Genomic DNA, 57,671 nt, shown 5'->3' on the forward strand with positions numbered 1-57,671 from the left:
TCCCTCACTTTTATGTAATATCTTCATTTTACAAGAAAACAGCGTATCTTTCTTCGATTTCTCGAAGAAAGATACGCTGTTTAGTAAATGAGGTACTTTTTCAGTGGCCTCCTTAGACGCCCACTCTTTTTGTATTCGTTATTTTTCTAATTTTCGCTCCACGGAAGAAAGCTTTCCTTCCATGGTCGTTTGCTTATCCCTGCGGTCATCGATTCTGATATTGGTTGCCACACGCTGGATCCCTTGCTGGAATGGGGATTCATGAATGTCTTGTATCACTTGGAAAAGAACGGGAAGTTCCCCTTCTATAATCGTATTCATGGGAGTAAGCTGAAAACGGATCTTCCCTTCCTCTTCATACCCCTTAAGGATACTTTGCAGATCCGCTACATATGAACTCACACTGGGTGATTCCGTTCCGATTGGAATAACTGTTACATCGACTATCGCCATTATATATCTGCTCCTTCTTCTTTTTTTAGTAGTTGAACGATACTTGAGTTCTTCAAATTGATTACTTTTTCGAGTTGATTACCATATAAGCACGATTCTCCATCAGGAGAACACTTTATGGGTTCTAAAGGAAGATCATCAAACAGGACCTTTTCCTCTCCGGAATTTGTGTCCCACTCTTTTAAAGAAAACGTCCCCGAGTACGTATCAAAGGAACCTGGTTCATTGGCAACGAACGTAATCAACCGCCCCGTCCCTTCTATCATATCATAATAGGGGATTAACCAATCAGAGTAACGGCTTAAGAGGTCAACTGTAAATTCCGACTGCACCTCTCCGTTAGAATGAATGAACTGAAATGTAAACGGTCCTTTTTCTTCCTGTGAAAAGACCGATAACAAAGAATCGTTGAATTGATTGAAATGGATACTATCCTCCATGATCATTTCTTTCTCACCATCGAGGATATTTTGAGCTACCAGGGGAGCCGATACGCTCACTTCATCCTTGCTCCAATCCTGATAAAGGACGGAGGATGCTGATTGCCACTGAACAAACGGCTCCTCTACATCAATGGGGTCCATCGTCCCGTCCCCGATATTTATTTCAAAGACCTGAAAGCTCCAATCTTCATTGAACGTGGTCATTAACAAAGTATCATCATTGAATGGATTCCAGGAATGAGTCAAGTCGTAGGAAGGAACGTCTTTTTGAAATTGTACTTCTCCTGATCTATCGATGATCGTCAGCTGGGCTGTATAGGATGCCGGAGAGGAATGAATGAGTATTTTTTTCTTATCCGGTGAGATGCTTGCGCTCACATAGGAGGGTTGTACATCATAAATCTTTTGATTGCTTCCGTCGTACACATTGTAGATATAGAAGGACGTCACACCATCCTCTTCCCGTACAGAAAGGATTTCTGAACTGGACATCCACCCGACATTTTCAATAAATCCTTCTGCAGGAAGGATCTTCACCATCATGTCTTTCTTAGGAGCCTTCTCTTTCTCTGAGGGGGAAGATTGTGTTTCTTCCGGCTGACATGCCGTTAACCACAGAATGCACATCATGAAAAATATCAACACGCTACCTTTTTTCTTTTTCATCCACTTCCCCCTTCTCCTGTAATTCCATATTAATTAGTACGTTCGTGATGCAAAAATGTTTCAATAAGATTAAAAAAACATTACAAAAATTCAAAAAAAGTGATGACCAGATGTTCATACATACATCTTTAGGGTCACCACGAGAGGTTACTATTCATTAGGATGATGATTAATTTTACTCCTGATTTTCATTTTCCACAATAGATATTTATGGAACTTATATAAAGATTTTTCGAGTATTTTCTTCATTCATACCACCTATAGATAGAAGCAAGTAAAATACCGGATACGTCGTGGTAGATTTCATCGAATTGTGATAGGGGCAAGGGGTTGATGCCTTTTCCTAATTCAAGGGTGAATCCTGATTTCTGAAATTCTTTCACAAACCAATCTTTGTATCCTGCGTAACTATCAATGTAACGGACCGATTTATATCCGCTCACTCTGGTGAAATCCTTTGCAAGTTTGGCTGCTTCTGGAGGCTCAAATCCATCATACCCCCAGTAAAACTCTTTTCCCTGGGTGTGCAGGGCAAGAAGTCGATCGAACTTTCCTTGCCTGGCAAGCTTAGCCATTGCGATGGCTTCGGGCTCTGAGAGTGGCTTATATCCTGGGAAATCTCTTGGAGCAGGTTCTTTCTCCTCCTTCCTTTCCTGCTCGATTTCCCATTTGGCAGGAAACTGGTTGTTCAGATCCACACCTCTAATATTGGCTTTCCAGCCTGTAAAGTCGGTACTTCCCCGATTAAGAGTGATCACTTCATTTCTTTTATCACCGGGAGGACCGTTCAGAACAAGGTCCACTCCGTCGGGATTTACCATGGGAACGAGTGACAACGCCACATCTCCATATATGGGCAGGGTTTGTACCCCCCTCATAAGCTGACTGTTGGTCAAGGATAGTAAATAATCATTGATAAACGTCATGAGGACAGATGTGGTGATCCACTCATTCGCATGGAAAGAAGCATTCATATGAACTTTCCTCTTTCCTGTTCCTATCCTTATTTCGATGAGATCTTTTCCACCGACACTTTCACCTGCAGATCTTAATTTTATAAAGGGATAGATCTCTTTTAAACGTTGTACATCTCCCTCAAATCTTTGTGAATCGTAGCCCTGTTTACCGTTGACGATGGGTGAAACCACCCTTGATGGAAGACTGATAGTCGACCCGATTTGTAATCCATTGGGATTGACACCTTCGTTCAATAGAAATAACGCGTCGACACCAATGTTCCGGTTTTGGGCCAGGGACCAGAGAGAATCCCCCTGTTTAATAGAATGATTTTCTTTCCTGAATCCTGGAATTTGTATCTCTGTACCGATTTTCAATCTATTGTGATCAACGGAAGGATTTGAATCGATGATTAACTGGACCGGGATATAAAACAGTTGGCTGTAGTACCAGAGGGTATCGCCACTGCGCACTTTCACTTTCATGATGGAACCTCCCCATTCATATGTCCTTACTTACATGTATGAATGGTTCAAAGATTCATGACAAAAAAAAGCCTGCGAAACTCTTCGCAAGCTTGTACGTTATGATTCATCGTTATCACGATATTCGGTTTCCCCATAAAAGCGGAGCAGATCTCCATAAATGATCTTATCGGAGTATTCCAGCTCATTATTGACACGCTCTTTAAATGGTTCACAGAACTTCATATCGGTTTTTTCTTCCGTTTCCTTATTCCAGCATTTTTCACCTGCAAACACATAGTCTTTCGAGATGAACCGGCCGTCACGGAGTATGGCCAGATCTTCATGTTCATCTGAGAAGAGATCCGAACCAAATTGAATGTCCTTTTTGGTATCAATCCCGAGAAGATGCATGATGGTCGGCTTTAAGTCGATTTGTCCGGACACCTTGGAAATGGTCTTCCCTTCCTCACCGGGAACGTGGATGATCAGCGGCACCTGTTGAAGCTGTGTGCTTACAAACGGCGTGATGTCTTTACCAAGATATTGACTCATCGCTTTGTTATGATTCTCTGAAATCCCATAATGGTCCCCATACATCACGATGACGGAATTGTCATACAAACCGGACTCCTTTAAGTCCGCAATGAAGTTCTTCACCGCTTCATCCATGTAACGGACGGTTTGGAAATAACGATTCACCGTACCGTCATGGGAATTGTAAGGGTCGATTAACTTATCTTCTTCATCAAGCGTGAAAGGGTAATGGTTCGTTAATGTAATCATCTTCGTACTGAACGGTTGAGGCATTTGTTTCATATGCTCCACGGTCTGCTCAAAGAACGGGATATCCTTCATGCCCCAGTTCACAGAGTTTTCTTCTGTCACATTATAATCCGGTAACGAATAATACCGGTCATACCCCAGTGAATCATACATGATGTCGCGATTCCAGAAGCTTTTATTGTTTGCGTGCATGGCCGAGGTATAATACCCGTTTTCCCCAAGTTTTTCCGTCATGGACTCAAACTCATTTCCTGAATGGGTAAAGAAAACCGCTCCACGGTTCAACGGATAAAGGGAGTTGTCCATGATAAACTCGGAATCGGACGTCTTCCCTTGCTGAGTTTGATGGTAGAACTGATCAAAATAGTAGCTTTCCCCTATGAAATCATTAAGGAATGGCGTGATTTCCTGGCCATTCACTTCACTGTTGATGACAAAATTCTGTAGTGATTCAAGGGAGACAATGATTAAGTTCTTGTCTTTCGCTACCCCGAACATTTCCTTATCGGGCCGGGTGTAACCCGCTCTGACATAGTTATCAATATCTGCCAGTTCACTTCCATCCGCAAGGGCTCTCTGGGCGGAGGATTTGGATTGCAGGAAAAGATCGTATACATGATAATTATATGTTCCGATATTCTTTACCAGCATTTCACGGTCAAATGTCCTGGTAAGAAGCTGTGGCCTTTCCGATTCTGCCAATCCCAGGTTAAAGAAAACCAACGCTGTTGCACCGAGGAAATAAGCGCGTCGATTGGCTTTAGAGTAGTTTTGTAAAGAAAACCAGGTTGGTTTCAACTTTATGATGAGAATTAATGCGATCACATCGGTGAAATAGAAAATGTCCTTCCAGCTCATGATTGCACTGGCACTCGTGCCCAAGTCAGAGAAATTACTTGTTTGGAAGAGGACGGGCAGTGTCAAAAAGTCATCAAAGAATCGATAAAATACTACATTTCCATACAGGATAAATGAGAGGACGAAGCTTGAAGTGATGATGTACCGGGTACGTGACCTATCCTTTTTAAGAAGTAACCCCACTCCGAAGATGAAAAGTAAAAAGCTTAGCGGGTTAATGAATAGAATCAGTTCCTGTAGTGCGTTTTCGATCTTTATGTCAAAACTCGTTTTATAGACAATATACGTTTTGATCCAAAGGAACAATGCAGCGATGATGATAAGTGGTACCTTTGGTATTTTCTTTACATTCATTTATTCAACCTCCTTGCTACAAACGGTTCAATCGTATGTAACACTTTCATGATTTTAATAGGGAAATAATTACGGACGAAACCTTGACTCATCTTCATTATTTATTTACAAAACGTCAAACGTGGATACACAATGGGGGTGTATAATGGTTGATGCCCTATTCTCCTACCCATACTATTAGACGGATGAAACCATTAAAAGTTTCAATAATACCGCATTAATTAAAAACAGTTCATTTGTCATTAGGTGTTTAAGACTACTAATCACAATAAAAAAAGAACCCTCCATAAAGGAAAGCTCTTCTTTCGAATTTCACTTTAAGGTCAATCAGATTTTGTTCTTGACCAGCCAGGCTGCCCCGATTACACCGGCATCATTTCCTAGCGTGGCAATACTTAAGTGTGTTGAGGTACGGACAGTCGGGAATGAAAACTGTTTAAAGAATTTAACGACCGGCTGTAATAAGATGTCCCCTGCTTTAGAGACTCCCCCACCAATCACGATTTTTTCAGGGTTCAGACCATTTCCGAGATTTGCAAGAGATAACCCGAGAAAGAAGGCTAATTGATCAATGACTGCCAGTGCAAGTCCATCTTGGTTCCTTGCCGCATCAAAGATATCCTTGGCGCTGATTGAGCCGTGAGAATCCCTTAGGGCACGAAGCGTTGATTCTTGCTCAGTGGCATCCAGTTTTTCGTTTGCGAGTCGGACGACACCTGTCGCTGAAGCAACGGTTTCAAGACATCCTGTCTTCCCGCAATTACACTGGTATCCGCCTTCCGGTACGACGGTGATATGGCCGATTTCACCACCTGCTCCTTTTACACCGTGAACGATATCGCCATTTGTAATCACACCGCCCCCGACGCCGGTTCCTAATGTCACACATACAATATCCTTCGCCCCGTCTCCTGCACCCTTCCACATTTCACCGAGTGCCGCACAGTTTGCATCGTTGTCAATGACTGCGTGCAACCCTGTTTCGACTTCGAGCAGATCTTTTAATGGCGTATTATTCTCCCATCCTAAATTGACCGCTTCGTAAATGATTCCTTTTGCCGTATCGACGGGTCCAGGTGCACCCATTCCGATACCAACCAGTTTATCTCTGCTTTGATCCAATTCTTCGAGCTTTTGATCGATCGCTTTCGCAATATTCACAATGATATTTTTCCCGTTTTCCGATTTGTCAGTGGGGATTTCCCATTTATGTAAAAGCTCACCGTATTTACTTAAGAACGCGATCTTCGTCGTCGTTCCCCCTAAGTCAACTCCAACTAACCATTTTTCCGTCATCATTATCACCTGTCCTGTTTTTCTTTTTCAATTGCTATTTCATGACGCAACAAAAATAAAGCAGTCTGAAAATCCCGGGTATCAATCAGTTGGGATTGGTAGAGTTCCTTTAATTCGCCTTCCATCAGTTGCAGGTCGGAAAGACGATGCCCAACATATATGATCGTTCCATAACTTTTGAGGAGCTGTTGGATATCATAAATCGTTTTCATGCATACACCTGCTTTCTCTTCTTCCTTATAAAGTATAAGTGAAAACCGCTTTCTTCTCAATCCTAAACAAACCAGTACGGACACAAAACAAAAAGAGCTTTCCTTAAAGGAATATCCAGTAAGAAAATCTCTTCTCTATGATTTCTAACGATCAGGATCTTTCGGATGTAAAAATCGCGGCCGCCTGTTCTTAAGGGGAATCGGGGAACGAAGGAATACATCCCTGAATGCCCTGAGATTGAATGGAATAAATGGCCACATATATGGAATGCCAAACGAACTCATTCTTGAGAGCATGATGATCCATAAGAATACACCCACTACAAATCCATAAACACCAAATAATGCCGTGCATATCAAAAGGAAGATCCGCACCAGTCGATTAGCCAGGCTCATCTCATAACTCGGCGTAGAGAATGTTCCGATGGCAGCGATGGCCAGGTAAAGAATGACTTCATTAATGAACAGACCGACTTCAACGGCAACCTGCCCGATCATCAATGCTGCAACGAGCCCAAGGGCGGTTGCCAGGGAAGACGGGGTGTGTATGGCGGCCATCCTTAAAATATCGATTCCCACTTCAATGATGAGAAATTGAAGGAATAGTGGGACTTCCCCGACATCATTCGGACCAATATAGGCCATGGATTCCGGAAGGAGCTCCGGGTGGATCGCAAATAAATAATATAGGGGCAGTAAAAAGATCGATGTCCATACCGCAATAAACCTTACAAAACGCAGATATGCCCCTACAGAAGGTTTATTCCTGTATTCCTCCGCATGCTGAAGATGATGCCAGAAAGTGGTCGGGGTGATGAGCACACTCGGTGATCCATCCACCATGATGAGGACATGTCCCTCATATAGGTGGGATGCTGCAGTATCAGGTCTTTCCGTGTACCGGACCAGCGGATAGGGATTCCAGTGCCGTCCCGCAATGTACTCTTCTAACGTTTTCTCCCCCATGGGAAGACCGTCTGTATCGATCTTCGAGAGAGCATCCTTGATTTTATGCACCAAATTGGGATCGGCAATGTCTTCTATATAACTGACAACGATATCCGTTTTGGATCTTCTGCCTATTTGCATGTATTCCATACGAAGTGAGGGATCGCGCACCCTCCGTCTTGTCAATGCTGTATTAAATACAATCGTCTCGACATATCCATCCCTCGAACCGCGTACTACCCGTTCTAAATCAGGCTCCTGTGGCCCTCTTACAGGATATGTCCTTGCATCAATCATGATAACCTTGTCAATGCCGTCCACGACAAGGGCTGTAGGACCTGCCAATACTAAATCGATCACCTGATTCAAGTCATCTACTTGCTCAATCTCTATATAAGGAATGTACGTCTTCAAAAGCTTTTCCAGAGTATCCTCTTCCAATTGTTCAGGACTGAGTCCAGATAAGAGCTTCATCAGATAATGCATAATATCATCTTTAACGAAGCCATCCACTAAAAACATGGCCATTTTTCTTTCTGCATACTCCAGATCCAATTGAATGACATCAAAGCTCTTGTCCACTGCTAAGGTATCCCTTAAATAATTGGTGTTTTCTTCAATCTGAGTAGAGACAGGCTTTTTCTTTTCATTCGACATTAGCCTTCACTCCCAATACCTTTACATGATTTTCCAACCTTACCATCCTAGACAAAGAAGCCTGAAATCATACCTCCTATCATATTCAATTCCATCGATTCATACTATGTAGAAAATGGACAAACCACTGGAGTGAACAAAATGAAGGATAGGCTGAAAGAAGCAACGCCATTTCTGGTGATCATGTGTATAGTGGCCCTCTGCATTCAATTTATTTACAAGCCGCAAACCCGGGAGAGCATCATTTTCTTTCCCATTAATGAAAATGTTTCTTATGAATCGGCCACTACGCTGCTCATGCTCCAACCTGAAAAGAAAAATGATCATTATGAAGTGAATTGGAAGGTATCTTCAAAGCTTGATACTCCCGCCTATTTACGTCAGGATGTCGGTTTTATATATATGAACGGGAGATTGAAGGGTCTGATGAATGAATGGGAACAAGATACAGATCAGATTGTAGAGAAATCGACTATAAAGGGGAAAGATAGCAGCATCCTCCAGGCTGTATCATTTCACTATTCTGAAATACATGAATCGGACACAGAGTTCACCAGTGCCCAGAAAATGTCCGAAGATGCGCTTTACGTGATCGATTCCAATTTCAGCCCTTTGAATGCCTTCAGGAAACCGGGGAACAGCGTAGAAAAAGAATGGAAGAATATCCTGGACAAGGTGACGTCCCAACAACTCGAATATTTATGGGAAAAGGCCATCACCTCTATGGGTATCCCTGCCGATGAATACACTCCCATCCCCCTGACCAGTCTCCCGATGTTTGACGGCCGTCCCTTGGAAGGCTACACCAGACAGGAATGGGATCGCCTGATCGGTAATCTATGGGAAGGACTCTATAAAAACTATTATTTAGGAATAAAAAAAGAGGACGGCTCTGTCGTGGAATCCATCGACAGTGCCATTCCTCTCCTATTAGTAAAAAAAGATAAAAAGGAAGTCCTTGTGCTGCTCGTTGATCAAAACGGGGACGCATCTTTACTCAGACAGCTCATATCTTAATTGCTCCCTTGTAATTCTTTATAAAGTTTCTCATAATTTTTATCCTGCCTATTTAATTCATAGGCTTTTTTTGCGTGGAGGAGAGCTTCTTCCCTTTCACCGGAATCGATCAGGATCAACGCAAGATTGTAATGGGCTTCATGGAATCGATCATCTTCTTTAAGCGCAGCTTTCAAATGCTTCTTCGCCGGTGCCAATTTATTCTGCTTGATTTCAGCATAAGAAAGATAGAAATAGGTTTGGGCATCCGGGGACCCTTCCTCCACCACAGGGGAAAGAATGTCCTCGGCCTCCTTCCACTCCTGATTCGATATTTTTTCCTGGGCGACCCCATTTGCCGTATCGACGTCCCAGGAGCTTGAATCCCCTCCGATTCCATTCCATACCAATATACCTGTTAGTAGAATGCTTCCGAGCAGAAACAGGAGCTGACGCACCGGCCGGATGGCGTTTGGCAGACTTACGATGCCTGCAGCAAGGAATCCTCCGATAAGACCCCCGATATGGCCCGCATTATCAATGCCTGGAAGGCTGAATCCCAGGACCAGGTTCAATAAGATGACCGCAATGATATTGGTGCCCATGGTGCGGAAGAAAACGTTTGGATGTAATACCCCAAAGTACAGGAGGGCACCGAAACAGCCGAAGATCGCCCCACTGGCCCCTGCTGAAAGATTGGATGTAAACAGGAAGCTTGCAAGCGTGCCTGCGACTCCCGACAGCATATAAATGAGAACGAACCGAAGCCGGCCGAACATTTTCTCCACTGCCATTCCAAGATAATAAAGGGCCAGTGTGTTCATCAAGAGATGCAGTAATCCTATATGCAGGAAGATCGGCGTGACGAGGCGCCACCATTCCCCTTCAATCATGAGGGGATTATATTTTGCACCGAATTGAATGAGCGTCTCTGGGTCCTTACTCCCTCCATTCATTTCAAGAATGAGGAACATGATCACTTGAACGGCAATAAAGAGATAAGTGAAAAACGGTTTCCCTCTCTCAAATAGCTGTTTCTCTTTCTGAATTTGCTTGGACGAAGACGTCATGGTCATATTTTTGATCCAATCGACATTCGCCTCCAACACTTCAGGGGGGAGAACCCATTCCCCATCATGGAATAGTGGATGGGCTTTAAGCTTTTCCACACTTTCATCACCATCGAGGAGAATGGGCTGAATGGTCGTTTTATGACGATTCACCGGGTCGAGGAATAGACCTGGATCCCCATCGACGGGTGGAAAAGTAGATATGTAGAGATTCTTGATGTGAAGCTGTCTTTTTCTCAGGGTTTTCCTGATTTTTTCTCCATTCATGGAGGTCAATTCCAGATCCCTCTTGACCCAGTTACCCCAATCGAGGTCCTTTCGAACGATCCGGACGATGTTTCCTTCTTTCATGCCTGAATTCTCCAACCATATTTCATCCTGGTCGGGGGAGATGTTCAGGATCCGATAGTGTTTATATTCCACTAAATAGTGGGCTACTTTCCAAAATAAATAATGATAACGTAAATCCACATCATCCACTACTTTCTTTTTACTCTTTTAACCTACCGACATCAAATAAACGCGTCTCTCCCTACTATACCGAACCTGTTTTTGATGTGTAAACAAAAAAGGCTGCAGGAATGGGGTATGGCCCTCCTGCAGTCTTTTTTGTTCGGTCAAGAGCGGAATGCGCCCTGGATGAATTTCGAGCGTATGCCTGGTATTCCCATGGCCGCTCTTACGGCAAATTTGCGTAGTAGAAAATTCCCTAATAACAGGTTTAACAAGCGATATCGATTCGGAACCAGAAAAAGAACCAAACCTCCGAGCACTAACCATTTTGTCCATCCGTTCATCATGATCCCTCCTGCTTATAGTTTGGATCATAACCGATTAGCTTATCCCATAAATTTATCTAAACCTGGGATTTTTTTGCCTGCTACCAATAGAGGAGAAGCAGGATCACTCCGGACATTAAGCTTGAAAGGGCATTGACAAGTTCATTGTTTATCCAGTAACCCTTCGTTCTTTCAGTTTGCTGTCCGCAGTGGACAATCGATTCCGTCTGTATCCCGCACACCCGGCACCTGTAATCCAATTGCACATATGCCCCCAAGCATGTATCGAGGAGATTTCCAAGAAACCCGGATAGTGTGATCCATAAAAAGAGCGTGACGTCCATACCATCCAGCATGACCAGGGCAGTCAGTGCAATAAAGGCTGCACCCATGACCGCCGCTATCGTACCGATAAGGGAAACGGCTCCCGATGTGCCTTTTGGAACTCTCTCGAATGACCTTATGGAAAAAGGAAGTTTCCGACTCAGGGGACCGATTTCAGAAGCCCATGTATCCGAATTTGCCCCTGCAATCGATGCAACAAAAGCAAATGTCCATACGCTTTCCCCAGTCAAGCTGAACAACAGGGCGAAAAGTGCTGCAGGACCGCCGTTTGCCAATACTTGCTGCCAATCCCTTGTGGACGTCTTAGCAAGCCGGTCCTCTATCCCGATCTTGTCCTTCTTGAATAAATGAGACCAAATACTTGAAGAAAGGAAGAAAGCCCCCAATACAAATAAGCCCCGGAAACCATAGGCAAACCCAATGACAAGCCCGACCAACACCGCCATCCAAGCCCCTGATCTACTTAAATTCCTTGTTCTCCATCCTCCAATCGCGATGGCAAGGATAAAGAGAAGAAGCAGGAATAACTCAATCTTCACAATCGATCCTTCTCAATTCCGTCAGTATGGTTGATACATGCATATCAAAGGATTCAATCGGCAATGATTCGACCATCTGCTCTTCGAATGCAAGGGACATCGTAGTTCCTGCAAAGGCTGAAAGCAGCCGATCATAATATCCTCCGCCAAACCCAAGACGGAAACCCGCGTTTGTATAAGATAACCCAGGGACAATCATCAATTCAATCGATTCGTTATGTACAGCGACGGACTTCGCGGGGGCCGGTTCAAACAAATTGAAATAGGATTGTTCCAACTGATGAAAATCATTCAGTTTATAAAAAATTAACCGGCGCTCCTCCGGGAGGCACTTTGGCACGACCATTGTCTTCCCTTCTTCCCAGCCCCTCTTAATGATATTCCAAGTATCGAGTTCCGGAGGCCTTGAAATGGTGATCGAAACCGTACTGCTTTGCTTCCACTCGTGAGACTCAAAAAGGCGCTGTTCTATTTCAAAACATTTTTGTTGAAATGCAAGATGGCCAATGGATTTTAATACTTGCAGCTGAGATTTCCGCATTTCCTTTTTAGACATATGATCCCTCCATGCTTACGATCCTGAAATTATTTTAATGGATTTCCAGCCTAAAAGCGACAACCAGTCCTCCACTTTTCGGAAAAGGCAATGCTCTAGAACCTAATAAAGCATAAAAAAAAGCAGCGGATAAAATCCGGCTGCTTATTTCGTTTCGCGGTGAAGAGTCACACGCTTTAATTTCGGGCAATATTTTTTTAGCTCTAAACGGTCTGGGTTGTTACGCTTGTTCTTAGTAGTAATATAGTTACGCTCACCAGTTTCTGTGCAAGCCAAAGTAATGTTTACACGCATTATAATTTCCCTCCAAACATATACATCTTCTACTATTCATACGACTTTTATATAATATCACTTTTCCCCGGGAAATGCTAGTCCGTTTTTTATTCTATCACTTAAATTTGCAACCTCTTCTTCCATCTCACCTTCAATGGCATATACTTTCCCCTGTTTCACTTCGAAGGGCTTGAAAGAGAAATCCAGCATATACACCATCATATTGAGGCCATTTGAAATAGGATAGTAGTATAAGCTACCTTTGCTTAAGGATTTCTTCCAAAGTTTGAGCCCCTTCAGATTAAGAGGATAGATGGTTTTCTTTACAGATTCGGCACAGGAAACAATATTGGTGATGGCAACCCGTCTTCCGCTGTAATTCCAGAATGTATCCTTCGAAAGGGACAGCACACCTACTCCATCTTCTTTGCAGGCGAGCCACTCGATGAGAAAGAATACTTTCAGACGACGGGTTTCTTTCGACATATTCTCCATTTCGAATACATAGGAGTCCCCCCACCCCTCAGCCTCTTCTTTCACCCTTACTTTAATATCCGTAAGGGAAGAACATTTGTCAGAGTGGATGGGCGTATACTCATTTTTCTTGTTCCAGGCTATTCCTTGGATATGAAACGTTCGATTCTGATTCTCCCTCATTAGCCTCTACACCTTTTGCCAGATTTTTATTTTCTTTCCGTAATACCTTGCAAACTCCCTTGCCAGATTCCTTCTGTCCGCATTGGAATAGATGATGAACCCTCTCTTTGGATCACTTATGATTTTCGTCCGGCCCCCATCTCTGTGGTCAAATACAATCTCTTTCTGACTGGAGGAAGATGGAACCGTCTCAAGCAGTTTTGCAAGCACCATCGGTTTCTTCCCATTTGGACAAGCTACCTGCAGTCGGGTGATGAAAGGCTCCACTAAACCCTTTGAATGACGTAAGCCTTTTTTTAAAGAGGGAGGAGAGAAATGTCCCCTCATAAGATCGTCCCTGGCACACTTATATTCTTCCGGGTTACCGATATCTCTCCAATAAGCACTCGTCTTAAACACGTATACTTCTTCATTATTTAACAGAAGACGGGGAATGAAATCCTGCCCAAAATCTTTGGCACCAATGTGCGCATAGCGATCTAATAGACGCGGATCAAGCATATATACACCTGTGTTGACTTCATTACCCACCCACTCTTCGGGCTTTTCGATAAAATCGACTAATTTACGGGTCTCGTCCGTATGACAGATTCCGTATTCCTTTGGATTCTCCACTTCCTTTGATACGACGGTCATGACCGCTCTTTTCTCATAATGAAATTCAATGACCTTATCGATGGGAATATTGGTAAACGCATCCCCGCTAAGAACCAGGAACGGTTCCCGCAGCCTGTGCCGTGCGAGGAATATGCCACCTGCCGTCCCGAGTGGAGATTTTTCCTCAAGATACGTGATATTCACATTGAATCGTTTCCCATCTCCAAAGTAATCTTTAATGGTCTCGCTTTTATAACAAGTCGTAATCAAAATATCTCTTATTCCATAAGAACTTAAGAGGTTAATGCTATATTCAAGTATTGGCTTATTCAGAATCGGGACCATGGGCTTCGCAATGGACATCGTATACGGCCTTAATCGCCTGCCTTCTCCACCTGCCAATATAACCGCCTTCATCTTTTTATACCCTCTACTTTTGATTGAAGGAGTACATCATCATATACATGAATGGTCTGGTCTGCGATCCGGTCCCAGCTGAACATGGACTGCGCCATTTTAAAGCCCAGTTCACCCAGCTGTTCTGATTTTCCGGGATTTTCAATTAATGAAATCAATTGAGTATAGAGACTATGTTCCTGATTGGGTTCAAATAATAAGCCTGTTTGTTCATGTTTCACAATGGACTTGAGTCCACCGGTATTGGAAGCGACCACGCCTTTACGGAAGGCCATCGCCTCCAGGGCAACGATCCCGAACGGTTCGTACAAACTTGGAAAGATGACGGCTAGACAATTCTTCAAATAATCATTCCGTTCCCTATCCGAGATGTATCCGACGAAGGATACGATATCGGAAAGCTCCTCCTCGATAACTGTCTTTCGGTATTGCTCAAGCATCGGACCCTTCCCTGCTATGACGAAGGAGATGTCATATCCCTCATTCTTTAACCGTGAAGCTACACGGATGATGGTCTCAAACCCTTTCTCATGGACCATCCTTCCGATTGAAAAAAAGTACGGCGTCGATGGTTTCGAAAAGGCATATGGGGAAGACTGATCGAGTTTCTCCATTTCCACACCATTTGGTATGACAGCGATTGGTGCTTCTATCGTGAATAAGCTCTTGATTTCGTCTTTCATATGCTCACTGCAAACGATGAGGTGGTCTGATGCACCGATGAGCAGCTGCTCTTCCCCATGGATCTTGTGTTGCAAATCTGTGTAAATCCCCTGATTCCTGCCATGTTCAGTAGCATGGATCGTTGTAATAAGAGGAAGGGAGTAATAGTCTTTCAGCTTCATGGCTGATGTCGATACGATCCAATCATGTGCATGGATATGGGTGATTCTTTCATCTCGTATCAAGTCATGCGCGTACTGAATGAAGGACTGATTCAAATCGAATACCCATTTAAAGAAATCTTCTTCATATGGATGCAAAGGATGTACCCGATGAATCGTGACACCTTCCATTTTCTCCAGGGGCAGTGCATCATTGGCCATGGTGGTAAGAACATGCACATGCTTTCCCTTTTTCACAAGATTGTTGGCTAAGTCATACACATGTCTCGATAATCCACCCACAATATTCGGTGGGTACTCCCAGGAAAGGATCAGCACGGAATCATTCTTCTCTTCCACATCGCCCTTTATTCCAATGGAGAGTTTCTCAAGGATTTCGTCAGATGGAAAAGGGATCATTCTCTTCCGATGAAGAAGGAGATGTCCATCCTTATGCCCATCCATGACTTGTTGGAGCAACCGGTCGAAATGAACCGTGGATAATCCATTCTCATCTTTAAACCCTTCCATGCTTGATACCCATTCCCTTATTATCTGAAAGGTCCACTCTGTTTCTGCTGACAGTGTCACCATATTCTCCAACTGATCTTCCATGCGATGAACTACCCGAATATTCCGAATGGCTGAATCGGTGATGATCGGGACTTGTTTCTCCATTCCAAGATACCCGAAGCCGACCCTTGAAAGAGCGGTAGGTCCTTCCATCTTGACTTCCAATGTATGACGGGCATCTCCTCTATCCAGGTTCATTAATGCATCATAGTCTGATAGGTCTTTTACATATACGATTGAAAGTGGTTGATCACTTTCTTCCAGGGAGTCAATGCCCTCCGCAACAGGAATAAGCTTCAATCCTCTCGGCGTCCTGATTACATCTCTGTGCTGTTCCTTTTCACTATGTTCATAGGAAAAGGAAGAAATGAATGTATACTCAATGCCTTGCCCAGTGAGATAAAGATCAATCCCCGGTACATACGCCGCCTGAGGTAACCAGAACGACTTAGGAATCATTTGAAAATATCGCTTGAATAATAATGTACTCATCCGAATCTGGGACTCGATGGCCCTTGGTGTCCGGTAATGGGTTAATGGGAACGGACTTACCGCCGTAGGAATGACTGTTGCCTTCCCTTCCACAGTGAGATGTTTGTAGGCTTGTACGAGATTCATATCATAAGTGGACCACTGTGAATAAATGAGCTGCCACTTATGTTTATCATGAGAGCCAGCTTGCAGGAGGTTGCTTTGTATGATGGCGTTCGCCTTCTCTATAAACTCATCGCTCATAAAAAGTGAGAAAAGGAGAGGATTCAATACGACAGGAATGGAACCACCCTCATTCCGGTCAAGGAAATCGATCAACTCTCCATTCTCTATAAGTAATGCAGTAAGCATATCTTCCCGCTCAAACACTTGAGAATATGAGAATTCATTACATGTTGGATACAAGATGATTTCTGAAAGAGCCTTCATGCCTTTTCCTCCCCATTCATGACATAATACGAATACGTGCTGACATGCTCCACCCACTTTGGTTCCCTGATTAAGCCCTGCTCGTATTCCACCAACTCTTTCATACTGTGCGCCTCCTGCTGATGAGAGGTTCTCGGTGTATGAATAACATTGGAACGAGTGAAGGCAACGAAGTCCCCTGAAGGTAGGCGTAAACCGATTTCCATGCAGTAGCTTCGGTTTTCCTTTAATCCGTTCACAAACCAGTCGGTTTCTGTAAATGGTACATACGAATCCGAATGGTGATGGTGGTTATGACCATTAAACGAAATAGAGGTAATATCATATAATCGAAGAACAAATGGCTGTGGGTCGGAATTCATCTTAAAATGAGCCTTCACATGCCGGATCCATTCTTGAGAAATGTTCCAATAACAATAAATCCTGGAAGAAGTCGAAAACGTAATCGATAACTCTGTCGCTTTCGGATTTTTTAATCTGCGCTTAGGCATCTTCCTGCCAAAAGCAGCTCTTCCTACACGCTTCTTCGGTGTTTCCGGTTTTATCAATTCAACTCCTGCCGGTTCCGGACCATTCTCCAATGCTTTCTGGTACTTCACCCATTGATACTGAACCTTACCCACGGTTGTATTCAGTTCTTTGGCAATCTTCCTGAATGACACACCTTGTTCCTTTAACTTGATTATTTCTGTGATCAAAACCATTCCTCCTAAAACGAAGCATTTATTATATGAATTCGATCTAAATATTATGACAATTAATCTTAAATTTATCGTAACACCGTATTGAAAAACCTACAATAAACGCATTTTGTCGTATCTTGTTACACATGATGGCAATAGGATTCAACGTGCATTTTTTTTATGATTTAGTATGATGAAATGATAATAAAGCGATTACATTTCCATAACGACATTTTTCTTTGTTGATCTCTCCACGACATTCGACAAAATATTGGGATATCCCACACATTTATCCACGTACCATATAGAGTTGGAACATGATCTGTGCTATAAATAAAGAAGAAGAATACATCTTGGGGTGATAAAGTGACTTACCTATTCATTGGATTAGTAAGCTTCTCTATCCTATTACTTGTCATTTCGTTTTTACAACGGGATCGGTATCGCGATATTGAAAAAGACATGGAAGAATTATCGATGAATGTTCTGCAGGAGCATTATAAATTGAAGAAGAGAATAAGCGTTTTGGAAGAAGAGCTCATGTTGGATGGGGATATGACTATTCACAAGAGTCCAATTAACGAAATCATTAAGAATCAAGTGATTTCCCTTTATAAGCAGGGGGTAAAAGTGGATCAGATCACAAAACAATCCACACTGTCTAAACAAGAAGTCCTCTCTATCATTCAGGACTCATAATTGCGTAACAAGAACGGCTTACTCTTTGAGAGTAAGCCGTTCTTTAGAGATTTATACATTAGTTATTCAGATCAAACCGTTCACCTGTCACTAAGAAAATGACGTTTTCACAAATATTCGTCACGTGATCCGCTACGCGTTCAATGTATCTGCACGTAAATGCCAGCTGGGTGATCTGACTGATTTCATCTGGATAGTTCGGAATGTAGGTCATGAGTTCTTTTACTAATTTACCATATAACTCGTCGACTTCATCATCACGATCCGCCACTTTTTTCGCAAGGGAAGCATCCTCGCTATAAAAAGCAGTAAGCGCTTCTTCGAGCATTTCTTCAGCAATCGAGAGCATTCTCGGAATTTCTTCAATCGGCTTGATCAACTTCTGGTTTCCGATATGCAGGGTTGATTTCGCAATATTCGTAGCCATATCCCCGATCCGTTCAATTTCAGAACAGATTCTTAATGCAGAGATGATTTTCCGTAAGTCCGTTGCTACAGGAGATTCCTTCGCAATGAGAATGATGGCAAGATTATTGATTTCATTATCATATTGATTGATAATATGATCCTTTTTGATGATTTCCTCTGCTTTTTCAATGTCCTGTGTCTTCAAGGCTACCACGGACTCTTTCAAAGACACTTTAGCAAGATCCGCCATATCGAAAAGTTTGTCTTTTAACTCTTTTAGATTATTATCAAAATTTCTTCTTATCGCCATACTTATTCCCCTTTGCTAAGTAATGATGAAGAACCTTTTTCTTTCAAAGTGCACTTTATCCGAATCGACCCGACACATAGTCTTCCGTTCTTTTGTCACTGGGATTAGAAAATATTTTATCCGTTTCGTCCAGCTCAATCAAGTCCCCTAATAGGAAAAAGGCTGTTTTATCAGAAACCCTTGCTGCCTGCTGCATATTATGAGTGACAATGACTATCGTATATTGTTTCTTGAGTTCACTGATCAGCTCTTCGATTTTGACAGTGGAAATGGGATCGAGGGCTGATGTCGGTTCGTCCATCAGAAGAATTTCGGGCTTTGTCGCAAGTGCCCTGGCAATACACAGACGCTGTTGCTGCCCACCTGACAGACCCATGGCCGGTGCATCTAACCGATCCTTTACTTCGTCCCATAATGCAACACTCTTTAAAGTGGATTCCACTATTTCATCAAGCTCTTTCTTCTTTTTGACTCCATGCACTTTCGGACCGAACGTAATATTGTTATATATGCTTTGGGGAAATGGATTCCCTTTTTGGAACACCATCCCGACTTTTTTTCTCAATTCAACTAAATCAACCTTGTCTGAAAGGATATTCGTCCCATCATAATTGATTTCTCCGGACATTTTAATCCCGGGCACCGAACGATTCATTAAGTTCAATGTTTTAACGAATGTCGATTTTCCGCAACCGGATGGTCCAATGATCGCCGTAACCTCTTTATCATAAATGGGAAACGTAATGTTTTTTAACGCATAGTTATTTCCGTACCATAAATTTAAGTCATTTACATTAAATGCCGTTTTTTTCGTTGTAGCTACTGACATGCGAAACCCCTCCAACTAAATGATCAACTGAAACGCCCTGAAATATAGTCTTCCGTCTTTTTTTCTGATGGATTGGTGAAAATCTTTTCGGTTTGGTCGAATTCCACTAAATCACCATTATAAAAGAATGCCGTTTTGTCAGAAACACGGGATGCCTGCCCCATATTATGGGTCACAATGACAATCGTGTACTCTTTCTTTAGATCGGTGATCAATTCTTCGATTTTTGCGTTTGAAATTGGATCAAGTGCCGAGCATGGCTCATCCAATAACATGACGGTCGGCTTCATTGCAATCGTCCTTGCAATACATAAACGCTGCTGCTGTCCACCGGATAGTGAGAGTGCCGACGTATGAAGGCGGTCTTTTACTTCATCCCACAGTGCCGCCTTTGTCAAACTTTCTTCTACCAGGTCATTCAGTACACTCTTCTTTTTGATTCCAGAAAATTTCAGTGCATGAACAATATTTTCGTAGATGGATTTACTGAATGGATTCGGCTTCTGGAAAACCATCCCGATTTCTTTGCGAAGGGCTACTACATCAATGTCCTTACCTAGAAGATTCACATCCTCATACATGATCTTCCCCTCTGCACGGGCGATCGGGACCAGGTCATTCATGCGGTTTACCGTTCTTAAGAAGGTTGATTTCCCGCAACCTGAAGGGCCGATCAAAGCTGTTACAGCATTTTTTTCAATTTCCATATTTATATTTTTAACGGCGTGATTATCCCCGTAATAGAAATCTAAATTCTGCACATCGATGATGGTCTCTTTTTTGATTCGATCCGCTACTCTTGAAGAGCGCTTCTGTTTCGTTTCTAATTGAACCGACATGTACTATCACACCTTCTATTATTTTGTGGCTGTCATTTTATTATGAATGTAGCTTCCGATGAATCGTGCACCCAGATTAAAGATCAACACCGAAATAATCAAGACGGCTGATGCTCCTGCTGCTTTTTCATCTACATCGGGAATCAACCCTTGGGTGTTGACTGACCAAATGTGAACAGCCAGTGTTTCCGCAGGTCTGAAAAGATTTAAAGGAGATGTAGGCGAAACTGGATTCCAATCCATATAGTTCAATCTGGGAGTCGACAGGCCAGCTGTGAATAATAAGGCAGCAGCCTCACCGAATACACGACCCGACGCAAGGATCGCCCCCGTCAAAATAGACGGGAATGCACCAGGGATGAGCACGGTTTTAACCGTGTGCCAATTGGTGATCCCGAGAGCAAGGCTCGCTTCTTTCAACTCACGCGGTACGCCTCTGATGGCATCTTCACTAACACGAACCAATACAGGAAGATTAAATACTGTAAGTGCCAGGGCTCCACCTATAATGGTATATCCCCAACCCGTTGTATTCACGAACACCAATAGTCCAAACATTCCGATGACGATAGATGGTAATGAGGCCAGTACTTCAATACAAGAACGGATGGTATTCGTGATCTTGCCAGGCTTTGCGTATTCAGCCATATAGATGCCTCCGCCGACACCCAGGGGCACCGTAATGATCATCGTGATGATCAGGATATAGAATGAATTAAATAATTGATCCCGGATCCCTCCTCCGGCACGGACTGCACTGGACGGGGTTGTAAGGAAATCCCACGTTACATATGGTAAACCCTTCACTAAAATATATGAGAATAGCGCCACTAAAAGGGCTATAATGATTGTTGCGATTCCAATGAACACGCCAGTGGCGATCTTGTCTGCTCTCTTACTATTCATTAGACTTTCCTCCTCGATGATAAGTAGCGGATTAATAAGATAAATACGAAGGACATGATTAATAGGATGAGGCCCATCGACCATAGCGTGTTATTCTCCACGCTTCCATAAGTGGTATGTCCCATATTTAGCGTTATGATCGTGGTCAACGTTGCCGACGCATCTACTATACTTTGAGGAAGATCTCTTGTATTTCCTATGACCATTTGAACAGCCAGTGCTTCACCAAATGCTCTCGCCATTCCCAATACAATTGCTGTCAATAAAGTTGGCAATGCTGCAGGGATTAATACTTTTCTAATAGTTTGCCATCTTGTTGCCCCCAATGCATATGATCCATCGCGAAGACTTTTCGGCAATGAACTCATGGCGTCTGTGGCAATGGTTGTGATGGTCGGCAAAATCATCACGGATAATACGATCATACCGGCAAGCAGTGAAAACCCTATACCGGAAGTATTAGATCGAATAAATGGGACCAATACTGTAAGCCCTATAAATCCATAAACAACTGACGGGATCCCGACAAGGAGTTCTACTATCGGCTGCATGATTTTTCTTCCCCATGATGGGGCGATATCCGTCATAAAGATAGCTGCTCCAATACCTAGCGGTGCTGCAATCAGAGCAGAAAGTATCGTAACCGCAAAGGAACCGAAAATGAACGGAAGAGCACCATACATTGGATTCTCACCTGTAGGCTTCCAATCCGGGCTGGTTAAGAACTCAATTGGACTTACACCATTTTTAATAAATGATTGCAACCCTTTTGAAGTTAAGAAAATGGTGATGGAAATTGTTGCGGCAATCATGATGACTGCGCTTAATGTCACTAAGAACTTTCCCTTAAATTCACCGTTCATCCAAGATCTATTGCTTTTGATCAGCCTCTTTGAGGCAGGTAGCTTGTTTTCCATATCCATAAACACCCCTAAATACGAGATAATAGGGTAAATGCCCTCGAGCATCTACCCTATCAATTTATTTAATTGCATCATCTTTTACTTCTTAGTTTGTTTCCCTTCAGCGTCACGCTCTACTTCCATTTTTGTAGCAGCGATGTAACCTTGGTCTTTCAGTAAACCAGTTTGAACATCTTCACTCATCATGTAATCAAGGAATGATTTAGCTAATCCTTCAGGTTCACCTTTTGTGTAAGAATGTTGATATGCCCAGATTGGGAATTCACCCTTTTGTACATTTTCATCCGTTGCTTTTACACCATCAACTGAAAGTGGAGTTACGCTGTCATCTGTGAAGTAAGAGAAAGCAAGGTAACCGATGGCTCCATCTGTTTCACTGATGATTTTCTTAACAGTGTTTGAAGAGTCTTCAGTGATTCCTTCAGCAGGAGTCTCTCCATCAAGACCATATTTAACGAAGGTTGCACGAGTACCAGAAGAGTCTGGACGGTTTACAAGTGTGATCTTTTGGTCTTTACCACCAAGCTCTTTCCAGTTCTTGATTTCACCTGTGAATACTTTTTTAAGATCTTCTTTAGAAATGTCTTTGATACCAACATTAGGATTAACTGCAGCCGTCATACCTACAACCGCTACTTTATGGTCAACTAACTCGTCCGCCGGGATTCCTTCTTTTTCTTCAGCGAATACATCCGAGTTACCGATTTGAACGGACCCTTCAGAAACTTGGGATAATCCAGTACCAGAACCGCCAGCGTTCACTTGGATATCTGCATCCGGATTTTCTGCCATGAATTCTTCAGCTGCTGCAGCAACAAGTGGTTGCATTGCAGAAGAACCTGAAACTACGATTGAACCAGCTGTTTCTGAACCTTTTTTGTCGTCTCCAGCATTTTCATCTGTGCTGCTTCCATTTCCACATGCAGCGGCAAATGCCACGAGCGTTGCAATGATTAAAAGCAGACCGTATTTCTTGAAGTTCTTCATTCTTTAATTCCCCCTAGAATATTGGTTGTTTTGTCCTACGAGTACTAGATTAATAGATGAGTGTTAATGGTGTTTTAATCGATTGTAAAGGTTTTGTAAATTCGACATTTTTCTTTATGATTCCGCGGTTCATAAAAGCTTTAAACCCTTATTAACACTAGTATTGTGCAATGATTGATAAATTATGTACGATCATACAAAATGTCTTTTTTTCATGAATTCATGAAGCCTATTCATGGTGTGATGCTATGATTTACAATAAAAAAAGCTGATTCATGGAACCATTTTCCCATGAATCAGCTTGTTAAAATTAGTTATTCTGTTCTCTTTCCTTCTGCATTTGCTCTTCTGCCTCTTCCGCGTTCTCGACTTTCTTGTTTACGGAAGTAGGGTCTTTCTCTTCTTCGGCACGCTTCTTCTTTAATTCAAAGTACTTATCCATCACCCGTCTGGAGATGTACTTATTCACGTATGGATCGGCCACGCCTCCTGCCTGTATATGAGAGGCGGGAACCACAGTCGCATACGCCACCTCAGGATTATCGTAAGGCGCATACCCGATCAACGTGGTGTTATAACTCAGTTCCCCGTCGATATACGTCTCGGCCGTACCGGATTTACCCGCTGCATTATACGGTGCATCATGAAATAAGTACCCCGTTCCTTCAGGGTTATGATAGACACGGTAGAACCCTTTTTGAACATGTTCGATCTGTTCCTGGGTCGCATCAATTCGATTCAGTACATTCGTCTCTTTCTCGAACAGAATGGGACCGAGCCTTTCCTTTTCATTGGTCGGTTCTCTTATTTCCTTCATAATATGAGGCTGTACACGGTAACCATCGTTCGCAATGGTAGAAACATATTGTGCCAGCTGCATGGTGGTGTACGTATCAAACTGACCGATCGCGAGGTCCAGTAAGAAACCGGGATCTGTCTTGGTTCCCGTAAGCCCCGCCGATTCACCGGGCAGGTCGATGCCTGTCGGGACACCTAAACCAAATTGAGCGTAGTGATTCCTGAACACATCGAACGCTGCCGGGTTGTTCACAATCGGCTCATTTGGTACATACCGGCCACCGGCAATTTTCAAGGCAACCTTCCACATGTAGGCGTTGGAGGACTTTTCCAATGCATATAAATCGGTCATCGGGATTTGCTGATATTTATTGAACCAGGATGTCTTCGGATTAGTCCCTTTGATTCTTAACGGTTCATCAATCAAAACCTCACCCGGCGTCAATTTCCCGGTCATATATCCTGTTAATACCGTAGCGCCCTTCACAACGGAACCTACTTCATAGGAAGATGTAAAGGTTCCCAGTGCAGCATCCCGCATTTCGTACTTGCCCGTTTCAGGATTCTTGACATATTGTTTACCAGCCATTGCAAGGATCTCACCTGTATTCGGGTCAATCATGACGACATATGCCCGGTCCAGATCTGGAGATGCGTCCCGGTGGACAATCTGTTTGCTTAATTCTTCTTCGATTATTTTTTCGACTTCCCGCTGAAGTTCCATATCGATGGTAAGGACGATATCCTTGCCTCGCTGTCCTTGTTGAACAAGGACGGATTCAAGCACACTTCCGCCTTTGGTGACGTTCTTGATCTGTTCCTTTTGTCCTTGAAGAACATCTTCATATTCAAGTTCCACATAACTCTTACCTACGCGGTCATTCCGGTTATAATCCTGAGCTAAATAGGAATCGACCAAATTCTTTGGCAATCCTTCCCTTGAAGAGGACACGTTCCCTAAAATGGTCCGTAACGTATCATCAAATACGTAGGAACGCTTCCAATCTGTCGTGGTGTTGACACCTGGAAGTTCACTCAGATGCTCACTGACCGTTGCGAATTCCTCCGGAGTGACCCCTTCATTCTTCACAATCTGTGGATTCAGCGCATAGCCACTGGAGAACTCACGATAAATGGCGATGATCTCAAGGTCATTTTCAGTGAGTGAAGCCAGTTCTTTCTCGGTAATCCGGTCGAGCCTCATCTGATACACTTTTTTATTCACATCATCTTCAGACAGTTCTTCATTGCTTTGGAGCTTTTTGACTTCCCCCTCCGAGACTTTTTCATCGGCTGCTTCAGGATGCTTGATAATCCAATAATCCTTTTTGTCCCGCTCAGTCACGTCTTCCGTATCTTTTTCGATGAACTTGGAAAGCCTGGACGCGACTTCGATCATTTCATCGATCTTCGTATTATTTGCCCGTGTATACGTAATGGCATTCAGCGGAATATTATCGACGATCACATTCCCATAACGGTCATACATCTTCCCGCGTGGCACTCCTGTATTGACCACGACATCTTCCGTTCTTTCCACTTCTTTTTTATAGCTTTCCCCATTCACGATCTGAACAAGTCCAAGTCTAAGTACAAGAAGGGAAAATAATAAGAACACAGCAAAAAACAGCAGATTCATCCTGACGGGAACATGCGTCTTTCTTTTTCTCTTATTTTTTTTCAAGTCTTCCAGCCCTTCCTCTATGTGAAAATCTCACTCTGCCCTTGTTTCGTTCCTGGTTGATTGGACATCTAACAAGGAGGGAACAGAATCATCTTTACCCTCCCCTTATTTTATAGAAAATTTCAGGGATAATCTAGCCATAAGTAAAGAGAGGAAATCTTTCCCTCTCTTTGTATTAAGTCCCTTATAAAGGCAGCACGACTTTCCGTACAAATAAATATATCAGTGTATGCCCAGCCCCAAGGATCAATAAGAGTATCGGGATGCTCTCTTCCTGATTAAAGAAAGTCACGGCTATGATGAAGGCAAGGACTGAGACGATTCTTCCGAGGTTCAAGAAGATTTCCCTAACAACAATGTATTCGATCCTCATTTCAGCTGCATTCCATCCCGTACCGATCACATCATATGTCATAGAGATATAAGGGACCAACAGGATGGGATAGGCAATGGCAATGACACCTGCATAAAGCAATAGTTTCGTATACGTGACATCAAATACGATCAGGAATATGGCCAGATAAAGAAGGATACCACCGAGTAGGATGGCGCGTTTCCTCAAATGTTTCTTTATGACCCTGGAAGCGACATAATAGCCCACAAAGGCAATGCCTGAGTTGATCAATCCAAAGGTACCGATGGCAAATTCACTTCCCGTACTGATGAATACAAACACCGATATGATAAAGATGAAGGTTCCTTCCCTCAGCCCCTGGAAGAAGTGGGCATTTGTGATGAAGCGCCAATTGTGATTGTGCTTTCTTTCCTCCAGGATCCTAAGAAAGAGATAGCGTCCGGATGCCGGCCTCCTCTTAAGGAAGAAACTCATAATAACCGCGATGAAAAAAAGTAAAAGAGAGATTCCGAATACAATGGTATACCCCTTGAAGGAAGCAAACCTGGAAATGATGAAACCGGCGAGGATCGGTCCGATCATTCCCCCGGCAGACGTCAGAGTACCGAGGAAGCCATTGAAGAAATCCCTTGTTTCAGGTTCTGTGATTTCGAATGTCAACACATTGAAGGCTAACCAGTAGAAACCATAGCCGATCCCAAGTAACGCTCCCAACACGACAAGATAATCTTCTGCCGATTCTCCGAATGCTAAAACGGATATGTAAAAGAGAGCCAAAAAAATAACACCGAAGCGTAATACAATCACCCGGTCCACTTTCTTTGCCAACCTTCCGGCTAAAATAAATGTCAGGGGCTGAAAGATGACAACGGTTAAATTATATACACCCAAATCAATGAATTCACCTGACTGTTTCCATAAATATATGTTCACAAATGTGTTCGACAGGGCAATACTCAAGGAGTATAGTCCCCCGATCAACAGGAGCAAAGTCAGATCTTTTGTTAAATCAATGTCACCTAATATTCTTTTAAAGCTGCTCATGTGTAAAACTCCCCTTTAACGTACCCCTATCTTGTGAAAAAGGGAAGGAACTTATACAAAAAAAAGAGAGGTTCCTGAAAGAACCTCTCTTACCTGATTAATAAAATTACTTAGCAGCTGAATAACGCTTCGATACTTCATCCCAGTTTACAACGTTCCAGAATGAACTGATGTAATCAGGACGACGGTTTTGATAGTTCAGGTAGTAAGCATGCTCCCAAACATCAAGACCTAAAACCGGAGTTTTCCCTTCCATTAAAGGACTGTCCTGGTTTGGTGTGCTTGTAACTTCCAATTCACCGTTGTTCACTACAAGCCAAGCCCAGCCTGAGCCGAAGCGTGTTGCAGCAGCATTTGCGAATTCTTCTTTGAATGAATCGAAGCTTCCGAATTTGGAAGAGATGGCATCTGCCAGCTCTCCAGATGGAGCGCCTCCACCATTCGGTGATAATACCGTCCAGAATAGAGAGTGGTTAGCGTGACCGCCACCATTATTGCGAACTGCCGTACGAGCACCTTCAGGAACAGCGTCTAAGTTAGAAACAAGATCTTCAATGGATTTGCTTAATAAATCGTCGTGTCCTTGAAGTGCATCATTTACTTTCGTCACATATGCGTTATGGTGTTTTGTGTGGTGGATGTTCATTGTTTCCTTGTCGATATGAGGTTCTAAGGCATCATATGCGTAAGGTAATTGCGGTAATTCGTAAGCCATTATAAATTCCTCCCTATGTATAGTTTCCTGAATAGCTATATTCAGGCCGTTTCAGTATAAGATTACCAAAACTACTATATCTGTTCAAATATTTTGCCTTCAATCTCTCACTTTTTTCTTACAAGGATAAAATACCCCTCTTTTCTACTGACTAGTCATGTGAATATTATTTTGTAATTTTTCTGATTAGGGAGGATTAAATAACCCAAAAGAAGTAGACGGCCATAACAATTTGAATAAATCCTTTTGTGAATACGCTTGAGATGAAGCCTATGACGGATCCTATTCCCACTTTAAATGCTGTCTTGAGGTTGGACCGATGAACGATCCATTCGCCTATGACTGCGCCAAGGAAAGGTCCGATCAATATTCCTATGACAGGGATGACGAATGGACCAATGAGCAGCCCGATTGTGCTTCCCCATATCCCTGCCTTCGAGCCTCCGAACTTTTTGACACCGATCAGGTTCGCCATATAATCGGCACCAAACAAGAGGGCGACAAACAGAATCTGTACAGTCCAGAACAACCAGCTGAATGGTTCAAAGCTGAAAAACACCCCATACAGCAGAAAGCTGCCCATTAAGAAAACGACACTTGGCAAAATCGGATACACAAGCCCGACAAATGATAAAATCATGAGTATGATAATGATACTCCAATAAACGATGTCCACGTTTCAACACCCCCTTTTGAGTATAAAAAAAACTGACCCCTTTGACAAATTCCAAAGAGGTCAGGAAAGAAACTTATTCTACTCCCAATACTGCTTCCGCAATATTGACGGCATGATCACCGATACGTTCTAGGTTACTGACGATATCAACAAACACGATGCCTGCTTGTCCCGAACATATCCCTTCGTTCATACGCAGGATATGCTGTTTGCGGAGCTTACGTTCCATTTTATCGATCTGATCTTCCTTCTCTGCCACTTCTCTTGCAATTTCAGTGTCGTTCAAATCCAAAGACTTGATCGCTTTTTCAACTGTTTCAATCGTCAAATTGAACATGACTTCAAGATCGGACATGGCATCATCGGTGATTTTTACTTTGTTGGCTTGCTGGTATTCAACTAACTCAACAATGTTTTCAAAATGATCACCCACGCGTTCAATATCCCGAACCGTATCCATAAGAATGGAATGACGCTCAGATTCAGATTCCGAGAGGGAAGCAGATGATAGATCAACTAGATAGTTCGTGATTTTCTTATCAAGATTATTGATGGCACCTTCAATTTGATAAGCTGTTTCTGAATTTTTAGAGCTCTTTGTCTTTAAGAACTCATTTGTTTCCTGTAATCCTTTAATGGCAAATGTTCCCATGCGGAGAACTTCTTCTTTTGCCTGGCCCAACGCGATGGATGGAGATTGTTCGATGAATACAGGATCCAGATGTTTAGAATTATAATCAACGATCGAGTCCTGACCCGGAATCAACTTCGTTACAATCAGCGCCAATACGGCGATGAACGGAAATTGAATGATGGTATTCGTTATATTGAAAGTACCATGAGCGAATGCAATGGTCATAGGCTCATTCAGGTTGAATGTAGTTTGTAGATAGATGACAAACTTTGAGAATAACGGCAATATGATCAAGAATATGGTTGTTCCGATTAAGTTAAAGAGTACATGTACCGCCGCAGCTCGCCTGGCAGCTACTGATGCACCCAGCGCAGCCAATACAGCTGTGATGGTTGTACCGATGTTATCCCCAAATAAAATCGGCAGTCCCGCCTGTAAGTCAACCAGGTTGGAGCTGTACAGCTCCTGAAGGATACCGATCGTGGCAGATGAACTTTGTACAACCACGGTGAACAACGTACCGACTACCACTCCAAGAATCGGATTATCACTCATACTGACGGTCAAATCATGGAATGCTTCGAGTGAGCGTAAAGGTTTCATTCCTCCACCCATTAATTCAAGCCCATAGAATAAGGCACCGAAGCCAAAGATCATTTGTCCAAGGTTATGGACTTTTTTATTCTTGAAGAAGAATAATAAGATGGTACCTACGGCAATGATCGGGAGGGCATACTCCCCAATGTCAACACCAATGATGAAGGCTGTCACCGTCGTACCGATATTGGCCCCCATGATGACACCGATCGCTTGTCTGAGGGTCATGAAACCGGCACTTACCAGCCCGACAACGATAACCGTCGTCCCACTGCTCGACTGGATCAGGACTGTAACAAAAACCCCTGCCAACACTCCCATGAACGGATTGGTCGTGAACTTATCAAGGATTTCCTTAAGGCGTTCACCCGCTGACTTCTGAAGGCCGTCCCCCATATACTTTATCCCAAAGAGGAAAATACCTAGTCCCCCAAAGAACTGAAACAACATTTCCTGCCAATTTAATTCCATTTTTTCAACCCCTACATATATTTTCGACATTAAACAACAAAAACCCCATATCATTTTTAATATATTACAGGGCTTACGTAAATACTTTTCGCCCCAAATTTACAATAGGTTAATAAAAGTCGACTTTTATTGCATTTATGTTACAAATAATATTAATTCTAATTTAATCCTGAAGTACTTACTTGATGAAAGTATGAAGACAAGCTTAAAATAGATAGGGTATGCACGAAAGGAGAAATAATCGAGATGAATGTATTTCAGCAATTGTATAAAAGTATCTATTCCCCAAAAGATATTGCAAAATTCCGTTTCCAGGGAATTGGCAAGACGATTCGTTTCATTTTTTTGCTTGCACTTATATCCATCATTCCTGTGGCCGTACAATTTGTATCGTTTGCAACCAGTGCCCTTGATACATTAAGGGATTCTCTGGATAAAGAACTTCCCTCGTTTTCGATCGAGAATGGCACCTTGACTTCTGACCAGTCCGAGCCCGTGACCCTCGAGAAAGAAGGCATGACCATCATCTTGGATGATAGTGGTCAAATGAAAGAAGGAAACCTTGACAGGAATGAAAATACGGTTGCTTTCCTTAAGGATGACTTCGTGGTCATCAGCCAGGGACATGTTCAATCCTCATCTTATACTTTGTTTGGTGATAGCACTGTAACAAAGGATGAGTTACTCGACATCCTGAAATCACTCAAAGATTTGAAATGGATATTGATCCCTGTGGCATTAAGCATTCTTTATGTATTCACCTCCGGAATGACATTCTTAAAAATAACCATTTTCGCCATCATCGGTGTTACCTTTGCAAATGTACTGAAACGAAATGTACCATACCGCCAAAGCTTTCGCATCACCGCCTATTCGGCTACAGTTTCTACCGTATTTTTTACCCTAATGGAATTATTACAAACCAGGATTCCTGCTGCTCCAATATTGGACTGGTTTGTCATTACCGTCATCCTGTATTTAGTAGTGAAAGAAATCCCTCAAAGGAAAATACGCCACTAAACAAAGTCCCCGTTTTCAATTGACGGGGACTTTGTTTAAAAGGGTCTGTTAGATTTCAGTACGTGCCCCCCTTTTGTACGTATTGCCAAAAGTGCAAATAGGAGGATATTCATCAATGTGAATCCAAATGTGATGATATACATTTGTGTTGGATCCTCCCTCCACACACCAAAAGCAACAGGGCCCAAAGCCACACCGCCGAATCTTACAGCACCATAAAGACTGACAACCATCCCCCTTTCATGTTCAGATACGCTTCCCGTTATGAAAGTATTGATGACAGGAAGCATCAATCCTAGTCCCCCAAAGCTTACGGTGAGAAAAAACATCAAAGATCCCAATGAAGAAAAAAAGATCAATAACCCTAAAGGGATGCTCATCGTGATTAGCCCACATTTCAAATAGGTCCACCCCAATTCCTCATCAGTCTTCAATCTTTTTCCGCACCAATACGAACAGATCGTCATCGCCCCAAGGGGGAAAATGAATGAAAACCCTTTGAAAAATCCATCAATTTGAAAAGTATTTTCAATATGGTAGGAAAGATAGAAGAGAATGCCGAATAATAAAAATAAGCCGGTTCCCCCGATGACATAGAGAGGGATCAGAAGCCTCCCCTTTGATAAAAAAACGGCAGATAATGCTTTCACATCCAATTTACGAACACCTTTATTTGAGTCAACAGTTTGTCGCAGACCGATTAAGATCGCTAAAGAAATCACGGGGAACACCCAAAAAGACTGGTCCCAAAGAACAAGTTGGGCGAGGGTGGCACCAATAAGTGGAGCTGCCACTTTGCCGATGCCATTGAATACCTCCAATGAACCATGCATCCTTGATCGCTCCTCCCCTTGATAAAGATCACCTACCAATGCCATGGCGAGAGGCATCGTCCCTGCTGCTCCAACACCTTGCAATCCTCTGCCGAGCATAAAGAAGCTAATGACCCCTCCGTTAAAGATACACAGTACACTTCCAAGAATCATGATCCATAACGAAACGCTGATCAACCGTTTACGCCCATAGCGATCAGACAATACCCCTGCAAAAGGTATGACCAAAGCTGCAGGGATTGTAAATGAACTTAAAATGAATCCGGACCATCTGCTCCCTAAATGCAAATCTTCTTCAATCTCGGGAAGAATGGGAATCAGCATCGAATTCCCCAGTACCATCAGTATGGGCAGTAAACCGATCACATATGGGAGAAGCTTCTCTCTCATATCTTACAACTCCTTCATTGGTCCATTCAGACATCACACTAATCGGGAGGAAATATTGATGAAAAGAATGGCAATTTTCTTTGGTATTATCATTCTTCTATACAGTGTTTATTATGATTTAAATAAGGGGACGTTACGTCTCTTGTATAAAGAAGCGACCGTCGCCTCCTCCGAGCCCCTGGTGAATGGGAATCAAGGGGAGCCCCCACAGGAACCTGTTCAAAGAGGTGAAGGTCCCTCCTCCCTTCCATATGTAGAAATGGAAGTGAAGCCGGGCGACACCGTATTGAGCCTTGTGGAAGAACTTCTTGATGGATCCATTCCCGTTTCCATCGACCAGGTGATCAGCGACTTTGAAGAATTGAATGATGTCCCTCCGGCCAAGATCCAAATAGGGAAAACCTATAAAATACCTAATTATCAATGACCTGGCCATGTCATAAACACCTATTTCTTGTCATTTTACACAAAACACTGTTACAATAGCTTCGTATTACTTATAATGAAACTTTGAGAACCTTTCTAAAGGAGCGAATTACACTTGAGTGAAATTATACATCGTACAAAAACACGTCCTGTCAAAGTAGGAAATTTAACGATCGGCGGTAATAACGAAGTGGTCATCCAAAGTATGACCACGACCAAAACCCATGATGTTGAAGCAACGGTTAAAGAAATTCACCGTCTGGAAGAAGCAGGATGCCAGGTCGTACGTGTCGCATGTCCGGATGAACGTGCAGCCGACGCCATTGCTGATATTAAGAAGCAAATCAATATCCCACTTGTTGTCGATATACATTTTGACTATAAATTAGCCCTTAAAGCCATTGAAGGCGGAGCTGATAAAATCCGGATCAATCCAGGGAATATCGGCCGCCGCGAAAAAGTCGAGGCAGTAGTCAAGGCAGCAAAAGAAAAAGGCATCCCGATTCGTATCGGAGTGAACGCAGGGAGCCTGGAAAGAAAAATCCTTGAGAAATACGGATACCCGACAGCTGATGGAATGGTGGAAAGTGCCCTTCATCATATTAAAATCCTGGAAGACCTCGATTTCCATGACATCATCGTATCCATGAAGGCTTCTGACGTGAATTTAGCCATCGAGGCTTACACGAAAGCTGCGAAAGCCTTCGATTATCCGCTTCACCTTGGAATCACAGAATCAGGTACTCTGTTTGCAGGTACCGTTAAAAGTGCCGCTGGCCTTGGAGCCATCCTAAGCCTTGGGATCGGTAACACGGTCCGGATATCCTTGAGTGCGGATCCCGTCGAAGAAGTGAAAGTGGCAAGGGAATTATTGAAGTCATTTGGATTGGCAGCAAATGCGGCTACATTGATTTCGTGTCCGACTTGCGGTCGTATTGAAATTGACTTGATTTCAATTGCCAATGAGGTGGAAGAATACATTTCCACGATTAAAGCACCGATCAAGGTCGCTGTACTCGGATGTGCAGTGAATGGACCTGGTGAAGCCAGAGAGGCTGATATTGGGATTGCCGGTGCCCGAGGGGAAGGACTCCTTTTCCGTAAGGGAAAAACGGTCCGTAAAGTACCTGAGGAGACCATGGTGGAGGAATTAAAGAAAGAAATTGACAAGATTGCAGAAGAATACTTCGCAAAGCAGGAAGCTGAAAAGAAAGAGCAGGAGCAAGTCTAACCCTGTGCATGAAAGAGGGCTGATCAATGATCAGCCCTCTTTTTTTGGTTTCCTGAAACGCTCCCAATTTCAAGAAAAACGATTTAGTTTAAAAGAACGGCAGTACAAATAATCCTACGATTATCGATACGGCCCCAATTCCGATTGCCCAGGCACCGAGCATCTCTGCTCCTCTTCGCCTTGCCACAAACCCAAGGACAATCCCCGCTGCCCCCATGATGACCGGGAGAATAAATAAGGATAGAATGGATAGTGCAAGTGCAGAGTATCCTAATACACGACCTGATGTTGTCGCATCTTCTGCGGCATCCTCTTCAAAGTCGCGGCTCACATTCATTGGAGCAGCAATTTCTGCTGCTGTTTCTTCACGGTAATCATCTCTACTCACATCTGTTTCCGGATTGTCGTAATACACGTCGATATCTTGAAGATTTCGATCAACGCTGTTTAATTCGCGTCGTTCATCACTCATACAGCAATCCCTCACTTTCTGTGTTTGGGAGCCTTCTTATTGTGTGTCAGTTCAGCCATTTTACTATGCTAATTTTTGTTATCTGTGCGATCGCACTTAGGTCGTTCACATGAATAATTGTTTTTCGAGGTTATTTCAATACGGGGAATGTGATAAACTTGAAGGAGTTTTTATAAAGGGGAGTATGATAAAGAATGAAACGTTTTGGAATCGATATTGATGGGACAGTTACGTCACCTGAATCTTTACTGCCTCACATAAATGATCATTTTCAATTGAATTTAACCTTACAGGACATCACCCAATACGAACTGACAAAGGTTCTGGACATATCACCTCAAACCTTTAGAAAATGGTTCAAAGAAGCAGAACCGCTCATCTACAAAGAATCTCCCCTTGCTCCCGGCGCAAAAACGATCCTGGATCAATGGAAAGAGAAGCACGAACTTTATTTTATCAGTGCAAGAAGAACTGACCTCATCGATATTACGAAGAAATGGTTCGATGCGCAGGACCTTATGTATCATCATATCGAATTAATCGGATCCCACGATAAAATATCCACTGCTAAAAAACATGCAGTCGACATTTTCTTCGAGGATAAACACGATAATGCAGTGGCCATATCCGAAGAATTATCCATCCCGGTTTTGTTATTCAACACGCCTTATAATCAAAAACCGATCCCTGATGGGGTCATTCGCGTGAATGACTGGAAGGAAGCGGATTCCTGGGTACAGAACTGGCTGCAGCAACAACGTTAAGCATAGAAAAAAGCCTCGTTTGAGGCTTTTTTCTATGCATTATTAAACAAGGATTTAAATCGTTCCACGCGCTTCCGATTCACTTTGAAATCATAATACCCCAGGCGTGAAGCCGACTTGAAATGCAAAAGATGGGTACGTTCATCAATATAAAGTTCCAGGTCATCCTTGAATTTCATCCACTTGGATGTGAAGACGGCATGCACATAATGCGTCCCTTCTTCCTTGATTTCTACATGATCAAATCGGTTCAGCGTCTGGTGTATCCTTGCTTTCGTATCCGCCACTTCCCCGCTTACGGGAAGAGGTGCGATCCTGTGGTAAGACGTAAGGTCTATCGTACTGACGCAATTTTTTTTATTGGTGGGGCAGTGCGTGAATGGGACCGATTCCATGGCTACATCTCCTCTATATTCCTTCTATATACCTATTTTTCCCCTCCTTTACACAAGGTTAAACACGTGAAGATGTTTGCATGAAAAAAGAGACCCCGAAGGATCCCTATTGACACTGTGGACATTTACCGTAGATTTCAAATTTATGTCCTGATATATCATAGCCGGTTTCAGCTAAATTCTCTTTCAAAGCTTCCATGGGACATGTATGAATTTCTTTCGTTTTCCCACAATCCATACAAATGAAGTGATGATGGTGATGATGACTTTCACACGTAATCCGGAAATGCCTTTCACTGGATAACTCCGTTTCTTCCAGGATGCCCAGTTCTACGAAAAGGCTTAAATTACGATAAATGGTATCGAAGCTCAGACCGGGATAATCGGCTTTCATATACTCCAGCACGTCCCTGGCCGTCAAATATTTATTCGAGCTTGAAAACAGTTCAAGTAATTGTTGCCGTTTCCCCGTGTGCTTATATCCTTTTGCTTTTAATAGATCCATCGCTTCCGTTACATTCATTTCCTACACCTCACCTTTTGAAGAATGACCAGATGACCTCAATCTCTTGAAGAGGATCGTCAAGAGGAGAATCAAGATGGCCGTCATGACGATCGTTCCACCCGGAGCAAGATTCAAATAGAAGGCGCTGACTAATCCGACGATGACGGAAATTTCCCCGAATAAAAGGGAATATCCGATCGTCTGTTTAAAGCCATTCGCGATCCTGATACTTGCGGCAACCGGCAATGTCATGAGGGATGATACCAGAAGGATTCCCACAATGCGCATGGAGGCGGCAATCACAAGGGCGACCATGATCATAAAGATAAAGTGGATCGCCTTCGCAGGGATCCCGGAGGCCTTTGCATGATCCTCATCAAAAGATAAAAGGAACAACTCTTTATACAATAAGAAAATCACTCCGATGACAAGCACACTGATCCCGCCAATCAGATACAGGTCCCCCCTGCTGACTGCGCTGACACTCCCAAATAAATAGCTGAATAGATCCGTGTTGAAACCGTCTGCGAGTGAAATGAATATGACCCCAATCCCGATTCCCCCGGACAGGATGATCGGGATCGCCAGCTCCTGGTAATGCTTATATACCATTCTTAATCGTTCTATGAATAAGGAACCGATCACGGAGAACGCCATTCCAAAGTAAAGGGGATTCACCCCTGAAAACCCAGGCACCGTTTTGCTTAAGTACAGACTTGCCGCAATGCCTGAGAGCGTCACATGGCTCAAGGCGTCGGCTATCAGGGATAATCTCCTTACCACGATGAATGCCCCCAGTAAAGGGGCGATGATGCCGATAAGGATTCCTGTCAGAAATGCATTTTGTAAAAATTCATATTGAAAAATAGCTTGAAGCATTTTCTTCCCTCCGATCGATCATGAATGATGATGTTCATGATCATGATTCAAAAAATGTACATCATGACCATAAAAAGAGGAAAGCTGATTTTCTTTGAGCTTTTCAAACTCTTCTGTTTTGCCATGGAAATGTAAATGTTTATTTAAGCAGGCAACATGTGTCACCTTATTTGAGATCGACCCGATGTCATGGGTGACCAGCACAAGTGTGATACCTAAATCCTTGTTCAACCTTTCTAACATATCGTAGAAGTTTTGGACGTTACGGCTGTCGACTCCCACTGTCGGTTCATCGAGGATCAATACATCAGGCTGACTCACGAGGGCCCTCGCTATGAAAACCCTCTGCTGCTGACCTCCTGATAACTCCCCGATATTTCGTTTGGCGAACTCACCCATGCCGACTGATTCAATTGCTTGAATCACATCATTCTTATATGCTGCTGAAACCCGCTTGAACAATCCTGCCTTTTTCGCCAATCCACTGGCCACCACTTCATAAACGGTAGCCGGAAATCCTGTGTTGAAGCTGTTTGCCTTCTGGGATACAAAGCCGATGCGGTCCCATTGTTTAAATTTATGCTGTGGGGTCCCGAACAGCTCAATATTCCCCTGTTTCACCCGAAGCAGGCCAAGGACAAGCTTAAGTAATGTGGATTTACCCGAACCGTTCGGACCGACGATTCCGAGAAAAGCGCCTCTTGGTATGCTCAGATTAATATCTTCGAGCACTCTTTCACGCTCATAGCGAAAATTCACGTCTTCTATTTTTATCACTGGATTTGTTATATCCATGCTTATCATCTCTCTTTATAAGAATCATTACGATTTAAAAGTACATAGGGTAGTATACAGGATGCATCATCAATTGTAAATGATTCCGTTCTTCATTCAAATAAGGACCGCCCTCTTGTTTGGGCGGTCCTGTCATTTCATTATGGCATGATTTTTACACATCAATGGATAGCAGATTTGAAACGTGCACCTTTTGTTTCCTGGGTGCTCATGATGGTGATGAATGCATCCGGATCCACGTCCGAAACGACCGATTTTAATTTCGTTACTTCAAGCCTGGTGACCACGACGTATATGACCTCTTTGTCATTATCCGTATAGCCTCCCCGCCCCTTTAACATCGTCGTTCCCCTGCCGAGCCTTTGCAGGATTGCATCGGAAACATCCAGGTAATGATCAGAAACGATGATGACGGCTTTGGTTTCGTCCATCCCCTGAATGACCGTATCAATCGTCTTAAATGCGATATAGTATGTCATGACCGAATACATCGCTTCTTCGATTCCGAAGACGAATGCTGCCCAGCCGAAGATGAAAATATTTATGAACATCACAAATTCTCCCACGGAGAAAGGTAATTTCTTTGTGAGGAGGATCCCCAGGATCTCTGTACCGTCGAGGGAACCCCCATGACGGATGACCAGCCCCACACCCACTCCGAGAATCAGACCACCGAAAACGGTTGCCAATATTTCCTCGGTTACGAATGGATCTATATGGTGAAGGAGACTCTCAATGGTAGCCAGTGCCACTACAGCAAACAATGACGATACAACAAACGTCTTTCCGATATGTTTGTAGCCTGAATACATAAAGGGAAGGTTCAACAGGACCAATAAGGTTGAAAAGTTAAGAAAAGGGATGGAATCGGAAACCAAATAATCCATGATCAGTGAAATACCGATGATCCCCCCGTCAATGATATTATTGGGTACAAGAAACAGTTCAATCGAAACAGCGGCGAGACCCGCTCCGATCGTTATGAAAAACAAACGATAGATAAAATGAAGGGGACTTTCCTTCTTATGTATTCTTTGAGTCATCAGCAATTCCTTTCCTTTCACCTATTTTCTAATAAAAGTGTCACTTTCTTGAAGTGAGATACATATGTATCATTTGAGGAGTGATAAACATGAAGCTATTACAAAATGTGATTAATCACAAAATCAACCATATTACAAATGATGAGTTATTAAAGTATGCAAAACAATATAATATTTCTCTCACGTCCCAACAGGCAACAAGCATCGTACAGAGCGTGAAAGGGAAAAATATCAATATCTTCGATGATACGAAGAGAAGCAGATTGGTGAAGGATCTGGCCAAAATCATAGGTCCAAAGAAGGCAAAGGAAATCAACCAGCTCTTTTTGCAGCTCATCCGTTGATAAAGAAAGAGGAGGCGGTCTCAAGTCTTGAGACATGACCTCCTCCAATCTTTACTGATTCACTATTTTTGTCAATACCTCTTCATCAAAGGTTTGACTACGCAGCATGTCGATTTCATACTTATAAGGAGGCTTTTTATTTTTCTTATCTTCCCCTACATAAGGTGTTTCCAATATCTTGGAAATATCCTTTAGCTGCGGATGATGCACAATATAATTCAGTGCCTTGAATCCTATATGCCCGAAGCCTACATTTTCATGTCGGTCCTTAGCCGCTCCACGTTCATTCTTACTATCATTTATGTGAAGGACTTTTAAGCGGTCGATACCTACGATATTATCGAATTCTTCCAATACCCCATCGAAATCTTCTACGATATTATATCCTGCATCATGTGTATGACATGTATCAAAGCAGACGGAGAGGCGGTCATTCAGGTCCACTCCATTTATGATCTGCGCGATTTCCTCAAAGGATCTCCCACATTCAGAACCTTTTCCAGCCATTGTCTCAAGGGCAATTTGAACTTTATGATCCTTGGTCAACACTTCGTTAAGGCCTTCAATGATCTTCGCAATTCCCTTATCCGCTCCCGCACCGACATGAGCACCAGGGTGAAGGACGATTTGCCCTGCCCCGATCGCTTCCGTGCGTTCCATTTCAGAGCGAAGGAAATTGACTCCCAATTCAAATGTAGCAGGGTTGGTTGTATTTCCGATGTTGATGATATAAGGGGCATGCACGACGATGTCCTCTATTCCATTTTCTTTCATATGAGCAAGACCCGCTTCGATATTCAGGTCTTCGATTTTTTTCCTTCTCGTGTTCTGTGGTGCACCTGTATAAATCATGAAGGTATTCGCTCCATACGAAACGGCTTCTTCACTTGAAGCGAGTAACATATTCTTTCCACTCATGGAAACATGGGATCCAATCTTAACCATTCTTCTCAACTCCTAAGAAAATCTCTCTTTATTGTATCGAATGTGTACAAATGAATCACGTTCAAACACTTATTTGTTTCTGTTTTTTATTCTTCTTTCACGCTTCTTGATTTGATCCATTTTGTATTTCATTTTCTTCTTATATCCCGGTTTAACCGACTTCGGTTTACGGACTAACGATTTCGCTTTTTCATCGATTTCATCAACGTTCGATTTTTGACGGTTCTTACGCTTGTTCAAAGGAGGCAGTTCGGACCATTCACCTTTTTTAATGTCCCGATGGGAAAAGCTGATTCCAAGCTTCTCCAATCGATTCAGCGCATCTTCATCCGAAGGCGTATAAATGGTGAAGGCAATACCACTGTTCCCCGCACGTGCTGTACGGCCTGAACGATGAACATAGAAATCAAGATCCTGAGGCAGTTCATAGTTGATGATATGGCTAACCCCTTCGATATCGATGCCTCTGGCTGCAAGGTCTGTTGCCACAATATATTGATAATCAAGGTTTCTTATTTGTTTCATCATTTTCTTACGCTCACGTGGAGAAAGATCACCGTGAATACGGCCGACCTTCAATCCTTTGGCAATCAGGCTATCGGCTACTTCATCCGCCTTTTGCTTCGTGTTGGTGAACACAATCCCTAAGTAAGGATTTATCTCCACTAAAATATTGTAAAGCAGATTGGTTTTATCACGGCTCTTCAAAGGTATGATCACGTGTTCAATATTTTTGGCCGACAGCTGTTCCGGTTCCACGTGGGCATACTGTGGATTTTCCATATACTTCTTCAGGAACGGCTTCAGTTTCTCTGGGATCGTGGCAGAAAACACCAACATCTGTAGTTTTTCAGGCATCTTCGCCGCAATTTGATCCACGTCTTCAATGAATCCCATATCGAGCATCAAATCAGCTTCATCGATCACAAGGAGCTTCGCTGTATGGACAAACAGTGCCTGGTCCTTCACCAGATCATTGATCCGCCCAGGCGTACCGACAACGATATGAGGCTGATGCTTTAACTTCTCGATCGTTCTCTGTTTGTCCGTTCCCCCGATATAGCAACGGGATACGATCTCAGTACCCTTCGTAATCTTAAGTACTTCCTGGTAAATCTGTTGTGCCAATTCACGGGTAGGTGCAGTGATGACAGCTTGTACCTGTTCAGAAGCTGCATCTACCTTTTCGATGATCGGTAATAGATACGAGTGGGTTTTCCCCGTTCCCGTTTGAGATTGGCCGATCGCACTTTGTCCTTTTAAGATGAGAGGGATCATTTTCTTTTGAATTTCAGTTGGTTCATAGAAACCCAGTTCTTCTACAGCTTCATTGATGAAAGACTGAAATCCAAATTGCAGAAATAAATTTTTTTTCATTGAGTACATCTCCTTTTATCGTCATATCCTTTTATTTACGCTGTCATCGGGATGGAGCCTGTGCCATCCCCGCAGATTTATATAAAATGTACGGATCACTTTTCAGTTGTCAGTGATTTTATTTTAACGTTTAGAAGCGTGATATTTAAAGAACATCTAACCATTATAATCAATTTTCAGCAAAACATCTAGGTCAACTTGATTTTATTTCAGATGATATTGTCACAATACCCTTTTTTATCCTGTTGCATACTCTATAGTGACAACGAATTTATTGAAATGAAAGGAGGCTGTCATAATGCCGCCTAGAAGAATGAGAAATCAAGGTCAGGATATGAGAAATCCTTTCGGAATGAGACAGCGCCAGGGGAACGGATTCGGGTTACAGCAACCCGGGATGAATACTTTCGGGATGGGACAGACACAGCCCCCGCCTTTTCAATTTGGAAGGCAAAATCCAAATCAAGGCTTTAATATGGGAATGAACCAAAGAGGCAGAGGACAAGGCAAAGGGTTGCTGTCGAAGTTCCTGAAAAAAGGGGAAAATCGCAATGCAGGCGGTGGCGGACTGCTAGAACAATTTACGAGGTCTTCTGCCGGTAACACCGGATTCGAGCGATCACCGCAGGCAGCAGGGGGAATCATGCAAACCCTATTGAATCCCGGCAATGTAAATTCCTTTCTGTCCAACACTCAACAAATGTTACAGACTGCCCAGCAATTGGGTCCGATGTTTCAGCAATACGGCCCGATGGTCAAAAATATCCCTTCTCTGTGGAAACTGTACCGCGGGTTTAAGGATATGTCTGCTGAAGCGCCTGATGAACCGGCGACAGAGAAAGATAGTGAAGATATTGACGATATCCCTGAAGCAGAAATCCCTGTGAAGAAAAAAAAGAAAAAGAAACCTTCTGTAAAAATCACAGATGAAGATGATTGGGAAGAAGAAGCACCGGCTAAATCACATTCAAAACCAAAACTCTATATATAAAAGCCGCATCCCTAAAGGTATTACATCACCTGACAGGGATTATTTTTTTGGGGGATATAAGTAAAAAACATGTGTCACATATTCATGTGAAAATCCCCTTTCACTTCGTTCTCTTTGTCAGACGGACCTTTCTCCTTTATAATGAAGACAAAAGACTCTCTCATGTAGGAGGATATTTATTGATGGATATTATTAAGATTACTCCGAGAGGCTATTGTTATGGTGTGGTAGATGCAATGGTCATTGCAAGAAACGCCGCATTAGACAAATCGCTTCCTCGTCCAATTTATATTCTGGGGATGATCGTCCATAACAAACATGTAACGGATGCGTTTGAAGAAGACGGTATCATCACCCTCGATGGCAGCAATAGAAAAGAAATCATTGAACAAGTGAATGAAGGAACGGTGATCTTCACCGCCCACGGAGTCTCTCCCGAGGTGAAAGAAATCGCCAAGCAAAAAGGATTAGTCACTCTGGATGCTACCTGTCCTGACGTCACGAAGACACATGACTTGATCCGAGCCAAAGAAGCCGAGGGCTATGATGTGATTTATATCGGGAAAAAGGGGCATCCCGAGCCTGAGGGCGCGGTAGGTGTCGCCCCCGAAATCGTCCACCTCGTCGAAACAGCCGACGACGTTGAAGAGCTATCCATCGACAACGATAAGATCATCGTGACGAACCAAACGACCATGAGTCAATGGGATGTACTCGATACAATGGATAAAGTGAAGGAAATGTATCCTCATGTCGAGCTGCACAAAGAAATCTGCCTGGCTACCCAAGTACGGCAGGAAGCAGTGGCAGAGCAGGCAGGTGATGCCGATGTCCTTATCGTCGTCGGCGATCCGAAGAGCAATAACTCCAATCGCCTTGCACAAGTGTCGATGGATATCGCAGGAACACCTGCCCACCGCATTTCAGACATCAGCGAGCTCGACATTGAATGGATCAAAGATGCGGGTGTCGTCGCTGTCACTGCCGGTGCGTCCACCCCAACGCCGATTGTGAAGGAAGTCATTAAATTCCTGGAAGCTTTTGATCCAAATGACGAATCCACATGGACAAGAGAACGCAATGTTCCTTTAAACAAGATACTCCCTAAAGTCCGGAAAGCAAAAATGGGAACCAAATAAGAATGCTGAAAGCCCCCTTGCGAAATGGCAAGGGGGCTTTCTTTTTACATATACGTAAATGGGTTCGTTTCAGCTTTCGAAGCGAAGATATTCACAATAAACCCTTTTTCCGAGCATCTTTTGGCTAAATGAGCGGCAACTCCCTCTTTCATCACCTTTTCAATGTGATGACCTGCATCCACAACATTGAGCCCCATCATCATGGCATCATGGGCAGTATGATAATAGATATCACCGGAAACGAACACATCGGCACCCTGTCTCTTGGCTTTTCCGATGAACTTATTTCCATCTCCGCCGAGTACCGCCACTTTCTTCACCTTTGCTTCCCCGTCCCCTATCAACCTGATTCCATCCATGCCTAATGTTTTCTTCACAAATAGGGCAAAGTCCTTCAGGCTCATCTCTTCTGCTAAATAGCCGATCCTGCCCAGTCCAAGGGCTTTAGACCCGTTTTCCAGGGAGTAGATATCATAGGCGATCTCTTCATATGGATGGTGGGTAAACATCGCTTTCAATACTTTTTTCTCCAGGGAAACAGGATAAACCGTCTCCACCTTTTCTTCTGAAACCTCTTCAAGCGCACCCTGCTTTCCTAAATGAGGATTGGTTCCCTCCCCGGGCAGAAATCTTCCCTGTCCCTCGGATGAGAAGCTGCAATGGGAGTAATTCCCGATATGTCCGGCTCCGGCTTTCCCTAAAGCCTCCCTCAGCTCCCCTGCATGTTCTTTCGGCACATATACCGCCAATTTACGGATTTCTTCCTGATAGGTAGGAACAAGTACAGAAGGATCCTGTAACTGGAGCTTAGCAGCGAGCAAATCATTCACACCGCCTACTGCCACATCCAGATTGGTATGGGCAGCATATACGCTAATATCATGTTTGATCAGCTTTTCAATCATTTTTCCCTGATAGGAATCCGTTTGCAAAGATTTCAGTGGACGAAATAATGGCGGATGATGGGCAATGATCAATTTGACATTATTCTTGATCGCTTCATCCACGACATTTTCCAGCACGTCCAGTGTGATCATGACATTTTCGACCTTCTCATTCAACTTACCGATCTGAAGTCCGATGGGATCTCCGCTTTCAGCCAGATATTTCGGGGAGAACTCTTCAAAAAGCTGAATGATTTCATGGCCGTTTACTGTTTTCATGAGATAAGGACCTCCTCAACCATTTTGATTTTGTGCAGAAGCTCATTTTTACGTACTTCCAACGCCTCGGTCTTTTCTGCCTTTTCCATGTTATTCACGATATTCTTCCACTGTCGGAGTTCCTGATTCCATTTTTTAATGAATGCATCGTTTCGATCCTTCATCAAGAACGGTCCGAGCAGCAGTTCTTTTTCAAGTTCCTTGGAATAGTGGGTGTTTGGATTTCCTTTTTCAGCTATTAAAATTTCATATAGCTTATCATCTTCCTCAAGGATTTCCTCGCCGATGAGATCCCAATCATTATCCATCAGCCACGTCCTGATCGATTTCGCACTCACATTGGGCTGGAGAATCAACCTTGGTCCATTGGCCAGCTTGTCCTTGCCAGCTTCCAAGATCGATGCAATCAACGCACCACCCATCCCAGCGATCGTAATACAATTGACTTCACCTGGTGATAGGACTTCTAAACCATTGCCTAACCTGACTTCTACTTCCCGGGTTAACCCGGCATCTTCCACTTGTTTTTTCGCAGAAAGATAAGGGCCTTTTACCACCTCACCGGCGATCGCTGAAGAAGCGATGCCTTTATTGACTGCATAGCAAGGAAGGTAGGCATGATCTGAACCGATATCGGCAATTTTTGATTGTTCTGGTATGTATGAAACAACGGTTTCAAGTCGTTTTGATAATTGTTGGATATTCATTCGTTCACCTTTACTCATTTTTATTGGTCCTGCTTATCTGATACTCATTCTAACCAACTTTTCCATATAAAAAAAGCCCTTTGCCCAAAGACAAAGAACCTTTTTCAACCATTCATTATTTAAGTGATTTGATCCAGTCTGCCATTGCATCAAGATTTTCATCTGCTACAAGACCAGCCGGCATGATGCCTCCACCATTTTTGATTCTATCTTTGATCTCGTCTTTTGAAAGCTTCGTCCCTTTAAGAGCAGGGCCAGCGCCACCTTCATAGTTCCCACCATGACAAGATACACAAGACTCCTTGTACTTAGCTTCCGGATCGAACTCCCCGCTTGAAGCTTGTTCGCCTTCTTTGCCAGCAGTCTCACCATGCTTTTCTTCCTTCGCTTTTTCATCGGCATTGTTTAGGCCTTCAATCGATAAGAAGAAAATAAGACCAATTCCAAGGGCCATGATCAGTACGAATGGAATGATTGGATTACGATTCATGATTTTAACCTCCTTTATGTACAACATCCAAAAAATAGTGCTCTTTTCAACACTTTATATTTTACTGTAAAAACCGACAAAGTAAAAGTACTATCAATTAACTTTTCCATCTTTCTCACAAATTAGACACATTTCCTGCTTTTTTCCTGTTTTCATCTTCAGATTCTTCTAACATACCACATAAGAAAGAAAGCAGATGAGCTCTATCAGGCCCCAGTGGACCGATAGAGCTCATCTATCCTCAAAGAGGACTTCTACCCTATTGGCAGCCGATCAACCTTGAAATCACCATTCTCTGTACCTCTGATGTCCCTTCTCCGATTTCAAGGAGCTTCGCGTCCCGTAAGTAGCGCTCAACATGGTATTCTTTCATATAACCGTATCCGCCATGGATCTGAATGGCTTCGTCGGCCACTTCCATACTGATCTCCGACGCGTACAGCTTACACATGGACGCCTCTTTGGAAAATGGTCTTCCCTGATCCTTTAACCATGCTGCTTTATGAACCATGTTCCTTGCGAGCTCGATCTTCATTGCCATGTCAGCCAGCTTAAATTGCGTAACCTGAAATTGAGATAACGTTTTACCGAACTGCTTTCTTTCTTTTGAATATTGAAGAGCCTTGTCAAAAGCAGCCTGAGCCACACCGACTGCCATTGCCCCGATTCCGATCCTGCCCCCGTCAAGGGTGACCAGGAACTGCTTGAATCCTTCCCCCTGCTTCCCTAACAGGTTTTCCTTAGGAACTTCCACGTCCTCAAGGACCAGCTCAGTTGTATTGGAGGAATGAAGCCCCATTTTTTCATAATTATCAATGACCGTAAATCCTTTGGCTTTGGTAGGTACGATGATGGCACTGATCTCTTTATTCCCGTTGTTCCTGCCTGTAATCGCCGTTAATGCGAGATGATTCGCGTAACTTGCATTGGTGATGTAACATTTATTCCCATTGATGACCCACTTATCCCCTTTATCTTCAGCAGTGGTCTGGGTTCCCCCCGCATCTGAACCGGCATTGGGTTCAGTCAGGCCGAAGGCTCCAAATGATTCCCCTGTACAAATCGGCGTTAAGTATTCCTGTTTCTGTTCGTGTGTACCAAATAAATTGATCGGGGCACCTCCCAGTGAAATATGGGCAGAGTACGTGATCCCTGTAGAGGCACATGCACGGCTTAGCTCTTCTGTAACGATGGCAAAGCTTACTGTATCCGCTCCGGCTCCACCATATTCCTCCGGAAAGGGAAGCCCCATCATCCCCAGGTCAGAAAGTTTCTTGAAAACTTCTTTTGGAAATTCCTTTGTGCGGTCACGATCCAACGCACCAGGTGCCACTTCTTCTTCAGCGAATTCCCTGATCGTTTTCTTAATCATTGCTTGCTCTTGTGTTAAGTCGAAATTCATCTTTATCCCCCTTGTCTAACTTTGATGACTGAAAGCCACAGACTTCTACAGTATATAAAGCGCTTTCAAGCATAGTCATCCGACTCTATGAATACGCTCTCATCCTTATTATAAGAGGGAATCATGAATTTTCTCAACTTTAAAAAACTTTTAAATTTTCAGAAGTTATAGTAATATATAAATTCCTACGAAGACTGCTCCTACCGATCCTGCCAGCGTGAAATAATTCATCTTCCACTTCACCCCTGCACCCATCCATATGAAACAGTTCAGAAATAAGGTTACGTATAATGGCAAAGAGTGCCCTTCAAAGATCTTTTCCGTCAGTTCCATGGATGAAAGAAGGAGGATGCAAGCAGCAGACGCAAAGAGAAGTAACGGTGAGAATTGTTTCTTAGTATAATAAATTCCTACACCCATTAATAATCCGACAAAACTTGCCAAAATCGCTGTTTGCAAAACGATTGACAATTCAGTAAAATAAATGACAAATAATGAAATTAAGATCGAAGAAATGGAAATCAGGAAATCTTTAAGGAAATGATTTTTCTGAGATTCCGCTGATTCTCTGTCACCGATTCCTGCTCCTTCAGTATATATTGCAAGAAGATAGTCACAATATTGTTCAGGCAGCATCTTTGTTTGCTTCCAAAGAAGGATTTCATGGATGATGGTTTCTTTTTTTGAATTCTTTATTCTGGTCACATTGTCACACCTTTTGTAGTTGCATCCTTTAAGTCTATTCGGCAATGATCAGGGAAAACCCTTTAATTAGGACAAAAAAAACCACCTCTATGCATAATAGAGGCAGTAAAGGGTGGTTCTATTCCAAAAAGTCTTTCAATCGTTTGCTTCTGCTTGGATGGCGCAGTTTCCGAAGGGCTTTCGCTTCGATTTGTCGAATACGTTCCCGGGTAACACCAAACACTTTACCCACTTCTTCCAATGTGCGTGTTCTGCCGTCATCCAGACCAAAACGTAATCGCAGAACATTTTCTTCCCGGTCTGTAAGAGTATCCAGAACATCTTCAAGCTGCTCTTTCAAGAGTTCGTATGCTGCATGTTCCGAAGGAGATTGAGCTTCTGCATCCTCGATGAAGTCTCCAAGGTGAGAATCGTCTTCTTCACCAATCGGTGTTTCAAGGGATACAGGTTCTTGAGCGATCTTAAGAATTTCACGAACCTTTTCAGGTGTCAGATCCATTTCTTCAGCAATTTCTTCCGGTGCAGGCTCACGGCCCAGATCCTGAAGTAATTGTCTTTGTACGCGAATCAGCTTATTAATGGTTTCAACCATATGCACCGGGATCCGTATCGTTCTTGCCTGGTCCGCAATGGCACGGGTGATGGCTTGTCGAATCCACCAAGTCGCATACGTACTGAATTTGTACCCTTTTCGGTAATCGAACTTTTCCACTGCTTTAATTAGACCCATGTTACCTTCCTGGATAAGATCCAAGAATAGCATCCCGCGGCCAACATAGCGTTTTGCGATACTGACAACGAGTCTCAGGTTCGCTTCGGCCAGACGTCGCTTGGCTTCCTCATCACCATCTTCAATTCGCTTGGCAAGATTGATCTCTTCCTCTGCAGAAAGTAAATCGACTCTCCCAATTTCTTTCAGGTACATACGTACAGGATCATTTATCTTTACCCCGGGAGGAACGCTTAAATCATTCAGATTAAACTCTTCTTCCTCTTCCTTCTCTAACTCCGTGGCACCTGGATCATCATCTTCGTCACTTTCATTAACGATTTCTACACCCTGCTCACCTAAGTGTTCATAGAATTCATCCATTTGATCGGAATCCAATTCGAAGCCGGATAATTTATCTGCAATATCTTCGTATGTGAGGACTCCTCTTTTCTTACCTTGGTTAACTAAAAATTCTTTCACCTGATCAACTGTTAATTCTGACGCTATTTGTTTGGAACGCGCTGACTTTTCAGCCATTTGTTCCCCTCCTTCCAACTTCCTTACAAAACTTTATAGAGACTTACGCAGCTGTAAGATTTCCATTGCTATTTGTGCTTCCTGTCTGTAATCCTTTAATCTTTCCGCTTCTTTTCTTTCCACTTCTTTTTCTTTTATTCTCAACATCTTTTGATGTTTTAACACCTGGTTAACGTAATCTGTCAATTCCTGATCCGTGCTTTCTTCGCTTATGGACATCATTTCGATTTCTGTCACGATCCTTCTGAGCCTTTCATCGGGAAGGTACCCGATAAACGAACTGGCACTTGGAGGCAGACCTTCTTCATAATAACCCAATAAATAAGTAATAATAGCCTGATGCTCATCAATATTGAGGTTCGTGCCTGCAAGCCACTCCTGAATCTTATAAGCGGTATTCGGATCCTTCAGCATGTAAGCAATCAACCTTCGTTCAGCGGTTTGATATGCGGGCAAGAGCCTTGACTGGGTGGATTGTTTGAAATTCCCTTGCATACCGACCTGTTTAGGCGGTTTAGCAGCGCGGCTTTCCGGCCCTTGCAATTCAGATAGCTGTTGTTGAAGGGCCTCTAACGATAGTTCGAACTCATCAGCCAGGTATCTTAAGTAATAATCCTTTTCAACCGCTTTACTTAATTGAGTAATTTCCTTTAGTATGTCTTCTATATACTTAAGGCGATCTCCTTCATCATTTAAGTTTTTATTCAGTTTATAATACCGAAGCTTAAACGCCATGAACGTCAAACTTGCCCCTATTACATCCTGTTGGAATCTGTCTGAACCATATTTGGTAATGTAGTCATCAGGGTCTAATTGTTCGGGTATTACGGCTACGCGTATGTCCAACTGATGCTTATGAAGAAGCTTCCCGGCTCTGAATGCGGCTTCCACTCCGGCAGAATCACCATCGTAACAAATGATGATGGAATCCGTTAGTCGCTTTAACAGGCCTATTTGCTGTTCCGTCAACGAAGTACCCATGGTGGCTACCCCGTTTTCAACCCCGGCTTCGCTTGCTGAAATAACATCTGCGAACCCTTCAAATAATATCGCCTGCTGTTTTCTTCTAATCATTGATCGTGCATCATGAAAATGATAAAGGATGCTGCTTTTATTAAAGATCTTTGTTTCAGGACTGTTTAAGTATTTCGGCTGGTCATCCGCTTCGATCGTCCTGCCTGAAAATGCGACGGTATTCCCTTTTGGATCCACAATGGGAAACATGATTCTTCCCCTGAAGCGATCGAGGAAGGAATCGTCCTTTTCCCTCCTGACGAGTAAACCCGCGGCTTCCATCAGTTCAAGGGAGTAACCCCTCTTCTCCAGGAACTTGACCGTGAAGTCCCAACTTGGAAGCGACCATCCAATCTGAAATTTCGTGATGCTTTCAGTTGTAAAGCCCCTTGCAAGTAGATATTCCAGTGCTTCCTGACCTTCCTTTGTATTTAGAAGGAGATGATGGTAAAATTTACTTAATAAGCTGTGAGCTTCCATCATTTGCTTCTCGTCCTCTTGAGGAGGAAGCGGTTGATCCGATGAAGGAGTTTGGATGGAAATTTCTTCGCCGACTCTTGTTCCCAGCTTTTGAGCCGCTTCGAGGAAGCTGAGGCCGTCTACATCCATGAGAAACGTAAATGCGTTTCCTCCTGCACCACATCCAAAGCAATGAAAAATTTGTTTGTCGGGAGAAACAGAAAAAGATGGAGTATTTTCTCCATGGAACGGACATAAACCAAAATAATTTCTGCCCTGCTTTTTCAATTGTACATAATCACTAACAACATCGACGATATCGGTTGACGATAATATTTTATTTAACTTATCTTCAGGGATTCTTTCAGACATACTCTATCACCTGTTTTTATTTACCCTCTTAATCCATTCTGTACTTATTGCGATTCTCCTGCAATTTCCGACAAGATTTTATCGAAGGACGTACAAAATGTTTCTCTGTCTTCATTTGTAAAAGGCTTGGGACCTTTACCATAGTTGCCTCTCCTGCGTTCTTTGGCTGCGACATACCGATAATCGAGTGCCGTGACAATACTCTCTTCCCTGTAGGCTTTTCCCCTGGGAGAGATGGCATAAACTTTTTTCGGTAATACCAGACTTGCAAGCCCTATGTCCTGTGTGACCAAAACATCTCCTGCCTTCACATGATTCATGATGTATAAGTCTGCCGCTTCTTTCGAACTATCCACATATACCCATTCACCTTCATCAGGTGTGTTCTTCCTGTGGGCATGGGAAGCAACAAAAATGATTTTAAAGCCATAACCTCTTGTGATTTTAATAATTTCCTGTTTTACCGGGCAAGCATCCGCGTCTACATATACGGTAGGGTTATGTTCGCTAATACTAACTATTCTACATCACTCCGTATTATCCTTCTCTCTTTTTAGAACTTTCCCAGAGATTTGATTAAAATTGTCGAATTTTAATTCAGACGAGACTTGACATATCACAATAATTAGTTTATTCCTTAAGAGTTTAGTCTAAACCTATTTTAAATATTTTTATCACAATTTTTTATTATAGTATAATCGGACAAGTTTGACCACTATAAAAACTTAATTCCTTTTAGGTTTTTGTTCATGGTTTGAAATTCATGAAACTTTTTATTTGGAAGATGTAGCGAGTGGTGGTTGATTTCCGCTCCAGGTGCAGATGATATCGATTAAAAAGTTCTGGTATGCGGAAACGGCGTAAATAAAAGATGATTCCCACGTTTTTCAGGGGGAATCATCTTTTTATGTACACGGCCATTCAAATGACCGCCTATCATTCGCTGGCGTTTTGGTAAATATTTGTAATGACATTGGCTGTTTCTTCGACGGCTTTATTCGTAACATCGATGACGTGACAGCCGATGCGGTCTGTGATTTTTTCAAAATACGTCAGTTCGTCTTCTATGCGCTTTATATTCGCGTAGCTCGCCTGATCGTTCAATCCGAGAGACTTTAATCTTTCCCTGCGGATCGTATTCAGCTTTTCAGGGCTGATTTTCAACCCAAAGCATTTCTTGGGTGATACCATGAATAATTCCTCCGGGGGATCTACTTCGGGTACAAGTGGAACATTCGCCACTTTGATCCTCTTCAGTGCAAGGTATTGCGACAGAGGCGTTTTTGACGTCCTGGACACTCCGACAAGCACTATATCCGCCCTGAGGATGCCCCGCGGGTCACGCCCATCGTCGTATTTGACGGCAAACTCAATGGCTTCCACCTTCTTAAAGTAGTCGTCATCAAGCTTTCTGACAGTCCCGGGTTCAAACAGCGGTTCCCTTTGGTAGGAAGATTGAAATTTGTCCATTAATGGACCGATGATATCAAATGCATAGAGCTCTTCCTTTTCAGATTGTTCTTTAATGTAAGCACGCATATCCGGCTTTACAAGGGTGTACACAATCAACCCCTGATTGAGCTTAGCCAATGAAATCACTTCATCGATATGTTCGGTGTCCTCTATATACGGAAAGCGCTTGATGACCGTATTGGAACCATTGAATTGGCTAATCGCCGCTTTAGTGACTAATTCAGCAGTCTCACCCACCGAGTCGGATACAACATAGATGATCGGTTCTTTCACGATCGTTCACCACCTTCTAATATTCATCTGCCAACGCAACAAATGCTTTTGTTATATTGGTCTTCGTAATCCTGCCGATGACCTCTAAATCACCCTTTTCGGTCTTTTTGATGACGGGGACAGAGTCAATTTGCTTATGAATCAAGTCCTTTGCCACACCGATCAGCTGGTCATCCTTTTCACAAACCGTGATATTGGGCATCCTTGTCATAATAATATTCACCGGCAACGTACTGAGTTCCTGCTTTCCGATACTCGCTCTCAAAAGATCTTTACGGGACAGGACACCCACAAGGTATGTATTGGCGTCCACGACAAACAACGTTCCCACATCTTCCAGAAACATCGTTACGATGGCATCATACACGGAAACATTTTCATTCACCACAACTGGAATCGATTGATAATCCTTGACGAATATTTTGTTCAGGTTCTCCGTCAGAAGCTGTGTCCCTGTTTTCCCTGTATAGAAATACCCTACCCTCGGACGGGCATCCAAGTAACCTGCCATGGTCAGGATGGCAAGGTCGGGTCTGAGAGTCGCCCTGGTTAAATTTAATTGATCCGCGATCTGTTCACCAGTGATAGGTCCATTGTCTTTCACAATTTGCAGAATATGTTCTTGACGCTTATTAAGTTCGATTGTTACTCACCACCTAACGTTCAAACGATTTATGTTATACTTTATATCAAATATTATATACTATTCAACCAAAATGAAAAGAGCATATTATCATCCATTTGTGACAACCTATAGCTAAATTTCACTTTACAAAGAGTATCTTCTTTTGAACGAAACTTCAAATCTTTTCTCTTCTCTCAATCATTAGTTGTTTTTATTTCTTTATCATGATAAAATGTCTTCATCTTATAACCAATAAGGCTATGATGGATCAATAATCCTTGCTAACCGATAAGCGACTGGGGACAGTGAAAGCCCAGAAGGCATGGAGACGGCAATCCGGAGCTATTTACCGTTTAAAAGTGGGTATACCTTCACGTATATCAACTAGGGTGGAACCGCGAGTAACAAGCTCGTCCCTAGGCCTCAAGCGCCTAAGGACGAGCTTTTTTATTTACATAAATGATGAAAAGGAGTGACTTATATGTCAATGGAACAAGTAGTCAACTTAGCAAAGCACAGGGGGTTTGTCTTCCCCGGTTCTGAAATTTACGGAGGACTTGCCAACACATGGGATTACGGTCCGCTTGGTGTAGAGCTGAAAAACAATATTAAAAAAGCCTGGTGGAAAAAATTCGTACAGGAGTCCCCTTATAATGTGGGCCTTGATGCAAGTATCCTGATGAATCCGCAAACATGGGTAGCTTCCGGACACGTTGGAAACTTCAATGATCCGATGATCGACTGTAAGCAATGTAAAACACGTCACCGAGCAGACAAAATCATCGAAAACGCCCTGGAAGCAAAAGGGATCGAGATGATCGTCGATGGTCTTTCATTCGAGAAAATGGAAGAAATCATCAAAGAGCATGACATTGCATGTCCTGATTGCGGAAGCCACGATTTCACGGATATCCGCCAATTTGATCTTATGTTCAAAACCCATCAGGGAGTAACGGAATCTTCTACAAATGAAATTTATTTACGTCCTGAAACAGCACAGGGGATATTTGTAAACTTCAAAAACGTTCAGCGATCCATGCGTAAGAAGATGCCATTTGGTATTGCCCAAGTGGGAAAAAGTTTCCGAAATGAAATCACTCCTGGTAATTTCACATTCAGAACCCGTGAATTCGAACAGATGGAACTGGAATTCTTCTGCAAACCTGGTGAAGACCTTGAATGGTTCTCGTACTGGCGCGAATTCTGTAAAAACTGGTTACTGAATCTTGGAATGAGCGAAGACAATATGAGACTGCGTGACCATGATCAGGATGAATTATCCCATTACAGCAACGCGACAACGGATATCGAATACAAATTCCCGTTTGGCTGGGGCGAGCTTTGGGGTGTGGCAGATCGTACAGATTTCGACCTGAAGCGTCATATGGAACATTCAAATGAGGACTTCCACTACATGGATCCACAAACGAATGAAAAATATGTCCCATACTGCATCGAGCCTTCCCTCGGGGCTGATCGGGTAACCCTTGCATTCCTATGTGATGCGTTCGAAGAAGAAGAACTCGAGAACGATTCACGTACCGTATTACGTTTTCACCCGGCACTGGCTCCGTTCAAAGCGGCTGTCCTGCCACTCTCGAAAAAGCTTTCTGACGATGCATTCAAAGTGTACGAAGAGCTGTCCCAGGACCTTATGATCGACTTTGACGAAACGGCATCCATCGGGAAACGTTACCGCCGTCAGGACGAAATCGGTACACCATTCTGCATCACATTCGACTTTGACTCCGTAGAAGACGGTCAAGTAACCGTACGTGACCGCGATACAATGGATCAAGTAAGAATGCCGATCAGTGAAGTAAAAGGCTTCCTGCAGGAGAAAATCAAATTTTAAATATTACAATAAAAAATCAGGCCCATTCACAAAAGTGAATGGGCCTTCCTATATCACAAGCAGCATCTATGTAACTAGAATAAGTCCTTAAGGTTATCCATCTGGTCCAGAAACCTCCTGGATTTTAATGTCAGACCTGAGTTTTCATCGTAATAAGTCCTGATTACCCGCTTCAATTGACGTTTCGTTTCATCTTTCACCGATATATTTCCCAATCGATTGAGGTCGAAATAGTAAAATACCCTGAGAAGCTTCACAGTGCTTTGTGAAATCGGTAAATGATGTGGGTCTTCACTTAAGCAGCGATGACAGATGAATCCATTTTCTTTAAAGGAAAAAGCGAATTCACCATCGGTCTCCCCACAGACAGCACATCCGTTCAAGTGAGGATACAACCCCATTACAGGGAGCATCTTCATTTCGAAAATATGCATCAGGATTTCCGGGTCATAGTCTTCATTCAAGTAGTGAAGAGTCTTGTAAAGCAATTCAAACAGGAAAGGGTTCGGCTTTCGGTCCTCGGTCGCTTTATCAAGGAGGTCCACGATGTAAGTGGCGTAAGCAGTCTTAAACAAATCCTCCCTCACATGCCTGAGGGACTCTGCCATCTCCCCCTGTTGAAGGGTGCCCAGCCCGCTTCCTTTGATAAAAAGGAAATAACCATATGTAAACAATTGTGAAATGGCGGATAGACGGCTATTAGGTTTCTTTGCCCCTCTAGCCATCAATCCAATCTTTCCGAATTCCCGTGTATATATGGTAACAATTTTGTTCGACTCACCGTAATGATTGGTTCGAATGACAATTCCTTCACACTTCTGCAGCATTTAGCCACCTCCCGATCTCTGCTTTCCCGGGTGATGACAAACTTATCACGTTAAAGGAAAATCTACTTCCGCTGTTTCTTCTTCAAAGCTGTAAGGATCCTCAAATGTCTCCTTCTCAAGCTCCTTAAAAAGGAGATAGGTGTCTATACTTCCTGTCTGCGAAAAAAATTTCCATGTTAAGTCTAACATAAAAAACCCACCTTTCTGGATTTAAACTAGCAAGACTTCATAAGCTTTCTTGTGATTAGAATGAGCATTTTCTCTCTAAAACATGTGGCCTAAATATTGTTAATTATCAATATTCGTCGTCGCTGAAGCCAAAGTCACGGAGGTTTGCAGATCGGTTACGCCAATCCTTCTGTACCTTCACCCATAGTTCGAGGTAGACCTTTGATCCCAACAGGTTCTCAATATCTACCCGCGAGCGCTTTCCGACTTCTTTGAGCATGGACCCCTGTTTGCCGATGACAATCCCCTTCTGGGAATCTCTCTCTACAATGATGGTGGCGATGACGTCGATGAGGTCCTTCTCTTCTTTCCTCTCCATCTTGTCGATCATAACTGCTATACTGTGCGGAATCTCTTCCCGTGTCAGGTGCAGGACCTTTTCCCGGATCAGTTCAGATACGATAAAACGTTCTGGATGATCGGTAATCTGATCTGCAGGATAGAATTGAGGCCCTTCCGGTAATTGATCCTTCAGTAACTGCAGCAGCTGGTCCACGTTGTTTCCTTCGAGTGCTGAGATCGGCACAGTCGCCGCAAACGGGAACAGGTCATTGTATTGTTTAATCATAGGCAGTAAGGCGTCTGGATGGATCTGGTCGATCTTATTAAGAATGAGGTAGACCGGTGTTTTTACACCTTTCAGCTTCTCTATGATGAAGTGATCTCCTTTTCCCAATCCTTCTTCAACGTTCACCATGAACAATATGACGTCCACTTCTTTTAAAGTGTTCTGAGCAATCTTCATCATGAAGTCTCCCAGTTTATGTTTCGGTTTGTGAATTCCAGGAGTGTCGATGAATATCATCTGGGCATCATCGGTCGTGTAAACTCCTTGAACTTTGTTCCGTGTCGTCTGGGGCTTATCACTCATAATGGCGATCTTTTGACCGATGACCCGGTTCAGGAAAGTGGATTTCCCAACGTTAGGTCTTCCAATGATGGAGATAAAGCCTGATTTGTATTCTGTGTTACTGATATTATTACTCATTTAGATCCTCCGGTGAAAAAGCTCCTGGTAATAGTTCTGCTACGGTTAATTCTTCCACATCGCCTTTCAGGTTCGTCAATACGACTTTCA

60 protein-coding genes (1 of these 60 running past the window's edge) are annotated in these 57,671 nt (G+C 43.0%); 10 read left to right on the forward strand and 50 right to left on the reverse strand.

What is annotated here, in order from left to right:
* Window positions 1-138: 138 nt before the first annotated feature.
* The 7 genes from V8G47_RS12470 to V8G47_RS12500 form a co-directional block, all read right to left on the reverse strand.
* Entirely contained in the window at window positions 139-453 is a 315-nt protein-coding gene (locus tag V8G47_RS12470; RefSeq protein ID WP_336200413.1) for an MTH1187 family thiamine-binding protein, read from the reverse strand.
* Window positions 453-1,562, reverse strand: a complete 1,110-nt coding sequence (locus V8G47_RS12475) for a hypothetical protein (protein WP_336200414.1) — start codon at window positions 1,560-1,562, stop codon at window positions 453-455. Before V8G47_RS12475 ends, V8G47_RS12470 begins: the two co-directional genes overlap by 1 nt.
* A 245-nt stretch (window positions 1,563-1,807) precedes the next feature.
* The gene (locus V8G47_RS12480) at window positions 1,808-3,004 is read right to left on the reverse strand and encodes a M14 family metallopeptidase (protein ID WP_336200415.1); all 1,197 of its coding nucleotides are present in this window, start codon (window positions 3,002-3,004) and stop codon (window positions 1,808-1,810) included.
* A gap of 99 nt (window positions 3,005-3,103) precedes the next feature.
* Window positions 3,104-4,981 (reverse strand): LTA synthase family protein, encoded by a 1,878-nt coding sequence (locus V8G47_RS12485; RefSeq protein ID WP_336200416.1) that lies wholly within the window; start codon window positions 4,979-4,981, stop codon window positions 3,104-3,106.
* Window positions 4,982-5,308: 327 nt separating this feature from the next.
* On the reverse strand, window positions 5,309-6,277 hold the full coding sequence (locus tag V8G47_RS12490) for an ROK family glucokinase (RefSeq protein ID WP_336200417.1): 969 nt from the start codon (window positions 6,275-6,277) through the stop codon (window positions 5,309-5,311).
* 5 nt (window positions 6,278-6,282) lie between these two features.
* Window positions 6,283-6,489, reverse strand: coding sequence for a YqgQ family protein (locus tag V8G47_RS12495; RefSeq protein ID WP_034757652.1), 207 nt, complete (start codon window positions 6,487-6,489; stop codon window positions 6,283-6,285).
* A 144-nt stretch (window positions 6,490-6,633) separates the two neighbouring features.
* On the reverse strand, window positions 6,634-8,094 hold the full coding sequence (locus V8G47_RS12500; protein WP_336200418.1) for a spore germination protein: 1,461 nt from the start codon (window positions 8,092-8,094) through the stop codon (window positions 6,634-6,636).
* Between the two features lie 141 nt (window positions 8,095-8,235).
* Here V8G47_RS12500 and V8G47_RS12505 point away from each other — a divergent pair, with 141 nt between their 5' ends.
* Window positions 8,236-9,111: a hypothetical protein gene (locus tag V8G47_RS12505; protein WP_336200419.1), complete on the forward strand. Its 876-nt coding sequence runs from the start codon at window positions 8,236-8,238 to the stop codon at window positions 9,109-9,111.
* Here V8G47_RS12505 and V8G47_RS12510 read toward each other — a convergent pair.
* The 9 genes from V8G47_RS12510 to V8G47_RS12550 form a co-directional block, all read right to left on the reverse strand.
* Complete coding sequence (locus V8G47_RS12510; RefSeq protein WP_336200420.1) at window positions 9,108-10,631, reverse strand: rhomboid family intramembrane serine protease; 1,524 nt, start codon at window positions 10,629-10,631, stop codon at window positions 9,108-9,110. The two genes, V8G47_RS12505 and V8G47_RS12510, sit on opposite strands and share 4 nt — an antisense overlap.
* Before the next feature lie 146 nt (window positions 10,632-10,777).
* Window positions 10,778-10,957, reverse strand: coding sequence for a hypothetical protein (locus tag V8G47_RS12515; RefSeq protein ID WP_034757646.1), 180 nt, complete (start codon window positions 10,955-10,957; stop codon window positions 10,778-10,780).
* Window positions 10,958-11,040: 83 nt separating this feature from the next.
* Window positions 11,041-11,823: a DUF92 domain-containing protein gene (locus tag V8G47_RS12520; RefSeq protein WP_336200421.1), complete on the reverse strand. Its 783-nt coding sequence runs from the start codon at window positions 11,821-11,823 to the stop codon at window positions 11,041-11,043.
* Window positions 11,813-12,379: a 5-formyltetrahydrofolate cyclo-ligase gene (locus V8G47_RS12525; RefSeq protein ID WP_336200422.1), complete on the reverse strand. Its 567-nt coding sequence runs from the start codon at window positions 12,377-12,379 to the stop codon at window positions 11,813-11,815. Before V8G47_RS12525 ends, V8G47_RS12520 begins: the two co-directional genes overlap by 11 nt.
* 144 nt (window positions 12,380-12,523) lie before the next feature.
* Window positions 12,524-12,673 carry a 50S ribosomal protein L33 gene (gene rpmG / locus V8G47_RS12530; protein ID WP_064091498.1) on the reverse strand — a complete coding sequence of 50 codons (150 nt, stop codon included), beginning with the start codon at window positions 12,671-12,673 and terminating at the stop codon, window positions 12,524-12,526.
* Window positions 12,674-12,730: 57 nt separating this feature from the next.
* The gene (locus V8G47_RS12535) at window positions 12,731-13,312 is read right to left on the reverse strand and encodes a hypothetical protein (protein WP_336200423.1); all 582 of its coding nucleotides are present in this window, start codon (window positions 13,310-13,312) and stop codon (window positions 12,731-12,733) included.
* 6 nt (window positions 13,313-13,318) lie between these two features.
* Window positions 13,319-14,326: a nucleotidyltransferase family protein gene (locus V8G47_RS12540; RefSeq protein WP_336200424.1), complete on the reverse strand. Its 1,008-nt coding sequence runs from the start codon at window positions 14,324-14,326 to the stop codon at window positions 13,319-13,321.
* Entirely contained in the window at window positions 14,323-16,644 is a 2,322-nt protein-coding gene (locus V8G47_RS12545) for a glycosyltransferase (protein ID WP_336200425.1), read from the reverse strand. The genes V8G47_RS12540 and V8G47_RS12545 overlap by 4 nt, the downstream gene beginning before the upstream one ends.
* Complete coding sequence (locus V8G47_RS12550; RefSeq protein WP_336200426.1) at window positions 16,641-17,342, reverse strand: DUF4912 domain-containing protein; 702 nt, start codon at window positions 17,340-17,342, stop codon at window positions 16,641-16,643. The genes V8G47_RS12545 and V8G47_RS12550 overlap by 4 nt, the downstream gene beginning before the upstream one ends.
* 351 nt (window positions 17,343-17,693) lie before the next feature.
* Between V8G47_RS12550 and V8G47_RS12555 the strand changes: the two genes are divergently transcribed.
* Window positions 17,694-18,026: a hypothetical protein gene (locus V8G47_RS12555; RefSeq protein WP_336200427.1), complete on the forward strand. Its 333-nt coding sequence runs from the start codon at window positions 17,694-17,696 to the stop codon at window positions 18,024-18,026.
* Between the two features lie 58 nt (window positions 18,027-18,084).
* Here V8G47_RS12555 and phoU read toward each other — a convergent pair whose 3' ends face one another.
* The 11 genes from phoU to V8G47_RS12610 all read right to left on the reverse strand — a co-directional run bounded on the left by phoU (window position 18,085) and on the right by V8G47_RS12610 (window position 30,202).
* Window positions 18,085-18,744: a phosphate signaling complex protein PhoU gene (gene phoU, locus V8G47_RS12560; protein ID WP_336200428.1), complete on the reverse strand. Its 660-nt coding sequence runs from the start codon at window positions 18,742-18,744 to the stop codon at window positions 18,085-18,087.
* 55 nt (window positions 18,745-18,799) lie between these two features.
* Window positions 18,800-19,573 (reverse strand): phosphate ABC transporter ATP-binding protein PstB, encoded by a 774-nt coding sequence (gene pstB / locus V8G47_RS12565; protein ID WP_336200429.1) that lies wholly within the window; start codon window positions 19,571-19,573, stop codon window positions 18,800-18,802.
* Window positions 19,574-19,596: 23 nt separating this feature from the next.
* The gene (pstB, locus tag V8G47_RS12570) at window positions 19,597-20,412 is read right to left on the reverse strand and encodes a phosphate ABC transporter ATP-binding protein PstB (RefSeq protein WP_336200430.1); all 816 of its coding nucleotides are present in this window, start codon (window positions 20,410-20,412) and stop codon (window positions 19,597-19,599) included.
* A gap of 18 nt (window positions 20,413-20,430) precedes the next feature.
* Complete coding sequence (gene pstA / locus V8G47_RS12575) at window positions 20,431-21,318, reverse strand: phosphate ABC transporter permease PstA (protein WP_336200431.1); 888 nt, start codon at window positions 21,316-21,318, stop codon at window positions 20,431-20,433.
* Window positions 21,318-22,241 (reverse strand): phosphate ABC transporter permease subunit PstC, encoded by a 924-nt coding sequence (pstC, locus tag V8G47_RS12580; protein WP_336200432.1) that lies wholly within the window; start codon window positions 22,239-22,241, stop codon window positions 21,318-21,320. Before pstC ends, pstA begins: the two co-directional genes overlap by 1 nt.
* A gap of 78 nt (window positions 22,242-22,319) precedes the next feature.
* Window positions 22,320-23,228: a phosphate ABC transporter substrate-binding protein gene (locus V8G47_RS12585; protein ID WP_336200433.1), complete on the reverse strand. Its 909-nt coding sequence runs from the start codon at window positions 23,226-23,228 to the stop codon at window positions 22,320-22,322.
* Between the two features lie 310 nt (window positions 23,229-23,538).
* A complete protein-coding gene (locus V8G47_RS12590) occupies window positions 23,539-25,731 on the reverse strand; it encodes a peptidoglycan D,D-transpeptidase FtsI family protein (protein WP_442970846.1) in 2,193 nt (730 codons plus the stop codon).
* A gap of 163 nt (window positions 25,732-25,894) precedes the next feature.
* A complete protein-coding gene (locus V8G47_RS12595) occupies window positions 25,895-27,109 on the reverse strand; it encodes an MFS transporter (RefSeq protein ID WP_336200435.1) in 1,215 nt (404 codons plus the stop codon).
* A 106-nt stretch (window positions 27,110-27,215) separates the two neighbouring features.
* Complete coding sequence (locus V8G47_RS12600) at window positions 27,216-27,824, reverse strand: superoxide dismutase (RefSeq protein WP_336200436.1); 609 nt, start codon at window positions 27,822-27,824, stop codon at window positions 27,216-27,218.
* 196 nt (window positions 27,825-28,020) lie between these two features.
* The gene (locus V8G47_RS12605; RefSeq protein ID WP_336200437.1) at window positions 28,021-28,500 is read right to left on the reverse strand and encodes a DUF456 domain-containing protein; all 480 of its coding nucleotides are present in this window, start codon (window positions 28,498-28,500) and stop codon (window positions 28,021-28,023) included.
* Between the two features lie 73 nt (window positions 28,501-28,573).
* Window positions 28,574-30,202, reverse strand: coding sequence for a Na/Pi cotransporter family protein (locus V8G47_RS12610; RefSeq protein WP_336200438.1), 1,629 nt, complete (start codon window positions 30,200-30,202; stop codon window positions 28,574-28,576).
* Window positions 30,203-30,448: 246 nt separating this feature from the next.
* On the opposite strand from V8G47_RS12610, the gene V8G47_RS12615 reads away from it, so the two are divergent.
* On the forward strand, window positions 30,449-31,222 hold the full coding sequence (locus V8G47_RS12615) for a DUF1189 domain-containing protein (protein ID WP_336200439.1): 774 nt from the start codon (window positions 30,449-30,451) through the stop codon (window positions 31,220-31,222).
* A gap of 35 nt (window positions 31,223-31,257) precedes the next feature.
* Here the strand turns inward: V8G47_RS12615 and V8G47_RS12620 are convergent, their stop codons facing one another.
* On the reverse strand, window positions 31,258-32,445 hold the full coding sequence (locus tag V8G47_RS12620; protein ID WP_336200440.1) for an MFS transporter: 1,188 nt from the start codon (window positions 32,443-32,445) through the stop codon (window positions 31,258-31,260).
* A gap of 58 nt (window positions 32,446-32,503) precedes the next feature.
* On the opposite strand from V8G47_RS12620, the gene V8G47_RS12625 reads away from it, so the two are divergent.
* Window positions 32,504-32,872, forward strand: a complete 369-nt coding sequence (locus tag V8G47_RS12625; RefSeq protein ID WP_336200441.1) for a hypothetical protein — start codon at window positions 32,504-32,506, stop codon at window positions 32,870-32,872.
* Between the two features lie 123 nt (window positions 32,873-32,995).
* Complete coding sequence (gene ispG / locus V8G47_RS12630; protein ID WP_142245354.1) at window positions 32,996-34,102, forward strand: flavodoxin-dependent (E)-4-hydroxy-3-methylbut-2-enyl-diphosphate synthase; 1,107 nt, start codon at window positions 32,996-32,998, stop codon at window positions 34,100-34,102.
* Window positions 34,103-34,190: 88 nt separating this feature from the next.
* Here ispG and V8G47_RS12635 read toward each other — a convergent pair whose 3' ends face one another.
* Window positions 34,191-34,574, reverse strand: a complete 384-nt coding sequence (locus V8G47_RS12635; protein WP_336200442.1) for a DUF4190 domain-containing protein — start codon at window positions 34,572-34,574, stop codon at window positions 34,191-34,193.
* 194 nt (window positions 34,575-34,768) lie between these two features.
* Between V8G47_RS12635 and V8G47_RS12640 the strand changes: the two genes are divergently transcribed.
* Window positions 34,769-35,338: a hypothetical protein gene (locus V8G47_RS12640; RefSeq protein WP_336200443.1), complete on the forward strand. Its 570-nt coding sequence runs from the start codon at window positions 34,769-34,771 to the stop codon at window positions 35,336-35,338.
* A gap of 32 nt (window positions 35,339-35,370) precedes the next feature.
* Here V8G47_RS12640 and V8G47_RS12645 read toward each other — a convergent pair whose 3' ends face one another.
* The 5 genes from V8G47_RS12645 to V8G47_RS12665 form a co-directional block, all read right to left on the reverse strand.
* On the reverse strand, window positions 35,371-35,733 hold the full coding sequence (locus V8G47_RS12645) for a DUF1499 domain-containing protein (RefSeq protein ID WP_336200444.1): 363 nt from the start codon (window positions 35,731-35,733) through the stop codon (window positions 35,371-35,373).
* Window positions 35,734-35,839: 106 nt separating this feature from the next.
* A complete protein-coding gene (locus V8G47_RS12650; RefSeq protein WP_098439846.1) occupies window positions 35,840-36,256 on the reverse strand; it encodes a Fur family transcriptional regulator in 417 nt (138 codons plus the stop codon).
* A gap of 3 nt (window positions 36,257-36,259) precedes the next feature.
* Window positions 36,260-37,117, reverse strand: coding sequence for a metal ABC transporter permease (locus V8G47_RS12655; RefSeq protein ID WP_336200445.1), 858 nt, complete (start codon window positions 37,115-37,117; stop codon window positions 36,260-36,262).
* 18 nt (window positions 37,118-37,135) lie between these two features.
* Window positions 37,136-37,912 carry a metal ABC transporter ATP-binding protein gene (locus V8G47_RS12660; RefSeq protein ID WP_336200446.1) on the reverse strand — a complete coding sequence of 259 codons (777 nt, stop codon included), beginning with the start codon at window positions 37,910-37,912 and terminating at the stop codon, window positions 37,136-37,138.
* Window positions 37,913-38,073: 161 nt separating this feature from the next.
* On the reverse strand, window positions 38,074-38,955 hold the full coding sequence (locus V8G47_RS12665) for a YitT family protein (protein WP_336200447.1): 882 nt from the start codon (window positions 38,953-38,955) through the stop codon (window positions 38,074-38,076).
* 89 nt (window positions 38,956-39,044) lie between these two features.
* Here V8G47_RS12665 and V8G47_RS12670 point away from each other — a divergent pair, with 89 nt between their 5' ends.
* Window positions 39,045-39,299, forward strand: coding sequence for a DUF2624 domain-containing protein (locus V8G47_RS12670; RefSeq protein WP_098439844.1), 255 nt, complete (start codon window positions 39,045-39,047; stop codon window positions 39,297-39,299).
* Window positions 39,300-39,350: 51 nt separating this feature from the next.
* Here V8G47_RS12670 and V8G47_RS12675 read toward each other — a convergent pair whose 3' ends face one another.
* Window positions 39,351-40,244, reverse strand: a complete 894-nt coding sequence (locus V8G47_RS12675) for a deoxyribonuclease IV (protein WP_336200448.1) — start codon at window positions 40,242-40,244, stop codon at window positions 39,351-39,353.
* Window positions 40,245-40,313: 69 nt separating this feature from the next.
* Window positions 40,314-41,621 carry a DEAD/DEAH box helicase gene (locus tag V8G47_RS12680; RefSeq protein ID WP_336200449.1) on the reverse strand — a complete coding sequence of 436 codons (1,308 nt, stop codon included), beginning with the start codon at window positions 41,619-41,621 and terminating at the stop codon, window positions 40,314-40,316.
* A gap of 298 nt (window positions 41,622-41,919) precedes the next feature.
* Between V8G47_RS12680 and vrrA the strand changes: the two genes are divergently transcribed.
* Together vrrA and V8G47_RS12690 are read left to right on the forward strand one after the other, a co-directional pair.
* Window positions 41,920-42,612, forward strand: coding sequence for a VrrA/YqfQ family protein (gene vrrA, locus V8G47_RS12685; RefSeq protein ID WP_336200450.1), 693 nt, complete (start codon window positions 41,920-41,922; stop codon window positions 42,610-42,612).
* 182 nt (window positions 42,613-42,794) lie between these two features.
* Window positions 42,795-43,751: a 4-hydroxy-3-methylbut-2-enyl diphosphate reductase gene (locus V8G47_RS12690; RefSeq protein ID WP_336200451.1), complete on the forward strand. Its 957-nt coding sequence runs from the start codon at window positions 42,795-42,797 to the stop codon at window positions 43,749-43,751.
* Between the two features lie 44 nt (window positions 43,752-43,795).
* Here the strand turns inward: V8G47_RS12690 and V8G47_RS12695 are convergent, their stop codons facing one another.
* The 10 genes from V8G47_RS12695 to V8G47_RS12740 form a co-directional block, all read right to left on the reverse strand.
* Window positions 43,796-44,914, reverse strand: coding sequence for a Nif3-like dinuclear metal center hexameric protein (locus V8G47_RS12695; RefSeq protein ID WP_336200452.1), 1,119 nt, complete (start codon window positions 44,912-44,914; stop codon window positions 43,796-43,798).
* Window positions 44,911-45,621 carry a tRNA (adenine(22)-N(1))-methyltransferase gene (locus tag V8G47_RS12700; protein ID WP_336200499.1) on the reverse strand — a complete coding sequence of 237 codons (711 nt, stop codon included), beginning with the start codon at window positions 45,619-45,621 and terminating at the stop codon, window positions 44,911-44,913. The genes V8G47_RS12695 and V8G47_RS12700 overlap by 4 nt, the downstream gene beginning before the upstream one ends.
* 115 nt (window positions 45,622-45,736) lie before the next feature.
* Window positions 45,737-46,111 (reverse strand): cytochrome c550, encoded by a 375-nt coding sequence (cccA, locus tag V8G47_RS12705; protein WP_336200453.1) that lies wholly within the window; start codon window positions 46,109-46,111, stop codon window positions 45,737-45,739.
* 259 nt (window positions 46,112-46,370) lie between these two features.
* Window positions 46,371-47,513, reverse strand: coding sequence for an acyl-CoA dehydrogenase family protein (locus tag V8G47_RS12710; RefSeq protein ID WP_336200454.1), 1,143 nt, complete (start codon window positions 47,511-47,513; stop codon window positions 46,371-46,373).
* A gap of 165 nt (window positions 47,514-47,678) precedes the next feature.
* On the reverse strand, window positions 47,679-48,218 hold the full coding sequence (locus V8G47_RS12715) for a hypothetical protein (protein WP_336200455.1): 540 nt from the start codon (window positions 48,216-48,218) through the stop codon (window positions 47,679-47,681).
* A gap of 118 nt (window positions 48,219-48,336) precedes the next feature.
* Window positions 48,337-49,467 (reverse strand): RNA polymerase sigma factor RpoD, encoded by a 1,131-nt coding sequence (gene rpoD, locus V8G47_RS12720; protein ID WP_034757535.1) that lies wholly within the window; start codon window positions 49,465-49,467, stop codon window positions 48,337-48,339.
* 33 nt (window positions 49,468-49,500) lie between these two features.
* On the reverse strand, window positions 49,501-51,312 hold the full coding sequence (gene dnaG / locus V8G47_RS12725; RefSeq protein ID WP_336200456.1) for a DNA primase: 1,812 nt from the start codon (window positions 51,310-51,312) through the stop codon (window positions 49,501-49,503).
* Between the two features lie 44 nt (window positions 51,313-51,356).
* Window positions 51,357-51,824, reverse strand: coding sequence for a YaiI/YqxD family protein (locus V8G47_RS12730; RefSeq protein ID WP_224521051.1), 468 nt, complete (start codon window positions 51,822-51,824; stop codon window positions 51,357-51,359).
* A gap of 424 nt (window positions 51,825-52,248) precedes the next feature.
* Window positions 52,249-53,061 (reverse strand): pyruvate, water dikinase regulatory protein, encoded by an 813-nt coding sequence (locus V8G47_RS12735; protein ID WP_336200500.1) that lies wholly within the window; start codon window positions 53,059-53,061, stop codon window positions 52,249-52,251.
* Between the two features lie 13 nt (window positions 53,062-53,074).
* Window positions 53,075-53,701: a helix-turn-helix transcriptional regulator gene (locus V8G47_RS12740; protein WP_061811336.1), complete on the reverse strand. Its 627-nt coding sequence runs from the start codon at window positions 53,699-53,701 to the stop codon at window positions 53,075-53,077.
* A 463-nt stretch (window positions 53,702-54,164) separates the two neighbouring features.
* On the opposite strand from V8G47_RS12740, the gene V8G47_RS12745 reads away from it, so the two are divergent.
* The gene (locus V8G47_RS12745; protein ID WP_336200457.1) at window positions 54,165-55,538 is read left to right on the forward strand and encodes a glycine--tRNA ligase; all 1,374 of its coding nucleotides are present in this window, start codon (window positions 54,165-54,167) and stop codon (window positions 55,536-55,538) included.
* Window positions 55,539-55,612: 74 nt separating this feature from the next.
* Here V8G47_RS12745 and recO read toward each other — a convergent pair whose 3' ends face one another.
* The 4 genes from recO to V8G47_RS12765 all read right to left on the reverse strand — a co-directional run.
* On the reverse strand, window positions 55,613-56,365 hold the full coding sequence (gene recO, locus V8G47_RS12750; RefSeq protein ID WP_098439832.1) for a DNA repair protein RecO: 753 nt from the start codon (window positions 56,363-56,365) through the stop codon (window positions 55,613-55,615).
* 45 nt (window positions 56,366-56,410) lie between these two features.
* Window positions 56,411-56,554 (reverse strand): YqzL family protein, encoded by a 144-nt coding sequence (locus tag V8G47_RS12755; RefSeq protein WP_082386398.1) that lies wholly within the window; start codon window positions 56,552-56,554, stop codon window positions 56,411-56,413.
* A gap of 106 nt (window positions 56,555-56,660) precedes the next feature.
* The gene (gene era / locus V8G47_RS12760; protein ID WP_336200458.1) at window positions 56,661-57,581 is read right to left on the reverse strand and encodes a GTPase Era; all 921 of its coding nucleotides are present in this window, start codon (window positions 57,579-57,581) and stop codon (window positions 56,661-56,663) included.
* A protein-coding gene (locus V8G47_RS12765; RefSeq protein ID WP_034757514.1) for a cytidine deaminase crosses the window boundary here: on the reverse strand, window positions 57,574-57,671 show its end. Its footprint extends 301 nt past the window's final position; the window shows 98 of its 399 coding nt (coding positions 302-399); its start codon lies beyond the right edge, outside the window; it ends in the stop codon at window positions 57,574-57,576. Before V8G47_RS12765 ends, era begins: the two co-directional genes overlap by 8 nt.

Source organism: Rossellomorea sp. LJF3 (assembly GCF_037046045.1).
Lineage (GTDB): Bacteria > Bacillota > Bacilli > Bacillales > Bacillaceae_B > Rossellomorea.

Excerpts from the sequence above, each read along its gene's own strand:
- V8G47_RS12470 (WP_336200413.1), bottom strand. The coding sequence starts at position 453 with ATGGCGATAGTCGATGTAACAGTTATTCCAATCGGAACGGAATCACCC.
- V8G47_RS12475 (WP_336200414.1), bottom strand. The coding sequence starts at position 1,562 with ATGAAAAAGAAAAAAGGTAGCGTGTTGATATTTTTCATGATGTGCATT.
- V8G47_RS12480 (WP_336200415.1), bottom strand. The coding sequence starts at position 3,004 with ATGAAAGTGAAAGTGCGCAGTGGCGATACCCTCTGGTACTACAGCCAA.
- V8G47_RS12485 (WP_336200416.1), bottom strand. The coding sequence starts at position 4,981 with ATGAATGTAAAGAAAATACCAAAGGTACCACTTATCATCATCGCTGCA.
- V8G47_RS12490 (WP_336200417.1), bottom strand. The coding sequence starts at position 6,277 with ATGACGGAAAAATGGTTAGTTGGAGTTGACTTAGGGGGAACGACGACG.
- V8G47_RS12495 (WP_034757652.1), bottom strand. The coding sequence starts at position 6,489 with ATGAAAACGATTTATGATATCCAACAGCTCCTCAAAAGTTATGGAACG.
- V8G47_RS12500 (WP_336200418.1), bottom strand. The coding sequence starts at position 8,094 with ATGTCGAATGAAAAGAAAAAGCCTGTCTCTACTCAGATTGAAGAAAAC.
- V8G47_RS12505 (WP_336200419.1), top strand. The coding sequence starts at position 8,236 with ATGAAGGATAGGCTGAAAGAAGCAACGCCATTTCTGGTGATCATGTGT.
- V8G47_RS12515 (WP_034757646.1), bottom strand. The coding sequence starts at position 10,957 with ATGAACGGATGGACAAAATGGTTAGTGCTCGGAGGTTTGGTTCTTTTT.
- V8G47_RS12525 (WP_336200422.1), bottom strand. The coding sequence starts at position 12,379 with ATGTCTAAAAAGGAAATGCGGAAATCTCAGCTGCAAGTATTAAAATCC.
- rpmG (WP_064091498.1), bottom strand. The coding sequence starts at position 12,673 with ATGCGTGTAAACATTACTTTGGCTTGCACAGAAACTGGTGAGCGTAAC.
- V8G47_RS12535 (WP_336200423.1), bottom strand. The coding sequence starts at position 13,312 with ATGAGGGAGAATCAGAATCGAACGTTTCATATCCAAGGAATAGCCTGG.
- V8G47_RS12540 (WP_336200424.1), bottom strand. The coding sequence starts at position 14,326 with ATGAAGGCGGTTATATTGGCAGGTGGAGAAGGCAGGCGATTAAGGCCG.
- V8G47_RS12545 (WP_336200425.1), bottom strand. The coding sequence starts at position 16,644 with ATGAAGGCTCTTTCAGAAATCATCTTGTATCCAACATGTAATGAATTC.
- phoU (WP_336200428.1), bottom strand. The coding sequence starts at position 18,744 with ATGGCGATAAGAAGAAATTTTGATAATAATCTAAAAGAGTTAAAAGAC.
- pstB (WP_336200429.1), bottom strand. The coding sequence starts at position 19,573 with ATGTCAGTAGCTACAACGAAAAAAACGGCATTTAATGTAAATGACTTA.
- pstB (WP_336200430.1), bottom strand. The coding sequence starts at position 20,412 with ATGTCGGTTCAATTAGAAACGAAACAGAAGCGCTCTTCAAGAGTAGCG.
- pstA (WP_336200431.1), bottom strand. The coding sequence starts at position 21,318 with ATGAATAGTAAGAGAGCAGACAAGATCGCCACTGGCGTGTTCATTGGA.
- pstC (WP_336200432.1), bottom strand. The coding sequence starts at position 22,241 with ATGGATATGGAAAACAAGCTACCTGCCTCAAAGAGGCTGATCAAAAGC.
- V8G47_RS12585 (WP_336200433.1), bottom strand. The coding sequence starts at position 23,228 with ATGAAGAACTTCAAGAAATACGGTCTGCTTTTAATCATTGCAACGCTC.
- V8G47_RS12595 (WP_336200435.1), bottom strand. The coding sequence starts at position 27,109 with ATGAGCAGCTTTAAAAGAATATTAGGTGACATTGATTTAACAAAAGAT.
- V8G47_RS12600 (WP_336200436.1), bottom strand. The coding sequence starts at position 27,824 with ATGGCTTACGAATTACCGCAATTACCTTACGCATATGATGCCTTAGAA.
- V8G47_RS12610 (WP_336200438.1), bottom strand. The coding sequence starts at position 30,202 with ATGGAATTAAATTGGCAGGAAATGTTGTTTCAGTTCTTTGGGGGACTA.
- V8G47_RS12615 (WP_336200439.1), top strand. The coding sequence starts at position 30,449 with ATGAATGTATTTCAGCAATTGTATAAAAGTATCTATTCCCCAAAAGAT.
- V8G47_RS12620 (WP_336200440.1), bottom strand. The coding sequence starts at position 32,445 with ATGAGAGAGAAGCTTCTCCCATATGTGATCGGTTTACTGCCCATACTG.
- V8G47_RS12625 (WP_336200441.1), top strand. The coding sequence starts at position 32,504 with ATGAAAAGAATGGCAATTTTCTTTGGTATTATCATTCTTCTATACAGT.
- V8G47_RS12635 (WP_336200442.1), bottom strand. The coding sequence starts at position 34,574 with ATGAGTGATGAACGACGCGAATTAAACAGCGTTGATCGAAATCTTCAA.
- V8G47_RS12640 (WP_336200443.1), top strand. The coding sequence starts at position 34,769 with ATGAAACGTTTTGGAATCGATATTGATGGGACAGTTACGTCACCTGAA.
- V8G47_RS12645 (WP_336200444.1), bottom strand. The coding sequence starts at position 35,733 with ATGGAATCGGTCCCATTCACGCACTGCCCCACCAATAAAAAAAATTGC.
- V8G47_RS12650 (WP_098439846.1), bottom strand. The coding sequence starts at position 36,256 with ATGAATGTAACGGAAGCGATGGATCTATTAAAAGCAAAAGGATATAAG.
- V8G47_RS12655 (WP_336200445.1), bottom strand. The coding sequence starts at position 37,117 with ATGCTTCAAGCTATTTTTCAATATGAATTTTTACAAAATGCATTTCTG.
- V8G47_RS12660 (WP_336200446.1), bottom strand. The coding sequence starts at position 37,912 with ATGGATATAACAAATCCAGTGATAAAAATAGAAGACGTGAATTTTCGC.
- V8G47_RS12665 (WP_336200447.1), bottom strand. The coding sequence starts at position 38,955 with ATGACTCAAAGAATACATAAGAAGGAAAGTCCCCTTCATTTTATCTAT.
- V8G47_RS12670 (WP_098439844.1), top strand. The coding sequence starts at position 39,045 with ATGAAGCTATTACAAAATGTGATTAATCACAAAATCAACCATATTACA.
- V8G47_RS12675 (WP_336200448.1), bottom strand. The coding sequence starts at position 40,244 with ATGGTTAAGATTGGATCCCATGTTTCCATGAGTGGAAAGAATATGTTA.
- V8G47_RS12680 (WP_336200449.1), bottom strand. The coding sequence starts at position 41,621 with ATGAAAAAAAATTTATTTCTGCAATTTGGATTTCAGTCTTTCATCAAT.
- vrrA (WP_336200450.1), top strand. The coding sequence starts at position 41,920 with ATGCCGCCTAGAAGAATGAGAAATCAAGGTCAGGATATGAGAAATCCT.
- V8G47_RS12690 (WP_336200451.1), top strand. The coding sequence starts at position 42,795 with ATGGATATTATTAAGATTACTCCGAGAGGCTATTGTTATGGTGTGGTA.
- V8G47_RS12695 (WP_336200452.1), bottom strand. The coding sequence starts at position 44,914 with ATGAAAACAGTAAACGGCCATGAAATCATTCAGCTTTTTGAAGAGTTC.
- V8G47_RS12700 (WP_336200499.1), bottom strand. The coding sequence starts at position 45,621 with ATGAATATCCAACAATTATCAAAACGACTTGAAACCGTTGTTTCATAC.
- cccA (WP_336200453.1), bottom strand. The coding sequence starts at position 46,111 with ATGAATCGTAATCCAATCATTCCATTCGTACTGATCATGGCCCTTGGA.
- V8G47_RS12710 (WP_336200454.1), bottom strand. The coding sequence starts at position 47,513 with ATGAATTTCGACTTAACACAAGAGCAAGCAATGATTAAGAAAACGATC.
- rpoD (WP_034757535.1), bottom strand. The coding sequence starts at position 49,467 with ATGGCTGAAAAGTCAGCGCGTTCCAAACAAATAGCGTCAGAATTAACA.
- dnaG (WP_336200456.1), bottom strand. The coding sequence starts at position 51,312 with ATGTCTGAAAGAATCCCTGAAGATAAGTTAAATAAAATATTATCGTCA.
- V8G47_RS12745 (WP_336200457.1), top strand. The coding sequence starts at position 54,165 with ATGTCAATGGAACAAGTAGTCAACTTAGCAAAGCACAGGGGGTTTGTC.
- recO (WP_098439832.1), bottom strand. The coding sequence starts at position 56,365 with ATGCTGCAGAAGTGTGAAGGAATTGTCATTCGAACCAATCATTACGGT.
- V8G47_RS12755 (WP_082386398.1), bottom strand. The coding sequence starts at position 56,554 with ATGTTAGACTTAACATGGAAATTTTTTTCGCAGACAGGAAGTATAGAC.
- era (WP_336200458.1), bottom strand. The coding sequence starts at position 57,581 with ATGAGTAATAATATCAGTAACACAGAATACAAATCAGGCTTTATCTCC.